The 57264-nt window shown below is 69.7% G+C and carries 49 protein-coding genes (2 of these 49 running past the window's edge); 25 read left to right on the top strand and 24 right to left on the bottom strand.

The window, feature by feature from the left end:
* Both ABZ664_RS21140 and ABZ664_RS21135 read left to right on the top strand, forming a co-directional pair.
* A protein-coding gene (locus ABZ664_RS21140) for a helix-turn-helix transcriptional regulator (protein WP_362512204.1) crosses the window boundary here: on the top strand, positions 1–265 show its end. 902 nt of this gene lie to the left of the window's left edge; only the last 265 of its 1167 coding nucleotides appear in the window; its start codon lies beyond the left edge, outside the window; its stop codon occupies positions 263–265.
* Between the two features lie 9 nt (positions 266–274).
* Positions 275–1000, top strand: coding sequence for a 5-formyltetrahydrofolate cyclo-ligase (locus ABZ664_RS21135; protein WP_362512200.1), 726 nt, complete (start codon positions 275–277; stop codon positions 998–1000).
* A 200-nt stretch (positions 1001–1200) separates the two neighbouring features.
* Here ABZ664_RS21135 and ABZ664_RS21130 read toward each other — a convergent pair whose 3' ends face one another.
* From ABZ664_RS21130 to ABZ664_RS21120, 3 genes are all read right to left on the bottom strand, one after another.
* A complete protein-coding gene (locus ABZ664_RS21130; RefSeq protein WP_362512197.1) occupies positions 1201–2259 on the bottom strand; it encodes a phosphotransferase in 1059 nt (352 codons plus the stop codon).
* A 412-nt stretch (positions 2260–2671) separates the two neighbouring features.
* A complete protein-coding gene (locus ABZ664_RS21125; protein ID WP_362512195.1) occupies positions 2672–2908 on the bottom strand; it encodes a hypothetical protein in 237 nt (78 codons plus the stop codon).
* Positions 2905–3318, bottom strand: a complete 414-nt coding sequence (locus tag ABZ664_RS21120; RefSeq protein WP_362512192.1) for an ATP-binding protein — start codon at positions 3316–3318, stop codon at positions 2905–2907. The genes ABZ664_RS21125 and ABZ664_RS21120 overlap by 4 nt, the downstream gene beginning before the upstream one ends.
* A 264-nt stretch (positions 3319–3582) precedes the next feature.
* On the opposite strand from ABZ664_RS21120, the gene ABZ664_RS21115 reads away from it, so the two are divergent.
* From ABZ664_RS21115 to ABZ664_RS21100, 4 genes are all read left to right on the top strand, one after another.
* Positions 3583–4431: a helix-turn-helix transcriptional regulator gene (locus tag ABZ664_RS21115; RefSeq protein WP_362512189.1), complete on the top strand. Its 849-nt coding sequence runs from the start codon at positions 3583–3585 to the stop codon at positions 4429–4431.
* 7 nt (positions 4432–4438) lie between these two features.
* On the top strand, positions 4439–4636 hold the full coding sequence (locus ABZ664_RS21110) for a DUF397 domain-containing protein (protein WP_362512186.1): 198 nt from the start codon (positions 4439–4441) through the stop codon (positions 4634–4636).
* 37 nt (positions 4637–4673) lie between these two features.
* Entirely contained in the window at positions 4674–4877 is a 204-nt protein-coding gene (locus ABZ664_RS21105) for a DUF397 domain-containing protein (RefSeq protein WP_362512183.1), read from the top strand.
* Positions 4878–5094: 217 nt separating this feature from the next.
* A complete protein-coding gene (locus tag ABZ664_RS21100; RefSeq protein WP_362512179.1) occupies positions 5095–5646 on the top strand; it encodes a flavoprotein in 552 nt (183 codons plus the stop codon).
* A 140-nt stretch (positions 5647–5786) separates the two neighbouring features.
* On the opposite strand, the gene ABZ664_RS21095 is transcribed toward ABZ664_RS21100, so the two are convergent.
* The 4 genes from ABZ664_RS21095 to sigJ form a co-directional block, all read right to left on the bottom strand.
* Positions 5787–5978 (bottom strand): hypothetical protein, encoded by a 192-nt coding sequence (locus ABZ664_RS21095; protein WP_362512176.1) that lies wholly within the window; start codon positions 5976–5978, stop codon positions 5787–5789.
* A gap of 160 nt (positions 5979–6138) precedes the next feature.
* A complete protein-coding gene (locus tag ABZ664_RS21090; protein ID WP_362512173.1) occupies positions 6139–8898 on the bottom strand; it encodes a M14 family zinc carboxypeptidase in 2760 nt (919 codons plus the stop codon).
* Between the two features lie 231 nt (positions 8899–9129).
* Entirely contained in the window at positions 9130–9483 is a 354-nt protein-coding gene (locus tag ABZ664_RS21085; protein ID WP_362512170.1) for a hypothetical protein, read from the bottom strand.
* A 55-nt stretch (positions 9484–9538) separates the two neighbouring features.
* Complete coding sequence (gene sigJ / locus ABZ664_RS21080; protein WP_362512167.1) at positions 9539–10480, bottom strand: RNA polymerase sigma factor SigJ; 942 nt, start codon at positions 10478–10480, stop codon at positions 9539–9541.
* Positions 10481–10771: 291 nt separating this feature from the next.
* Between sigJ and ABZ664_RS21075 the strand changes: the two genes are divergently transcribed.
* From ABZ664_RS21075 to ABZ664_RS21040, 8 genes are all read left to right on the top strand, one after another.
* Positions 10772–11281 (top strand): carboxymuconolactone decarboxylase family protein, encoded by a 510-nt coding sequence (locus tag ABZ664_RS21075; RefSeq protein WP_362512164.1) that lies wholly within the window; start codon positions 10772–10774, stop codon positions 11279–11281.
* A 112-nt stretch (positions 11282–11393) separates the two neighbouring features.
* Entirely contained in the window at positions 11394–13019 is a 1626-nt protein-coding gene (locus tag ABZ664_RS21070) for a carboxyl transferase domain-containing protein (RefSeq protein WP_362512161.1), read from the top strand.
* A 61-nt stretch (positions 13020–13080) separates the two neighbouring features.
* On the top strand, positions 13081–15246 hold the full coding sequence (locus ABZ664_RS21065) for a biotin carboxylase N-terminal domain-containing protein (protein WP_362512338.1): 2166 nt from the start codon (positions 13081–13083) through the stop codon (positions 15244–15246).
* A 70-nt stretch (positions 15247–15316) separates the two neighbouring features.
* Positions 15317–16129, top strand: coding sequence for an enoyl-CoA hydratase-related protein (locus ABZ664_RS21060; RefSeq protein WP_362512158.1), 813 nt, complete (start codon positions 15317–15319; stop codon positions 16127–16129).
* Between the two features lie 162 nt (positions 16130–16291).
* Positions 16292–18127 carry an acyclic terpene utilization AtuA family protein gene (locus ABZ664_RS21055; protein ID WP_362512155.1) on the top strand — a complete coding sequence of 612 codons (1836 nt, stop codon included), beginning with the start codon at positions 16292–16294 and terminating at the stop codon, positions 18125–18127.
* A gap of 315 nt (positions 18128–18442) precedes the next feature.
* Positions 18443–18667, top strand: a complete 225-nt coding sequence (locus tag ABZ664_RS21050; protein ID WP_362512152.1) for a hypothetical protein — start codon at positions 18443–18445, stop codon at positions 18665–18667.
* Positions 18668–18803: 136 nt separating this feature from the next.
* Complete coding sequence (locus ABZ664_RS21045; protein ID WP_362512149.1) at positions 18804–19655, top strand: helix-turn-helix transcriptional regulator; 852 nt, start codon at positions 18804–18806, stop codon at positions 19653–19655.
* A 67-nt stretch (positions 19656–19722) separates the two neighbouring features.
* Entirely contained in the window at positions 19723–19992 is a 270-nt protein-coding gene (locus ABZ664_RS21040) for a hypothetical protein (protein ID WP_362512146.1), read from the top strand.
* Positions 19993–20049: 57 nt separating this feature from the next.
* On the opposite strand, the gene ABZ664_RS21035 is transcribed toward ABZ664_RS21040, so the two are convergent.
* The 5 genes from ABZ664_RS21035 to ABZ664_RS21015 form a co-directional block, all read right to left on the bottom strand.
* On the bottom strand, positions 20050–20700 hold the full coding sequence (locus ABZ664_RS21035) for a TetR/AcrR family transcriptional regulator (RefSeq protein ID WP_362512143.1): 651 nt from the start codon (positions 20698–20700) through the stop codon (positions 20050–20052).
* Positions 20701–20840: 140 nt separating this feature from the next.
* Positions 20841–22289, bottom strand: a complete 1449-nt coding sequence (locus ABZ664_RS21030) for a HAMP domain-containing sensor histidine kinase (RefSeq protein ID WP_362512140.1) — start codon at positions 22287–22289, stop codon at positions 20841–20843.
* Positions 22286–22993, bottom strand: coding sequence for a response regulator transcription factor (locus tag ABZ664_RS21025; RefSeq protein ID WP_362512137.1), 708 nt, complete (start codon positions 22991–22993; stop codon positions 22286–22288). Before ABZ664_RS21025 ends, ABZ664_RS21030 begins: the two co-directional genes overlap by 4 nt.
* 43 nt (positions 22994–23036) lie before the next feature.
* Positions 23037–24554, bottom strand: coding sequence for an NAD(P)/FAD-dependent oxidoreductase (locus ABZ664_RS21020; RefSeq protein ID WP_362512134.1), 1518 nt, complete (start codon positions 24552–24554; stop codon positions 23037–23039).
* Positions 24555–24614: 60 nt separating this feature from the next.
* Positions 24615–25517, bottom strand: a complete 903-nt coding sequence (locus tag ABZ664_RS21015) for a LysR family transcriptional regulator (RefSeq protein WP_362512131.1) — start codon at positions 25515–25517, stop codon at positions 24615–24617.
* 223 nt (positions 25518–25740) lie between these two features.
* On the opposite strand from ABZ664_RS21015, the gene ABZ664_RS21010 reads away from it, so the two are divergent.
* The 5 genes from ABZ664_RS21010 (at position 25741) to ABZ664_RS20990 (ending at position 32080) form a co-directional block, all read left to right on the top strand.
* A complete protein-coding gene (locus ABZ664_RS21010; protein ID WP_362512128.1) occupies positions 25741–26793 on the top strand; it encodes a putative sulfate exporter family transporter in 1053 nt (350 codons plus the stop codon).
* A gap of 123 nt (positions 26794–26916) precedes the next feature.
* Positions 26917–27855, top strand: a complete 939-nt coding sequence (locus ABZ664_RS21005; protein ID WP_362512125.1) for a pseudouridine-5'-phosphate glycosidase — start codon at positions 26917–26919, stop codon at positions 27853–27855.
* Between the two features lie 7 nt (positions 27856–27862).
* The gene (locus ABZ664_RS21000; RefSeq protein WP_362512122.1) at positions 27863–28813 is read left to right on the top strand and encodes a sugar kinase; all 951 of its coding nucleotides are present in this window, start codon (positions 27863–27865) and stop codon (positions 28811–28813) included.
* A 64-nt stretch (positions 28814–28877) separates the two neighbouring features.
* Positions 28878–30551, top strand: a complete 1674-nt coding sequence (locus tag ABZ664_RS20995) for a hypothetical protein (RefSeq protein WP_362512119.1) — start codon at positions 28878–28880, stop codon at positions 30549–30551.
* A gap of 107 nt (positions 30552–30658) precedes the next feature.
* On the top strand, positions 30659–32080 hold the full coding sequence (locus tag ABZ664_RS20990) for an MFS transporter (protein WP_362512116.1): 1422 nt from the start codon (positions 30659–30661) through the stop codon (positions 32078–32080).
* Positions 32081–32129: 49 nt separating this feature from the next.
* Here the strand turns inward: ABZ664_RS20990 and ABZ664_RS20985 are convergent, their stop codons facing one another.
* From ABZ664_RS20985 to ABZ664_RS20975, 3 genes are all read right to left on the bottom strand, one after another.
* Positions 32130–34151 carry a tetratricopeptide repeat protein gene (locus ABZ664_RS20985; protein ID WP_362512113.1) on the bottom strand — a complete coding sequence of 674 codons (2022 nt, stop codon included), beginning with the start codon at positions 34149–34151 and terminating at the stop codon, positions 32130–32132.
* Positions 34148–35038 carry an SIR2 family protein gene (locus ABZ664_RS20980; protein ID WP_350944250.1) on the bottom strand — a complete coding sequence of 297 codons (891 nt, stop codon included), beginning with the start codon at positions 35036–35038 and terminating at the stop codon, positions 34148–34150. The genes ABZ664_RS20985 and ABZ664_RS20980 overlap by 4 nt, the downstream gene beginning before the upstream one ends.
* A gap of 195 nt (positions 35039–35233) precedes the next feature.
* Positions 35234–35398 carry a hypothetical protein gene (locus tag ABZ664_RS20975; RefSeq protein ID WP_350944028.1) on the bottom strand — a complete coding sequence of 55 codons (165 nt, stop codon included), beginning with the start codon at positions 35396–35398 and terminating at the stop codon, positions 35234–35236.
* Positions 35399–35590: 192 nt separating this feature from the next.
* On the opposite strand from ABZ664_RS20975, the gene fxsT (ABZ664_RS20970) reads away from it, so the two are divergent.
* Positions 35591–38122 (top strand): FxSxx-COOH system tetratricopeptide repeat protein, encoded by a 2532-nt coding sequence (gene fxsT / locus ABZ664_RS20970; RefSeq protein ID WP_362512108.1) that lies wholly within the window; start codon positions 35591–35593, stop codon positions 38120–38122.
* A gap of 11 nt (positions 38123–38133) precedes the next feature.
* Here the strand turns inward: fxsT (ABZ664_RS20970) and ABZ664_RS20965 are convergent, their stop codons facing one another.
* Together ABZ664_RS20965 and ABZ664_RS20960 are read right to left on the bottom strand one after the other, a co-directional pair.
* Positions 38134–39438 carry an HEXXH motif domain-containing protein gene (locus tag ABZ664_RS20965; protein WP_362512105.1) on the bottom strand — a complete coding sequence of 435 codons (1305 nt, stop codon included), beginning with the start codon at positions 39436–39438 and terminating at the stop codon, positions 38134–38136.
* A complete protein-coding gene (locus tag ABZ664_RS20960; protein WP_362512333.1) occupies positions 39435–40610 on the bottom strand; it encodes an FxsB family cyclophane-forming radical SAM/SPASM peptide maturase in 1176 nt (391 codons plus the stop codon). Before ABZ664_RS20960 ends, ABZ664_RS20965 begins: the two co-directional genes overlap by 4 nt.
* Positions 40611–41392: 782 nt before the next feature.
* Between ABZ664_RS20960 and ABZ664_RS20955 the strand changes: the two genes are divergently transcribed.
* Positions 41393–42700 carry an HEXXH motif domain-containing protein gene (locus ABZ664_RS20955; RefSeq protein WP_362512102.1) on the top strand — a complete coding sequence of 436 codons (1308 nt, stop codon included), beginning with the start codon at positions 41393–41395 and terminating at the stop codon, positions 42698–42700.
* 73 nt (positions 42701–42773) lie between these two features.
* On the opposite strand, the gene fxsT (ABZ664_RS20950) is transcribed toward ABZ664_RS20955, so the two are convergent.
* Positions 42774–45311 carry an FxSxx-COOH system tetratricopeptide repeat protein gene (gene fxsT, locus ABZ664_RS20950; RefSeq protein ID WP_362512099.1) on the bottom strand — a complete coding sequence of 846 codons (2538 nt, stop codon included), beginning with the start codon at positions 45309–45311 and terminating at the stop codon, positions 42774–42776.
* A gap of 255 nt (positions 45312–45566) precedes the next feature.
* Between fxsT (ABZ664_RS20950) and fxsA the strand changes: the two genes are divergently transcribed.
* The 3 genes from fxsA to ABZ664_RS20935 all read left to right on the top strand — a co-directional run bounded on the left by fxsA (position 45567) and on the right by ABZ664_RS20935 (position 48735).
* On the top strand, positions 45567–45743 hold the full coding sequence (gene fxsA, locus ABZ664_RS20945; RefSeq protein ID WP_362512096.1) for an FxSxx-COOH cyclophane-containing RiPP peptide: 177 nt from the start codon (positions 45567–45569) through the stop codon (positions 45741–45743).
* Between the two features lie 77 nt (positions 45744–45820).
* Entirely contained in the window at positions 45821–46753 is a 933-nt protein-coding gene (locus tag ABZ664_RS20940; RefSeq protein WP_362512093.1) for an SIR2 family protein, read from the top strand.
* A complete protein-coding gene (locus tag ABZ664_RS20935; RefSeq protein WP_362512090.1) occupies positions 46750–48735 on the top strand; it encodes a tetratricopeptide repeat protein in 1986 nt (661 codons plus the stop codon). The genes ABZ664_RS20940 and ABZ664_RS20935 overlap by 4 nt, the downstream gene beginning before the upstream one ends.
* On the opposite strand, the gene ABZ664_RS20930 is transcribed toward ABZ664_RS20935, so the two are convergent.
* Both ABZ664_RS20930 and ABZ664_RS20925 read right to left on the bottom strand, forming a co-directional pair.
* Complete coding sequence (locus ABZ664_RS20930; protein ID WP_362512087.1) at positions 48671–49534, bottom strand: hypothetical protein; 864 nt, start codon at positions 49532–49534, stop codon at positions 48671–48673. The two genes, ABZ664_RS20935 and ABZ664_RS20930, sit on opposite strands and share 65 nt — an antisense overlap.
* A gap of 222 nt (positions 49535–49756) precedes the next feature.
* A complete protein-coding gene (locus tag ABZ664_RS20925; protein WP_362512084.1) occupies positions 49757–50179 on the bottom strand; it encodes a DoxX family protein in 423 nt (140 codons plus the stop codon).
* A 77-nt stretch (positions 50180–50256) separates the two neighbouring features.
* Between ABZ664_RS20925 and ABZ664_RS20920 the strand changes: the two genes are divergently transcribed.
* A complete protein-coding gene (locus ABZ664_RS20920; RefSeq protein ID WP_362512081.1) occupies positions 50257–50751 on the top strand; it encodes a MarR family transcriptional regulator in 495 nt (164 codons plus the stop codon).
* Between the two features lie 132 nt (positions 50752–50883).
* On the opposite strand, the gene ABZ664_RS20915 is transcribed toward ABZ664_RS20920, so the two are convergent.
* From ABZ664_RS20915 to ABZ664_RS20900, 4 genes are all read right to left on the bottom strand, one after another.
* On the bottom strand, positions 50884–52209 hold the full coding sequence (locus ABZ664_RS20915) for a glycoside hydrolase family 6 protein (protein ID WP_362512078.1): 1326 nt from the start codon (positions 52207–52209) through the stop codon (positions 50884–50886).
* A gap of 137 nt (positions 52210–52346) precedes the next feature.
* The gene (locus ABZ664_RS20910; RefSeq protein WP_362512075.1) at positions 52347–53597 is read right to left on the bottom strand and encodes an MFS transporter; all 1251 of its coding nucleotides are present in this window, start codon (positions 53595–53597) and stop codon (positions 52347–52349) included.
* An 8-nt stretch (positions 53598–53605) separates the two neighbouring features.
* Positions 53606–54979 carry a serine hydrolase domain-containing protein gene (locus ABZ664_RS20905; protein ID WP_362512067.1) on the bottom strand — a complete coding sequence of 458 codons (1374 nt, stop codon included), beginning with the start codon at positions 54977–54979 and terminating at the stop codon, positions 53606–53608.
* Positions 54980–54981: 2 nt separating this feature from the next.
* On the bottom strand, positions 54982–57264 hold the end of the coding sequence (locus tag ABZ664_RS20900; RefSeq protein WP_362512064.1) for an amino acid adenylation domain-containing protein. The gene runs 10368 nt beyond the window's last position; only the last 2283 of its 12651 coding nucleotides appear in the window; its start codon lies beyond the right edge, outside the window; it ends in the stop codon at positions 54982–54984.

The following is a 57264-nucleotide window of genomic DNA, read 5'->3' as shown; positions in this document are numbered from 1 at the left end:
TGAAGATACGGCGCAAGCCCTACACGATCGGTCGAAGTCCCAAGCGATCGTGCTCGGCAATCTGGCCCTCTCCTGTATCCGTCAGAAGAAGATCGACGAGGCCGCAGCCTGGCTGCACATCGCTATAGAAGTGGTAGAGAGGACCTGGGGTGGCGGTGGGCTCGGCATCGTTTTCGGAGCGGGCCGGGAACTGCGTCCCTGGCGACGGATGCCGGTCGTCCAGGACGTGTACGACCGTCTGCTCACCCTTATGGCGGCGGCGTAGGGAGCGAAGTTGACCAATTCGGGCACCGACCAGGCCAAACAAGCGATCCGCGAACGAGTATGGGCGTTGCTGGAGCAGGAGCGGGCCGCACCGCCCGGTGTCCACGGCCGTATCCCCACCTTCTTCGGAGCCGAGGCCGCCGCCGACCGCCTAGCCGAGTTGCCCGTGTGGCAAGCTGCCCGGGTCATCAAGTCCGTGCCGGACAAGGCACAGCTCCCGGTCCGGGTGCGGGCACTCACTGAGGGCCGGTTGGTCTATATGGCCGTGCCAAAGCTGGCCGAGGAGCTGCCGTTCTACCTGCTCGATCCAGCGACACTGACCGTGCCCCTGGCCGAAGCCGCGTCAAGCGAGGTGGCCGCGACCGTGTCGCGCAAGATCGGCGTGGACGACATGCGGCCGGTCGATCTGATCGTGTGCGGCAGCGTCGCGGTCAATCGGCATGGCGTCCGACTGGGTAAGGGCGCTGGCTACTCCGACATCGAGGTGGCCCTGCTACAGGAGGCGGGGTTGATCGGGCCGGAGACGACCATCGTGACGACGGTGCACTCTCTGCAGGTGGTTGACGACAAACTGCCGGAAACCAAGCATGACTTCAGCGTCGATCTGATCGTGACTCCGGACGAGGTCATCGAGTGCGGACCACAGCGCCGACCGCAAGGACTCTATTGGGATAGCTTGAGCCAAGAAAAGATCAAGGCTATTCCCATCCTGTCTGCGATGAAAAACGCTCTGTAGATAACCGGTGACATGAGCGAGGTCCGTACCCGGCACGACATCCCCGCCTACATGCGCATGATCGCAGACGGTCACTTGGTCGCCGATGAGCTGGCCACCTCGCGCCAGCCGTTGGAGGAGGTCAATATCGCCTTCGAGCATGCTGCCGCCCGGCGAGGCATCCGAGCGATGATCGAATTCCGAGCGGGGGGCCGGGTGGGTCAGGCTCCTACGGCGAAGGCGTCCTCGACATCCTGACGGTGGTCGGTCCACCAGCTCAGCAGCCGTTCGCTGGGGGCCATCAGAGCATCCGGACCGTGGTCGTCGCGGTCGTAGTGGAACTCGAAGATCCAGTAGTCGGACATGCGCTTCCACCACAACCGGTTCACCGCATCGGCTAGGTCAGCACGGGTCAATGGCCGCACTGTGCGGTAGCCACCCACGAAGGCGGCCACACGGTCCAGGTCGAGACGACCGTGCTCGCCGCCGAACTGCACCTGCGCGGTCCTGGCCACCTCCTCGGCCAGAGGTTTGACCGCGACCCGATCCCAGTCCAGGACAGCCGTCACCTTCCCCTCACGACGCAGGATGTTGCGGTACTGCAGGTCGCCGTGTGTCCAGCCGAACGGGCCCGGCGCCTCGCCCTCGGCGGGCGGGGATGCCCGGTGTTTGTCGATAAGAACTTTGCGCTCTTCGAGCAGCCGGCGGGCCAGGTCATCGAAGGCGCTCGGCTCGCCGACCGCGCTGATCGAGCTCAGGAGCCGGTCGGCCTTGTCGAGCGCCCTGTCCGGGCTGGTCACTTTCACGCGGGGCCGGATGTCGACCACCGGCAGAAGCACGGGCGTCTGATCGCTCAGAGCCTGATGGAGGCCGGCCGCCAGCGCCCCGAGATCGGCAACCTCGTTGAGGGGCAGATCGACTCCTTCGACGTGGGTGCCCTGCGCCCATGGAGAGAGCAGATAGTGACGTGAGTCGACCTCCAGTACGGCGGCTCCGTCTCGGGTCCTCACCGGGGCGCAGACGGGAAGCTTTGCCGCTGCCAGCGCGCCCAGCACCAGCGCATTGCGACGCGCGATCTCGGCGGGGACGTCACACAACAGCTTGAGCGCGTACACGCCCGTGACGGTGTCCAGGCGCCAGTTACGGTTCATCAGCCCCTGTGCGAGGAACATCGCGTCCTGGATCTCTCCCAGTCCGAACTCCTGCCGTACCCTCCTCAGGTCATCGGTGTCCGGCCCATCACGGAAGGCATCCGGTACCGCTGAAGTTCCATCAGTCATCACGGCGACGACGGTAGTCAGATCAGCCCGAGCATGCACGCCAAACGTCCGGCGAATGCGACCACCTCGCCTGAGCCGCCCAACCGCGATGCTCCGAGAGGAAAACTTGAACCTCGCCCGACCCCACCAACTGACCTGGTGAAAGAGCTCACTCTCCGGCTCGGACGACAACTGTTTCCCGGTTCACGCTCGGCAAGGGGGACCGCGAGCGTGAACCGGCTCCGGGTTCAAGGGATCGGTGAGAACGATCCCGCTGAACCCGGAGGTCGCGGGTTCAGGGCCGGTGGGGACGGGGCAGGTCGAAGCAGACGGCGGTGCCGAGTTGGCCGGTACCGCGCGGGCGGGTCCACCGGGTGCCGGTGGCAGTGAATGAGTTCGGTGGTGACGGCCGTACGGCGCGGTGACGGCGTACTCAGCTCGGGTGTGGTTCGTGGTCGCCCGGCGGGCAGGACGGGTTGCACAGGACGTCGACCCAGATGTCGGCGACCGGCGCGGTGATCTGCTTGACGGTCTCGGCCGGGATCACGTCGTCGGTGACGTCGGCCCAGATCAGGCGTACCGCAGCGGCCAGCGTGACGATGTGGGTGCCGCACCCCGCGCACAGGCGCACCTCGTCGGACAGGTCCAGGATGGGCAGCGGACCCCTCACCGAGCCCTCCACTCCGCGCAGACGAACCAGACGGTCTTGCCGTCCACCGACTTTCCCTCCGACGCCGGTACGACGCCCCACCGGTCGGCGTAGGCCGTAACGATCGCCAGCCCCCGACCGTGCTCCTCCTCCGGACCGGCCGGGACCGGGTTCGGCCACACAGCGCTGCGGTCGGTGACCTCCCCACGCACGACCCGCCCGTACCGGTACAGGGCGAGGGTGATCGGCGCCTTGCCGTGCAGGATCGCGTTGCTCACCAGCTCGGACACCACCATGGTCACGTTCTCCTCCACGGAGGACATGTCCCAGGCGGCGAGGGCCTCCCGTACGAGGCCGCGCGCCTTACCGACCGCTTCGGGATCGGCGGGCAGATCCCAGTACGCCTCAAGGGCGTTTCGAGGTGTCTTCATGAGTGCTCCAGCGAGGGCGAGGCCGACAGAGGGAGTGCCGCACTTGGCGTGCGCGAGCCCAGAGACGCGAGACCGAAATCCGACCCAGCCAACGGCTGGTGTCACACAGAATCACGTTTCCCTTACAAAGCGTGCTCGTCTGACGCGCCCTATGATGTGGCCTGCACGGCCCAAACTGCAACTCTCATTCTGAAACTCGACCGATATGTCTCCCCTTACACCGAGTGCTCTACGATCGACATCCCTACGCCCTGGAGGTAACCGATGACATACAGTGGCCAGAGTCCGACGGTGCGCCGACGGCGTCTGGCTGCCGAACTCAGGGGTTTGCGCGAGGCTGCCGGCCTGACCATGGAGGAGGTCGCTCAGGCGCTGGACATGTCACGGGCCACGATTTCGCGCCTCGAAACCGGCAAAACAGCCCGACCACGACCTCGCGACATCCGGGACATCCTTGCTCTGTACCGGACAGAGGACGCTCACCGGGAAGCGGTCATGGACCTCGCCCGGGGTGCCCGCGAGCGAGGATGGTGGGAGCAGTACAAAGGCGTCTTCACCGGCAGCTACGTGGGTCTCGAAGCGGAGGCCTCCTCAATCGACACCTTCGAACCCCTCGTGATCCCGGGCTTGCTGCAAACCTCCGCGTACACAGCCGAACTGACTCGGGCTTCTCTGGCCTGCGACCCCACAGAGATCGACAAGCATGTAGAAGCAAGGATGCGTCGGCAGGAAATTCTGCGGCGGCCGAATTCACCCCGCTATCGGGCGATCATTGACGAGGCAGCTCTTCTGCGACCAGTGGGCAATGCAGAGGTCATGCGCGGCCAACTTCGCAAGTTGATCAACACCCATCCGCTTGAGCATGTGACGGTCCAGATCATACCGATGTCAGCCGGTCCGCATATCGGACTGTGGGGTCAATTCGTCATTCTCAGCTTCCCTGATTCCACCGACCGAGATGTTGTCTACGTTGAAACCCCGACAGACGGTCTCTATCTCGAAGAGCCAGAACATCTCGAACGTTATAATCTGATGATGCAGCGCCTCGTCGCCGACGCACTTGGAGCTGACGCTTCGATCGCTTACCTATCCGAATTGATCGAACGGTTGTGAGGCACCGATGGATCTGTCCGGCGCCGAATGGCGCAAGAGCACCCTCAGCCAGGGCGGCGGCAACAACTGCGTGGAAGTCGCCCGCAACCTTCCTGGCATCGTCGCGGTACGTGACTCGAAGGCCCCCGATGAGCCAAGCCTGATCTTCACGCCCTCGGAGTGGTCCGCCTTCGTCAAAAGCATAAGGAACGGCCAGTTCGACTGACCAAAACCCGCCGCACAGCTACAGCCGAGAGGAAACCATGGATCTCCCCCAGTCTCACCTCCTTACCTGGCGCAAGAGTTCCTATTCAGGCTCAGGTGACAATTGTGTCGAGGCCGCGGCGCTGCCCGGCGGGGGCCAGGCCGTACGGGACTCCAAAAACCCCGGCGGCCCCGTTCTGAAGTTCACCCCGAGCGAGTGGTCCGCGTTCATCAGCGGGGTCAGGAACGGCGAGTTCGGCTGACGGACACCCCGCTACGGGCATGACCGCGACCAGTCGCCCGGCCAGGGCCCTCACCTCGTTGAGGAGCCCGGCCGGCGACTGGTCAAAGCCGAGACGTGCTGGTGAATGGTGATGCGGGCATGCCGAAGTTCCGCCCGGAGGTCCAGCGCGGCGATGCGAGAGGTGAGTGCGCCGAAAGGCGCTACGTGTATTCGCCAGAAGAGGAGTACGGCGGAACATGACGAGCGGCAAGCCGGTTCTGTATGTGATCGCATGTGGAGGACGACCGGCCGCGGAGCTTCCCCGTCTCGTGGGGCACGCCCAGGCGCAGGATTGGACCGTCTGCGTGGTCACCACACCGTCGGCGACGAAGTTCGTCGACCCGACGCGGCTCGCACAGCTCACCGGGTATCCGGTGCGAAGCGACTACAAGCGCCCCGAGGAGCCAGACGTCCTTCCCCCGGCTGACGCGATGGCCGTGGTTCCCGCCACCTTCAACACGATGAACAAATGGGCCCAGGGCATCAGCGACACCCTCGCCCTGGGACTGCTCAACGAGGCGCTCGGGCTTGGACTGCCGCTCGTGGCCGTTCCCTGGCCCAACGTCGCGCTCGCCCGTCACCCTGCCTTCGCCAACAGCCTGGCCCTGCTGCGCGAGTGGGGCGTGCGGGTCATCTTCGACGTGGAACGGCTCCCCGCCCCCAACTCGGGCGAGCCCGGAGCCGCCACCTTCCCCTGGGACGAGCTTCGCGAAGAACTTCAGGAAGTACGATCCGCTTGCAAGCCTTGATAGCCGTTGCCCACGAGACCGAGGCGCCGTCTCCCTGCCGGAGCCAGGCCGCCGCGCGGCCTGTCGTCTCACAGGGCGCGAGCGGCGTCACCCGGCCCGAGTGGCCATGGTTTCCCTCACGTGGCGTACGCGCCGGTCGTTCATCCCTTGTTGTTGTTCTTCTTGCCGGTCGTGAAGGCCACTCCCAAACCGGCGCCGACGGCGATACCGATGCCCATGCCCATGGCCAGGTTGCCGAGCGCGACTCCCAGGGCGGCGCCGATGGCGACGCCGACGGCGATGCCCATGGAGAGTCCGGTGGCGGCCTTCGACGCTTCGTCTTTCTCATCCATGTGCCTGCCGCTTCCCCCGCTCCGGTGGAACATGCGCCCCGTCGGGCCGATATCTTGGCGCGTCGGCCTTTCTCGCTCACGAGCGGGCATGCGCGCGACGGCGGGCCCGGCCGGACGAATCCAGCCGGGCCCGCCGTGCTCTATGAGACGGATACCGGGATCAGGCGACGACGGAGCGGAGCGGAACGCCCGCGCCGTCCAGATCACGGATCAGGTCGCGGACGTACGGGTGCTCGTCGGCCGTCAGGCCGTCGGGGTTGGGGATCGTGATGTACGTCGAGCCCGCGGCGGACGCCGTCTGTGCCGTGTCGGTGTACTTCTCGATGACCGCCTGTGCCCGCGCGAGGTCGGCGTCGGCCACCTCGATGGTGATCGGCCGCCACTCCCCGCCCAGGTTGGGCAGTTCCTCCGCCTGCTCCGCGGCGCTGCGCGAGGGCTCCGCACGCAGGGTCCGCTGCTGGGCGGCGGGCGTTCCCCCCTGGTACAGCAGGGCGTTCGCGACGAGGTGGATACCGTTCTCGTTGTACGCCCTGAACAGCGGGTTGTAGGCGAAGAGGACGGCGCGTCCGGCACCGGTCGGCTCGTCGACGATGGCGGCCGTGCCCTTGAGCGCGTCGGCCCCCACCGTGTAGCCGTTGGACCAGAACCTGCCGTCGGACGGGTAGGTGAGGACGTTCCTGCCGGTGGTGCTCGGGTTCAGGATGGGGTCACCGTTGTTGAACTGGAAATCCTCCAGGGGACGGCCGAGTGCCACCGGGTTGTCGCTCGCCACGTCCACCCGGAAGTGCGATCCGATGACCTGGTAGCCGGTCGGCTTGGGCTTCTCGGTCGTGGAGGTCAGCCCCGCGGCACGGGCGACCCGGGTGCCCTCGTTGCGCAGTCCGATGTAGGTGCCGCCCGCGGCCACCCACTGCTTGAGGTTGGCCTGGCCCGTGGCGGTCAGGCCGCCCGTGGAGTTGCTCCCGTCGGGAACGAGCACGACGGTCCGCTCGGTGAAGGCCGGGGTGTTGTCGTTGATGTCGGCCGTGGTCACCGGCTTGAGGTCCAGGCCCCAGCGGTTGCCGAGCACGTAGCGGGCCTCGCCGTACGACCCGGAGGTCGTGCTGATGCCGGTTCCGGCGAACAGGCCGACGTCCGGGGTGCGCAGCGGGCTGCCGGAGGCCGCCGCCGAACCACCCGTGACGGTGACGCCGAGCGACCGGGCCAGCTTGTCCAGCGTGTTCGGGGTGAGCGCGCCCGCGGGCAGGCTGACCACACCGCTCTGCATGTCACGCGAGAGCGGCACACCCGAGGCGAGCAGTTTGAAGGTGAGCTCGGAGGCCGCGGCCGAGTCCAGCGGGTAGGAGTAGGAGCCCTTCGGCGGAGCCGAGGAGGCGATCCCGCCGTCGATGTCCTTGACCAGGTCGGCCTTGGGTGACAGCTCATCCCCGGTGTAGATCGTGTCGACCCCCATCAGCAGCGGGTTGCTCCACGAGGAGACGTCGTAGAAGTACGGGAACGGCGCGTAGGGGTTCTCGCCGATGAGTGCCTGGATCCAGTGCTTCTGCGGCTGGTTCATCGGGATCCAGTAGGCGCCCTTGGGAACCGTGAGGTTGGCGGCACTCCGGCCGCCGAGGATCTGGGCGCTGGGTACCTTGACCGGGTTCTTCAGCCGGTAGACCTCGACGTCCATGTCGCGCAGCCGCTCGACCAGCCGGCGCACGTCGCCGATCTGCCGGTCGGGCAGCAGGAAGTACGAACGGATCTTGATGTCGGGCACCGGGAACTGGACCGTGTTGGTCGGCTGGACGACCTCGTTCGGCTGAAGGGTGCCGGCGGCACCTTCCTCGATCGCGGTCCGCCATATCGAGTAGTAGCCGTCGAGGACCTCGCGCTTGTTGTCGGCGGCCCAGCCGATCGTCGCCCACTGGGTGTTGAACTGCTGCTGCACCCGGTCCTGCACGGCCGAGGCGCTGCCCTTCTCGTACGTCATGCCGGCGGCGCCGAAGCCCGCGGCCGGCACGGTGTCGCCGTAGCCCATGTAGAACAGGTCGTACGTCGCGTAGTTGAAGTAGCACTCGGTGGTGACGCCGGGGCCACAGGCGCCGTTGTAGCCGAAGCCCTCGCCGTTCGCCGCTCCGATCCGGTTGATCCAGTTCACCGGCTGATCGGCGATCTCGTGGTGGATCGGGTCGGCGTTGGGCGGAAAGAAGTACTGCCGGCCGCCCATCTCGTGCGCGTCGACGAAGACCTGCGGCGGATATTTCCGCAGCATTTCGATCTTGCCGTCGGTCTCCGGCTGGGTGCGGGCGAACCAGTCCCGGTTCAGGTCGAAGCCGTACTCGTTCTGGCGGCGGTTCGCGTCGCGGCCGTCCGGGTTCTGGGTCGGCACGATGACCGTGACGAGGTTGTCGTTGCGCTTGGCGACATCGCAGGACAGGCCGCTCGCGAGTTCGTACAGGGTCCTGAGCGCGGCGTCCGCGCCGCTCTTCTCACCACCGTGCACGTTGCCCGTGATCCAGACGATGGCGGGAGAGTCCTTGGCGATCCGCGCCGCCTTGTCGGCCTTCAGCGAGCGCGGGTCACGCAGCGATCCGACCTGGTCGGCGATCTTCTTCAGCTGGCCGGGAACCATGTGGTGCTGGTCAGACACGATGGCATAGGGCAGTTCCTGGCCGGAGACGCTGTGCGCCATCGTTCCCGTGACCACGCGCTTCGAGGCGCTTCCCACGGCCTTCAGGTAATTGTTGATCTCTTCTGTCGTGAGGATCCTGGGCTGTCCCTGGCCCAGCGGGAAGCCGAAGAACTGCTCGGGGCTCGGCACGTTGGCCGCGTGGGCGGTGGGGTCGGTGCTGCACTTGTCGCCGATCGGACCGGCTTGCGCCGACGAGGTCGGTGTCAGGGCGAGCACGGCCGATACCAGGACCGCGACGCCTAGCACCTTCCCATAGGGGGATCTTCTGCACGCCGTCGTGCGAAACCGCATTTCAACTCCAGACAGGGGGCGGGGGGTGACTCTGGGGAGAGCCCCGGCCAGGAAAGGATGAATTCACGGCGAACAGTATTAGAAAGCAGCAAACCGGACAAGGGGGAAGGAAACTTCACAACACCGTGCGAATTGTCGTGATTTGTCATTTCTCCAGGTGGGGGCATTGGAGACCGGCCCAATCAGCTATACCGCAGTGCGTTGGCCGGTCAGGACCCGGCTGAGGTGAAGGACGCTCATCCCGAACAACAGCACGCCCAACGGGAGGTGCAGGGTCGTCATCCCCGCGATGCCCAGCGCCACCTGCGCCAGTGTGAGCCCCAGGAAGACGGCCGCGTACAGGATGGGCTTGGGCGAACCGCCACCCGGACGCCACAACAGGATCGCGGTGGCCAGGTGCACCACCGCCACGATGAACACCCCGTACGCCGAAGCGCTGTGCAGGGCCCGTCCGCCGGGCGAGGACAGCAACAGGCCCGCGGTGATCGGCGCGGTGAAGACGACCAGGGTTTGCAGAGCGATCACGACACGCAAGAACACGGATGACTCCTTGACGGCTGCGGGGCGGAGGAAGACGGCGACGACGGCGTGCCTTCTATGCCGTCGTCCAGGGCCGGAGCTTCTCGGGGTTGCGTACGGCCCAGATCCGGGTGACCCGATCACCCGCGACCTCGAACGCCATCACCGCCTCGGTGACGCCGTCCCGCTGAGCGACCAGACCGGGCTGACCGTTGACCGTTCGCTCCAGGATCGTCATCCCGGGCGCCATGTCGGCGATCGCCATGGCGTAGCGCGCGATCTGCTCGCCGCCCTCGATCGGGCGGAGCAGGGCGCTGACGACGCCGCCCCCGTCGGAAACCATCGTCACCTTGGGATCGAGAAGTCCGATGAGTGCGTCGATGTCCTTGGCCTCCCAGGCCCGCTTGAAGTCCCTGACGACGTCGGCGCGCCGGGCCACCGGAGTCGCGGGGACCTGTGCGCGGATGCGGCGGCGGGCCGAGGAGGCCAGCTGGCGGCAGGCCGCCGGGGTACGGCCGACGATCTCGGCCACCTCGGCGAAGGAGTAACGGAAGACGTCGTGCAGGACGAACGCGACGCGCTCGGCCGGGGTCATCGATTCGAGCACGACGAGGAAGGCCATGTTGACCGACTCGTCGAGAGTGACCCGATCGGCGGGGTCGGCCAGATCAGCCGTGGGGCCGCCCGGCCGCCCGCCGAACCACTCCGTACGGTCCGGCAGCGGTTCGGGGATCCATTCGCCCACGTAGCGCTCCCGCCGGGCACGCGCCGAACCGAGCAGGTCCAGGCAGACGCGGCCGGCGACCGTCGTCAGCCAGGCGCCGGGCGACTCGATGGCCTCCCGCTGCTGCCGCGACATGGCGTACCAGCGGGCGTAGGTCTCCTGCACGACGTCCTCGGCGTCGGCCAGGGAGCCGAGGAGCCGGTAGGCGAGATTGATCAGCTGACGCCGCTCGCTCATGACCGCGCTCAGGCTCGGGTCGGTCCGGTCGTCTCCTGGCTCGGACGGGACGGTCATGGTGTCGTCGGCTCCCTCGGTGTGGTTGCTGGTGTGGCTGCGCTCACCGGATCGACGAGACAGCGCGCCGAACTGTGAGGCCGGTCGCGTCGCCTCACATTCTCGGCGGTTGTGTCGTCGGAGTTCCCGGACACCGTCCAGCACGCGGGAGGACTCCGCACCCCAACCCGGGACGCGGGTCACCGTCGGAAGTCTCACCTCGGAAGACGGGCCGTCCTCCACGGGGTCGAGGACGGCCCGCCGTCGGGGCGTGAGCTTCGGAAACACCGCTGACATCGAGAGGAAGACATCGTGACGTCCACCCCCAGAAGTGCCGAGCAGGACGACCTCAGGTCGCGTCTGCCCGATCCCTCCCAGTTCTTTCCCGAGGTGATGTCGATCGCCGGAGCCATGATCAAGGCCGTCCAGAACGGTGCGATTCCGCAGATCACCATCGGCCTGGTGCAGCTCCGCGCCGGACAGATCGTCGGCAGCACCTACCACGCGGTCCGGCAAACCGACAATCTCCGCAAAGCCGGTGAAACGGAGGAGCGCATCACCGCCGTGGCGTCGTGGCGGGACGCCCTCTACTTCACCGACGCCGAACGGGTCGCACTGGAACTCGTGGAGGCCGTCCTCACCCCGAACCCGTTCGGGGAGCGCGTCCCCGACGAGCTGTACGCCAGGGCATCGGCCCACTACGACGACAAGGCGCTCTGGACGCTCATCCTCGCGATCGGCCAGATCTGCTTCTTCATCCCCGTCGCCCTCATCGCCAAGCCGATCCCCGGTATGCCTCCGGGCAAGAACTACCGGGCGTAACGCCCTTCGGGCGTGAACACCGTCCCTGGCGGGGGCACCGGTTGTGGGCTACCTTACTTGGCGTGATCAGGGGCGCGGATATGACGTCCGTGTCAAGCGAGGGAGCGGAGTCATGAGCCGCCTGGACACCACGGGTGACGACTACCGGGCGCGGCGCGAGGCGATGCTCGCCAAGCTGGCGGAGCTCGACGCCGAGCACGCCAAGGCCGTGGCGGGCGGCGGCGGGAAGTACGTCGACCGGCACCGCGCGCGGGGCAAGCTCCTGGCCAGGGAGCGGATCGAGCTGCTCGTCGACCCCGACTCGGCGTTCCTGGAGCTCTCGCCGCTCGCGGCCTGGGGCAGCGACTTCCCCGTGGGGGCGAGTGTGGTCACCGGGATCGGGGTGGTCGAGGGCGTCGAGTGCGTGATCGTCGCCAACGACCCGACCGTGCGGGGCGGCTCGTCCAACCCGTGGACGCTGCGCAAGACGCTCAGGGCGGCCGACATCGCCTTCGAGAACCGGCTGCCGCTGATCAACCTGGTGGAGTCCGGCGGTGCCGACCTGCCGACCCAGAAGGAGATCTTCATCCCCGGCGGCCGGATCTTCCGCGACCTGACCCGCCTGTCGGCGGCCGGGATTCCCACGATCGCCCTGGTCTTCGGCAACTCCACGGCCGGTGGTGCGTACGTGCCGGGGATGAGCGACCACGTGGTCATGGTCAGGGAAGGCGCGAAGGTCTTCCTCGGCGGTCCTCCGCTGGTCAAGATGGCCACCGGGGAGGAGTCAGACGACGAGTCGCTGGGCGGCGCCGAGATGCACGCCCGCGTCAGCGGCCTGGCCGACCACCTCGCCGCCGACGAGCACGACGCGCTGCGGATCGGACGGCGAATCGTCAAAAGCCTGAACCGGCGCCGCCCCGGCCACTCCCCCGGCGCCGTGCGTGACCCGCTGTACGACGAGGACGAACTGCTGGGCATCGTGCCGGAGGACCTGAAGATCCCGTTCGACCCGCGCGAGGTGATCGCGCGGGTGGTGGACGGCAGCGAGTTCGACGAGTTCAAGCCCCTGTACGGCGCGAGCCTGGTGACCGGGTGGGCCCGCCTGCACGGCCATCCGATCGGGATCCTGGCCAACGCCCGCGGCGTGCTGTTCAGTGAGGAGGCGCAGAAGGCGGCGCAGTTCGTCCAGCTCGCCAACCAGGTCCGCGTCCCGCTGGTCTTCCTGCAGAACACCACGGGCTACATGGTCGGCAAGGACTACGAGCAGGGCGGCATCATCAAGCACGGCGCGATGATGATCAACGCGGTGTCCAACTCGTCCGTCCCGCACATCACGATCGTGATGGGCGCCTCCTACGGCGCGGGCAACTACGGCATGTGCGGCAGGGCCTACGATCCCCGCTTCCTGTTCACCTGGCCCAGCGCCAAGTCGGCCGTGATGGGTCCCGCCCAGCTCGCCGGGGTGCTGTCCATCGTCGGCCGGGCCGCCGCCCAGGCGCGAGGTCAGGTCTACGACGAGGAGGGCGACGCGGCGATGCGACAGCTGGTCGAGGCGCAGATCGAGGCCGAGTCGCTGCCGTTCTTCCTGTCGGGCCGCCTCTACGACGACGGCGTGATCGACCCACGCGACACCCGGACGGTCCTCGGCCTGTGCCTGTCCGTCATCGGCAACGCCACCGGCGACGCCGCCCTCCACGGCGCGGCGGCCGGCCCCACCACCGCCCCGCGGCCCTCGGGCTTCGGCGTCTTCCGGATGTGATCGTGACCATGCCCATGCCCATGACCACGCCCATGTTCCGGATGTGACCGTGACCACGCCCATGACCGCCGCCGCGTCGATCCGCCGCCTGCTCGTCGCCAACCGCGGTGAGATCGCCCGTCGCGTCTTCCGCACCTGCCGCGACCTCGGCATCGAGACCGTCGCGGTCTTCTCCGACGCCGACGCGGACGCGCCGCACGTGGCCGAGGCCGACCATGCCGTACGGCTGAAAGGTGTCAGGCCCGTCGACACCTACCTGTCGACGGAGAAGATCATCGAGGCGGCCCGCCTGGCGGGGGCCGACGCGGTCCATCCCGGCTACGGCTTCCTGTCGGAGAACGCCGCCTTCGCGCGGGCCGTGACCGAGGCCGGGCTGACCTGGGTCGGTCCTCCGGCCGAGGCCGTCGCCGCGATGGGCTCCAAGATCGAGGCCAAGGCGCTGATGGCACAGGCGGGGGTTCCGGTGCTGCCGGGCTTCGTCGCGGGTCCCGACCACTCCACGGACGACCTGGACGCCGTGTTCGCCCGGATGGGTGGATCGACCTCCGAAGGGGCCTTTCCCCTGCTGGTGAAGGCGTCGGCCGGTGGCGGCGGGCGCGGGATGCGCGTCGTGCGACGCGCCGGCGACCTGCCGGAGGCGGTCGAGTCGGCGCGCGGGGAGGCCGCGTCGGCGTTCGGGGACGGCACGGTGTTCGTCGAACCCCTCCTGGAGGGCGCCCGACACATCGAGGTGCAGATCCTGGCCGACGGGCACGGGACGGTGTGGGCGCTGGGCGAGCGGGAGTGCTCGATCCAGCGGCGGCATCAGAAGGTGGTCGAGGAGACTCCGTCCCCGGCGGTCTTTCCCGCGATGCGGGCGCGGCTCCTCGACGCGGCGGTTACCGCCGCGCGGGCCATCGGGTACGTCGGCGCCGGGACCGTCGAGTTTCTCGTCAGGGAGGAGACGGTCGCCTTCCTGGAGATGAACACCCGCCTGCAGGTCGAGCACCCGGTGACCGAGTGCGTGTACGGCGTCGACCTCGTCGAGTGGCAGTTGCGGATCGCCGAGGGGGCCCAGCTCCCCGCGTCACCGCCCGAGCCGTCCGGGCACGCCGTCGAGGTGCGCCTGTACGCCGAGGACCCGGCCCGCGACTGGCTTCCGCAGAGCGGCGTCCTGCACCGCTTCGAGGTCTTCGGGGTGGACTCCCGCTTCGCGCCCCTGCCGGGCGGGCGCCACGGCCTGCGGCTGGACTCCGGGGTCGAGGACGGCTCGGAGATCGGCGTCCACTATGACCCGATGCTCGCCAAGGTCGTCTCCTACGGCGCGAGCCGCGCCGACGCCGTGCGCAGGCTCGCCGCCGCGCTGGCGGGCGCGAGGATCCACGGTCCGGTCACCAACCGGGACCTGCTGGTCGAGGTCCTGCGCCACCCGGCGTTCCTCGCCGGGGAGACCCACACCGGATTCCTGGAGGAGCACGGGCTCACCGGGTCCGAACGAGACACCCACCCCGCTCTCCCCGAATCCGGGCAAGACGCCCACATCACCTCGAAGCACGAGGGCGCCGGGCTCGAACGAGACACCCGCACCGGACTCACCGCCCCCGAACGGGATGACCACGACAGCGACCCCGTACCGGACCACGGCCCCCCGGCGGGACGGCCGGGGCTCGTGCGCCTGTCCGCCCTCGCCGCCGCGCTCGCGGGGGCGGCGGCGAATCGGGCGGCGGCGACCGTGCAGGCGGGACTGCCGAGCGGGTGGCGCAATGTGGTGTCGCAGCCGCAGCGCACCGCCTTCGCGGAGGCGGAGATCTCGTATCGGATCACCAGGGACGGCCTGCGAGCCGAGGGGTTTCCCGATACGGTCCTGATCGGCGCGACGCCCTCGCTCGTGGTGCTGGAGACCTCGGGCGTGCGGCACCGGTTCGCCGTCGCCCGCTACGACGACGTGACGCACGTGGACTCCCCCCTCGGTTCCGTACGGCTCACCCCGCTGACCCGCCTGCCGGAACCGGTGGAACGCGTGCTGCCCGGCTCCCTGGTGGCGCCCATGCCGGGTACGGTGCTGCGGGTCGATGTCGAGGTCGGCGAGGCCGTCGGGGCGGGGCGGGTGGTCGTGGTGCTCGAGGCGATGAAGATGGAGCATCGGATCGCCGCGCCCGCGCCGGGTACGGTGGCGGCGGTGAACGTGGCGCCCGGCCGCCAGGTCGAGGCGGGGGCCGTGCTGGCCGTCATCGAGGAGCGGACGTGACCTTCCAGGTCCCCGACGGGCTCCGTGGAGCCCCGGGGAACGGAAGAGGGTCTTGGATGAAAGGACCGAAATGAGGACCGACGGCGGCTGGCCGGTGGAACGCCTGGTGCACAAAGAGGTGTCCGGCGGGGTGGCGACGATCACCCTCGACTCCCCCCGCAACCGCAACGCGTTGTCGGTGCGGCTGCTCGGCGACCTGGAGGACCGGCTCAACTGGGCGCTCGCCGAGGAGAGTGTCCGGGTGATCGTGCTCACCGGGACCGGGCCCGTGTTCTGCGCGGGCGCCGACCTGAAGGAGCAGCGGGTCGCGCCGGGCGACGCGCACGAGGCGCCGGTGACCGCGTCGTTCCCGGAGATCATGAGCCTGATCTGGGAGAGCCCGAAGCCGGTCGTCTGCAGACTGAACGGTACGGCTCGGGCCGGAGGGCTCGGCCTGGTGGCGGCCTGCGACTTCGCGATCGCCCCCGACTCGGCGTCGTTCGCGTTCAGCGAGGTGCGGCTCGGCGTGGTGCCCGCGATGATCTCGGTGACCGTGCTGCGGCGGCTCGACCCGCGCGCCGCCGCCGAGTACCTGCTCACCGGCGAGACGTTCGACGCCGCCCGCGCCGCGCGGATCGGGCTGCTCACCCGCGCCGTGCCCGAGGAGGAGCTGGACGCGACGGTCGCCCACTACACCGGCATGCTGCTGCGCGGCGGCCCCGAGGCGCTCGCCCTCACCAAGCAGCTGGTGCGGACCGTGCCCGAGCTGAGCGTCGAGGAGGGCATGCGCCAGATGGCCGAGTTGTCCGCGAGGCGTTTCACCTCCGCCGAGGGTCAGGAGGGGATCGCCGCCTTCATGGAGAAACGGCCCGCGTCGTGGATTCCCGCGCCGGAGGCGAACTGATGCCGCCCTCCCTACGGCGGACGGGGAGGGAGAGCTGATGCCGCCCTCCCCATGGCGGACGGGGAGGGAGAGGCGCGCGATGACACACGCCGGAGCCTCACCGCACCGGCCGAACTTCGCGGCGCGCGAGGTGCCCGAGACGTCCGGACCCGAGGAGAGCTGATGTTGCGCGTCGCCAACTGCTCCGGCTTCTACGGTGACCGGCTTTCCGCCGCCAGGGAGATGGTGGAGGGCGGTCCGATCGACGTGCTCACCGGCGACTGGCTCGCCGAGCTGACCATGCTGATCCTCGCGGGGAACCGGTCGAAGGGCCGTCCCGGCTACGCGCCGACCTTCCTGCGGCAGCTGGAGGAGGTGCTCGGGACGTGTCTGGAACGGGGCGTCAAAATCGTCTCCAACGCGGGCGGTCTGGACCCGGCCGGGTGCGCCGAGGCCGTGCGCGAGCTGGCCGGACGTCTCGGGCTGCCGGTGCGGGTCGCCCACGTCACCGGTGACGACCTGACCGGCCGCGACCTGGGCGGCGCACCCAACGCCGACACCGGTGAGCCGCTGCCCGCCCCCGCCCTGACCGCCAACGCCTACCTGGGGGGCCGCCCGATCGCCGCCGCCCTGTCGGCCGGGGCGGACGTGGTGGTGACCGGCCGCGTCACGGACGCCGCCCTGGTCACCGGGCCGGGGATCTGGCGGTACGGGTGGGGGCCGGACGACTTCGACGCGCTCGCCGGTTCGGTGGTCGCCGGGCACGTCATCGAGTGCGGCTGCCAGGCGACCGGCGGCAACTACGCGTTCTTCGGCGAGGTGCCCGACCTGGCGCACTGCGGGTTCCCGCTGGTGGAGCTGGAGGCCGACGGCTCCAGCGTGGTCACCAAGCACCCGGGGACCGGCGGGCTGGTCTCGGTGGGCACGGTCACCGCGCAGCTGCTGTACGAGATCGCCTCACCCCGCTACCTCGGTCCCGACGTGGTCGCGCGCTTCGACACGATCCGGCTGGAGCAGGAGGGCCCCGACCGGGTCCGCGTCTTCGGGGTGCGCGGCGAGGCGCCTTCCGACACGCTCAAGGTCGCCGTCAACTACCTGGCGGGCTACCGCAACACCATGACCCTCGTACTGACCGGCCTGGACATCGAGGCCAAGGCCCGGCTGGCCGAGGAGGCCATCTGGTCGCGGGTGCCGAGGGAGTCGTTCGACGAGGTCCACGTGGAGCTCACCCCGCTCGCCGGGACCGCCCTGCTGCGCGTCACCGTGATGGACGCCGACCGGCGGAAGGCTGGACGCGCCTTCTCCTCGGCGGTGGTCGAGACCGGCCTGGCGAGCTATCCGGGCTTCTACGGCCTCACCCCTCCCGGTGACGCCTCGCCGTACGGGGTCTACTGGCCCACGCTCGTCCCGGCGGAGACGGTGCGGGCCCGCGTCTGGCTCGACGGCCGCGAGCTTCCCGCCGTACCCGGTACGGACGACGCGTCCGGCACACACGCCGCGTCAGGCGCGGGCGAGGCGTCCGGGACGTACGTACCCGGCACGGACGAGAAGCCCGACGTGCCCGGATCCTCGGAGGTCACGGCCTCGCCGGCCGCGAGCGGCGGTGGAGGTGAGGCGGCGGGCTCGGTGGACGATGCCGACCTCGGACGGCACGGCGAGCGCGGCGACACCGAATCCGGCGACGGTGAGACCGCCCGGGTCGCGCTGGGAACGATCGTGGGCGCCCGCTCGGGCGACAAGGGCGGCAACGCCAACCTGGGGGTCTGGGTCGCCACGCCGGAGCGGTTCGAGTGGCTGGAGGCCCACCTCACGGTCGACCGCCTGGCGGAGCTCCTGCCGTTCACCGCCGGCCTGCGGGTCGAGCGCTTCGAGCTGCCCAACCTGCTCGCCCTCAACTTCGTCGTGCACGGCCTGCTCGGCCGGGGTGTGGCCGCGAGTCCCCGTCTCGACGCCCAGGCCAAGGCCCTCGGGGAAGAGCTCCGCGCCGGGCTCGCCGACATCCCCCGGCGCCTTCTCTGATCCGCTCGCCCCGCCACGACGACCTTCTCATCACGCCGGCCGGGAGTACGCGGTGACGGCCTGCCGCAGGCTCGGCTCGTCCCGAGGGCGCCCGCGCGGGCAGGGGTCCGGCAGCAGGGGTCGTGCTCCACGCCACCCCGTTGAACCGGTTCGCCCGCGTCCGCAGATTCATGTCACATACGGGGAGATGTTCAGCTGCCGTGCGGTGAAATAGGCGGAATACGCGCTGTCTGGCATTGAAACCTTCATGCAACCTTCCGAAATCTAGGATTGCACGCAATTGCTCCACGAGTGTGATTCAGGAAGGACTCAAACATGCGCCTCCGGTTTCTTGGCTCCACCTCTGAGGCGGGGGCCTGTCCCTCCCTCTACGAGACCGATCGCGGGACCATCGTGGTGCAGGGTCTCCGGGTGACCGACGCCGAGGCGACGGCCGACCTGCGCCACGTCCTGGACGGCGAAACCGCCGTCGAGGTACCACGTGAGCTTCTCGTGGACATCGCCCGCCGAGTACTTTCTGTAAATATTGGTCACGATTAGGAGTGCTCTATGGTTTGATCCACATGCTCGGGGCTAGCGTCGTGCAGCACCATGGGGGAGGCGGCGTGAGCACGCGGGAACAACGGACGGACCACAGCCTCGGCACACGGCCCGCAGGAACGGCCGAGGAGATCGGGTGAGTGGGTTCCAGCAGGCCAGGACCGAGCTCGGCATGCGACTGCGGCACCTGCGAGAGACCGCCCACCTGTCGGGCAAGGACCTGGCCGAGCGGCTGAGGTGGCAGGCGTCCAAGGTCTCCAGGATCGAGAACGCCCGCCAGACCGTCACCGAGGACGACGTCACCCGGTGGGCGCGGGCGGTGGACGCCTCCCCCGAGGTCGTCGAGGTGCTGTTGGAGCAGGCCGCGGGCCTGCTGGACCGTCAGGACTCCTGGCGGCAACGGCACCGCGGCGCGCTGGTCACGCTCCAGGAGGACATCCGCGACGTGGAGGCGCGGACGACCCTGCTACGGGCCTTCGAGCCCGGCGTGATCATCGGGCTGCTGCAGACCACCGAGTACGCCCGGAGCGTCTTCACTCGGATCAAGCACCTCTACCGGGAGCCCGACGAGATCGACGCGGCCATCCGGGTGCGCATGCAGCGTCAGGACGTCCTCTACGACCAGAGCAAGCACTTCAGGTTCGTCGTCCCGGAGGCGGCGCTGCGCTACCGGCTGGCCCCGCTGAACGTGATGCGCGGCCAGCTGGACCGATTACTCGCGGTGACCGCACTGCCGAACGTGGAGTTCGGCGTGATCCCCTTCGAGACCCCCCTGCCCTCGGCGCCGCTCAACGGTTTCTGGGTGTACGACGAGGACCATGTGACGGTGCCGACCAGGACGAAGGATCTGCTTCTGCGTGACCCGGAGGACGTCGCCTTCTACGCGCGGACTTTCGAGGAACTCCGCGAGGTCGCGGCCTTCGGCCAGGGCGCCAGATCGGTAATCGTCCGAGTACTCAGCGATTTATCAGGACAATTAGAGGACTAAACACTGCAATTGCTTGATTAGCATCCCAAGATCGTGCAATTCTCTGTCCAGACGGAGGTGACTCACGATGCTGGACACGCTGTCTTGTCTTGAGAGATTCATTGCCGCCATACGGCTGCACGCCGACCTTTCCGTGCAGCGGATCTCGTTCGGCGACCCCGCGTACGTCTACGTCCGCAACCGTTTCAGCAACACCCTGGCGGAGACCGTGACCTGCGCCCAGGACGGCGGCTTCATCACCTCGTGGGGATATCGGCTCGGCACCAGCGACGACATCGACGACGCCGCGGCCCGGCTCGCCTTCCTCCTCGCCGCCATGCCCACTCCCCGGGTCTGAGCGCCCCGGCACCGGGCCGGTTCCCTGTCACGACGGCATCGCCCCTCGCCGCGAAAGTCAGCTCTCGGCCGGCACGTCGGGGAAGTCGGCGAGGTCGAGGCCGACCTCGCGGGCGGCGGCGACCCGGGCGTGGTGCAGCATCCGGCTCCGCGACATGTTGCCGGCGTGCAGGGTGTATCGGACCACGAGGCCGTCGAGCATGCCGTCGATCCGCTCGGCCGAGCCCAGGGGGTCGTCGCAGGTGAACTCACCCGAGGTGACGCCGTCGGAGATCACCTGGCCGAGGATCTCGATCCAGGCGCCCTCAAGCTCCAGCAAGATCGCGCGGACGTGCTCCTCGCGCACCCCGACGGCCCAGGCGTCGACCCAGAGGATCCAGCTCTGGTCGGAGCGGGAGGCGGGGATGTAGAAGCGCAGGACGCGATCCAGGCGATGGAGTGCGGTGCCGGGACCCGCGACGATCTCCTTCAGCCGCTGGACCTCGGAGTCGCTGGTGCTGCGGAGCATCTCGGTGATGAGATCGTCCTTGGTGGCGAAGTGGTAGTGGATCAGCCCACCGCTCACGTTCGTCGCCTTGGCGATGTCGGCGACGCGGGTGCTGGCCAGCCCGCGCTCCAGCACGACCCGCCTGGCGGCTTCAAGGAGCTCCGCTCGACGCTGGTCGGCCTGGTCGGCGCGGCTGCTGCGCGCCCCTCCTCCGCTATGCACGGCGCAAGACTACAGCAGCTCGGACCGCCGCTCACTACTCCTGATCAGCAGATCAGTCAATACCTCCACGCCTGTCTCATCGGCTGTATTCGGTCACCGTACGGGCGAAGAAGACGGTGACCGAATACGGCGACGACCGCTCACACTCCCGGAGGTGCGGGAGAGCGGGTGGGAGAGCCGGGCAGTCGGACGCGGGCGAGGATGCCGCCTCCGGCGGCGTTCTCCAGGTTCACCTCTCCCCCGGCGTCGCGCACGGCCTTGGCCACGATGGCCAGCCCGAGTCCCGAACCGGGCATGCTGCGGGCCGAGGAGGACCGCCAGAACCGGTCGAACACGTACGGCAGCTCCTCCTCCGCGATGCCGGGGCCGTGATCCCGCACGGTCAGCTCGCCGTCGCCGAGCCGCACCTCCACGGGTTCGGCCCGGTCGCCGGAGAACTTCACCGCGTTGTCCAGCAGGTTCACCACGGCCCGTTCCAGGGCCGCCTGGTCGCCCTGCAGGTACCAGGGGCTCAGTTCCACCTCGATCGAGGTGTCGGGGGCGCGCAGCCGCGCCCTGCGTACGGCCGCCTCGACGGCGTCGTGGAAGGCGACCTCGACGTGCGGTTCGTGTTCGTCCTCGACGCGTGAGAGCTGGAGCAGATCCCCGACGAGCGTGGACATCTCCTCGAACTGGGCCTTGAGGTTGGTCAGCAGCCTGCGCTTGGGAGCGGCGTCGAGAGGGCGCCCGGCGTTCTCGCTGCGCAGCAGCAGGTCGATGTTGGTGCGCAGGCTGGTGAGCGGGGTGCGCAGCTCGTGGCCCGCGTCGGCGATCAGCCGCCGCTGGCGCTCGCGGGACCCGGCCAGCGCGGTGGTCATCGCGTTGAAGGAGACCCCGAGCCTGGCGATCTCGTCGTTGCCCTCGACCGGGATCCTGGTGTCGAGGTCCTCGGTCCTGGCGACGTACTCGACGGCCTCGGTGAGCCGGCCGACGGGGCGCAGCGCCGTACGGGAGACGAGCAACCCGGCGGAGGCTGCGCCGAGCACACCGAGCGCGGTGACTCCGGCGAGAATCCAGGCGAGCGTGGCGAGGGTGGTGCGGACCTCCTCCAAAGATCGGGACTCCATGACCGCGACACCGGGGCGGACGTTCCTCGTCAGCACCCGGACCTCCTCGCCGTCGTCGGTGACGCCGTTCCTGAACACCTGCCGGCCCGGGGGGCCGTGTGTCAGGGCCAGGTCCGCCGGGGTGACCTTGACGGGGGTGGAGCCGGCCACGCACCTCTCCCCGTCGGCGTAGACCAGCTGGATGGGCGTGAGCCGGGGCAGCGGCCTGCGACCGGGGCCCTCTCTCGGGTGGTCGGGGCCATCGGGGACCTCTCTCGGGTGGTCCGGGCCTCCGGGAACCCCCACCCCTCGTGGCCCTTCGTGGCAGTACGGACCGATCCACTCGATGCCCTGCGGCCGTCCCTCCAGCGAGCGCTCCACCTGCCGCAGCAGCTCGGCCTTCACCACGAACCAGCACAGCACCGCGCACACCGCGATCGCGAGCGCCACGGCCGCCGCCACCAGCAGGGTGAGCCGGGAGCGCAGGGAGCGGCGCCCGTTCACGCGGAGGTCCGCAGCACGTATCCGACGCCCCGAACGGTGTGGATCAGCCGGGGGCGCCCGCCGATCTCGGTCTTGCGGCGCAGGTACATGACGTAGACGTCGAGGGAGTTGGAGGACGGCTCGAAGTCGAAGCCCCACACCTCGCCGAGGATCTGCTCCCGGGTGAGCACCTGGCGGGGGTGGATCATGAACAGTTCCAGCAGCAGGTACTCGGTGCGGGTCAGCTCCAGCGGCTCGCCCGCGCGGGTGACCTCGCGACCCGCGGTGTCCATCCGCAGGTCGCCGAAGGCGAGCACCGCGTCGTCCTGTGCCGCGGGGGCGCTCAGGGCGCCGCGCCGCAGCAGCGCCCGGACGCGGGCCAGCAGCTCGTCCAGCTCGAACGGCTTGACCAGGTAGTCGTCGGCCCCCGCGTCCAGGCCGGACACCCGGTCGCCCACGGCGTCGCGGGCGGTGAGCATGAGCACCGGCAGGTGGTTGCCCGCCGCCCTGAGCCTGCGGCAGGCGGTCAGCCCGTCCATCCGGGGCATCATGACGTCGAGCAGGACCAGTTCGTACGGCTCCTGGTCGATCGCCTCCAGCGCCGCCTGGCCGTCCGGGGCGACGCCGACCCGGTAGCCCTCGAACTCCAGGCTGCTCTGCAGTGCCTCCCTGAGCGCGGGCTCGTCGTCCACGACCAGCACCCGCGCCGCCTCACCCTCAGCCATGACCTCCACGGTAGACGCACACCATGAGAGCGAGATGAACGCCTCAGGTGAGCAGTGCCATCGCGGCGTTGTGGCCGGGGATGCCGCTGACGCCGCCGCCGCGCCTGGCGCCCGCGCCGCAGAGCAGGACGCGCTCGAAGGCGGTCTCCACGCCCCAGCGCCCCGGCTCCCCGTACGGCCAGGACAGGTCGCGGTGGAAGATGTGACCGCCGGGCAGGCCCGCCTCGTTCTCCAGGTCGACCGGGGTCTTGGCCTCCAGGCAGGGGCTGCCGTCGGGGGCGCGCAGCAGGCAGTCCTCGACGGGTTCGGCGAGCACCTCGTTCATCGAGGCGAGCGTGGCGCGCAGCGCCGCCTCGCGCGCCCCCGCCGGGTCCTCCCGGAACAACCTGGCCGGCATGTGCAGGCCGAACAACGTCATCGTGTGGGCTCCGGTCCGGCGCAGCTCCGGGCCGAGGATGGAGGAGTCGGTCAGCGAGTGACAGTAGACCTCGGCCGGGGGCAGCGAGGGGATCCGCCCCGCCGACGCCTCCTGGTACGCGCGGGCGAGCCGGTCGCGGCCCTCGTTGATGTGGAACGTGCCGCTGAACGCCGCCGCGGGGTCCACACCGGTGTCCCTCAGGCGCGGCAGCCGCGAGAGCACCATGTTGACCTTGAGCTGTGCCCCCTCGGGGGTGGAGGGCTCGGCGTCTCCGAGCAGCCGGGCGAGCACGGCGGGCGGCACGTTGGCCAGGATCCGCTCGCCCGTCACCGTGTGCTCCCCGAGGGCGTCGCGGAAGGAGACCTCACCGGAGGGGTCGACCGCGAGGACCTCGGCGCCGGTCAGGATCTCCGCCCCCGCGGCGCGGGCGGCGTCGGCGAGCGCGCCGGAGACCGCGCCCATGCCGCCGACGGGGACGTTCCAGTCACCGGTACCGTCGCCGATCACGTGGTAGAGGAGGCAGCGGTTGGCGAGCAGGTCCGGGCCCGCGGGGTCGGCGAAGGTGCCGATGAGGGCGTCGGTGAGGACCACGCCGCGTACGGTGTCGTCGGCGAACCGCTCGTCCACCACCTCGCCGATCGGGCGTTCGAACAGGTCGCGCCAGGCCTCCTCACCGACGAGGTTCCGCGTCGCCGCGCGGTCGGCGAGGGGTTCCAGCAGCGTCGGCGCGATCCGTTGGGCCACCTCGGCGGTCATCCCGTAGAAGCGACGCCACGCCTCCAGCTCACCGGTGCCTCCGGTGACCCGGGCGAAGGAGGCGGCCGTCCGCGCGGCGTCGCCGTTGTCGACGAGCAGCCCGGTGTCGCCCACCGGCGTGTACGAGGCGTACCTGCGGCGGCGCAACGCGATCTTGAGCCCCAGGTCGGTGACGATCTTCGAGGGCAGCAGGCTGACCAGGTAGGAGTAGCGCGAGAGCCTCGCGTCGACCCCGGGGAACGCCTTCGCCGAGACGGCGAGGCCGCCGACGTGACCGAGGCGTTCCAGGACGAGGACGCGTCGTCCGGCGCGGGCGAGGTAGGTGGCGGCGACCAGGCCGTTGTGGCCGCCTCCGACGATCACGGCTTCGTAGCGAGAGCGGAGCACGAGACTTCCCAATCGGTGAGTAGGTGAGGTGGGTGAACAGGTGAGGGAACAGGTCCGGAGTCATCGCCGCTCGCGGGCGGCGGAGAGGGTGATGTCGAGGAGGGTGGCGGCGGGGCCGGTGAGGACGCGCCCGTGGCGCCACACCGCCCGCAGGCGGCGCGTGAGGTCGATGTCCTTCGTGGGCACCTCGACCAGGCGGCCGGTGGCCAGCTCGGCCTCCACCGCGTAGCCGCTGAGCACGGCCGGGGCGGCGCCCTCGCGGGCGGCGCCCTTGACCGCGGCGTTGGAACCGAGCTCCAGTCTCGGGGGGGCGGCCGTGTGGCCGGTGAGCGCGAGGTCCAGCGTCTCGCGGGTGCCCGACCCCCGCTCGCGGACGACGAGCGGGGTGGCGGCCAGCTCTGCGGCGAGCAGCGGGGTGCGGCGACGCGCCCACGGATGCCCCGGCGCGACCACCACCACGAGCCTGTCGGTGGCCACCACCCGCGACACCAGCCCTGCCGGGACCGAGGGCCCCTCCACGAACCCGAGTTCGATCTCCCCTCCGATCAGCCTCGCCACCTCGGCCGAGTTCTGCACGTCCAGGCCGACCTGGACCTGGGGCTCGCGATCCTGGAGCTCGCCCAGCCATCGAGGCAGCAGGTATTCGGCCACCGTCATGCTGGCGGCGATGTGCAGGTGCGCGGCCCGGCCGTGCCGTACCGCCTCCGCCCCCCGCATGAGCTCCTCCGCCGCGGCCAGCACCTGCGCGGCCCAGGCCGAGACCATCACGCCCTGCGGGGTGAGGGTGGATCCGCGCGGGGTGCGCTCCAGCAGGGGCAGCCCGAGACGGCGTTCCAGCAGGGAGATGCGCTTGCTCACCGACGGCTGCGCGATGCCCGCGGCCCGGGCGGCCTGGCCGAGACTGCCCAGGCGTTCCACGTCGACGAGCAGGCGCAGGGATTCGAGGTCGGGCAGCTCACTCATAGCGCCAGGCTATGACCTGCCACAGAGGTGACGGCTACCGGCCTCCCGGCGTCACACCGACACTCGGGGCATGCCCGTCTCCCACTCCCCCCCTCCTCCCGGCTCCGCCACGCGGTCCCCGACGATGTCCGTACGCCCGGCAGCGAGCTCGGCTGCGGCACCGACGTCGGCACCGGGCGCGTGGTCCGGAACTCTCGGGAGGCTCGCGCCGGGGCTCGGGGCCGTGACCGTCGCGGTGGTCCTGGCGACGGCCGCGACCAGGGTCGTTCCGGGGGTGAGCGCCGGCGTGATCGCGGTGTTCCTCGGGGTCGCGCTCACCAACCTCGGCGGCCTGCACCGGTCGCTCGTCCCCGGGCTCGGGTTCACCTCCCGCCGGGTGCTCCGCCTGGCGATCGTGCTGCTCGGCCTGCAGATCGCGTTGCCGGAACTACTGGCGCTCGGCTGGCAGGCGCTCGCGGTGGTCGCCGCGGCGACGGGCGTCACGTTCATCGCGACACGGCGGATCGGAGGTCGCCTCGGGGTGGGTCCGCGCAGGTCCCTGCTGATCGCGACCGGCGTGTCCGTCTGCGGGGCGGCGGCGGTGGCCGCGATGCACGAGGTCGCCGACAGTGACGACGACGACGTGGCGGCCGCGGTCGGCGTGGTCGTCCTGTACGGCAGTGCCTCGATCGTCATGCTTCCCCTGCTCGCGGGGGCGTTGGGACTGACGCCGCAGCAGCTGGGACTGTGGGCGGGGGCCTCGGTGCACGAGGTCGCGCAGGTGGCGGCCATCGGCGCGGCGGCCGGAGCGGGTGTCCTGGTGAGCGCGATCGCCGTCAAACTGGCCCGGGTCGTCCTGCTCGCCCCGATCGTCGGGCTGACCTCCGTCTCCCTGCGCCGTGCCGCGACGGACCGCTCCAGGAGCGAAAGCGCCCGGAACGCCGGGAGCACCCGGAGTGCTGGGAGCGTTCGGGACGTCAAGGACACCGGGGACACCGGGGACACCGGGGACACCGGGGACACCGGGGACACAGTGCGGCGCCCGCCGGTGGTGCCGCTGTTCGTCGCCGGGTTCGTCGCGGCCGTGGCGGCGCGGAGCATGGGCGCGGTGCCGCCCGAGATCGTCCAGGTGATTCCCGGCCTCACGGCGGTGCTGCTCGCCGCCGCGCTCTTCGCCCTGGGGACCGGTGTGGATCTGAGAAAGCTCGCGCGGGGCGGGCGATCGCTGCTCTTGGGCGGGATCGCCACGGCCATCATCGGCGGGATCTCACTGTTCGGGGTGCTGGTCATTGGCTGATCTTTAAGTGGACGTCTCCTCGCAACCGTCGTAACGTGCTCTTTTTGGGGAAGACGGTGTCGTTTACACCGTTCCAAAAGCAAGCAATGATTACGACCTCGGACAAGGAGACAGAACCAGCTCATGCGTACCACCCGACAGTCCCTCTCCAATGTGCTCCGCCCCTCGGACGAGGTGGCCGAAGCGCTGGAGCGGGGTGCCCCGATCGTGGCGCTGGAGTCCACGATCATCTCTCACGGCCTGCCACAGCCCCGCAACCTCGAGGTCGCGGTGGAGCTGGAGCGGATCGTCCGGGAGACCGGGGCGGTGCCCGCGACGATCGCGGTGCTGGACGGCGTGGCCCGCATCGGCCTCGACAAGAGCGAGCTGGAGCGCGTCGCCGGTGAGCCCGGGCTTCGCAAGCTGGGCTTTCGCGACCTGCCCACCGCCGCCGCGCTCGGGGCGAGCGGGGCGACGACGGTCTCCGCCACCTCGTTCCTCGCCGCCAGGGCGGGCATCCGGATCTTCGCCACCGGCGGCCTCGGCGGCGTGCACCGCGGATGGACCGAGAGCCAGGACGAGTCGGCCGACCTCGACATGCTGAGCCGGACCCGCATCACCGTGGTCTGCGCGGGCGTGAAGTCGATCCTGGACGTTCCGGCCACCCTGCAGCGGCTGGAGACGCGCGGCGTCACGATCGCGGGGTTCCGCACCGACGAGTTCCCCGGCTTCTACCTGCACTCCTCCGGCGAGCCGATCGACTGGCGCATCGAGACCCCTGACGAGGCGGCGGGCATCATGCGGGCCCAGGACGCGCTCGGCGGCCCGGAGACCGCGCTCATCGTCGCCAACCCGGTGCCGCTGTCCGAGCAGCTCGACCCCGAGCTGCACGACCGGATCCTCGCCGGCGCCCTCGCCGAGGCGGAGCAGCGGCGGATCACCGGTCAGGCCATCACCCCGTTCCTCCTGGGCTACCTGGTGCGCGGCACCGACGGCGCCTCGCTGGAGGCGAACCTGGCCGCGGTACGGGGCAACGCCCGTGTCGCCGGGCAGATCGCGGCCTCCTGGAGCCGGGGAGACTGAGGGCACCGTGGCCGGAACGGGGCTGCTGATCATCGGCGACGTGGTGACCGACGTCGTCGCGCTTCACGGCGGGTCCGCCAGGAGCGGTCTGGCCGTCGGGACGGACACCGCCGCCGACATCGTGCTGCGCCCCGGCGGCTCCGGCGCCAACACGGCCTCCTGGGCCGCCTGGCTGGGCGCCGACGCGCGGATCCTGACCCGGGCCGGCTTCGACACCGCCGACTGGCACGCCGCCGAGCTGCGGAGGTTCGGGGTGCGGCCACACCTGCGGGTCGACCCCGACCGGCCCACCGCGGTGGTGATCGCCATGGTGGACGTGACCGGGGAGCGTTCCATGCTCACCAATCGGGGCGCGGGCGGGCACATCGGCACGGGCGACTGGGACGAGACCCTGCTCGACGGTGTGGGTCATCTCCACCTGTCCGGATACACACTGTTCGCCGAGCCTGGGCTCCAGCTTTCCCGGCTGGCGATGGCCGAGGCGTCCCTGCGCGGGGTCTCGATCAGCGTGGACCCGGCCTCGACCGGTTTCCTGCGCTCGTTCGGCGTCGAGCGGTTCGTCCGGGAGACCCTCCCCGCCCAGCTGGTCATCCCCAATCTGGACGAGGCGCTGCTGCTCACCGGCGAGGCGACCGCCGAGGGGGCGGCCGAGAGCCTGAGCCTGCGCTACGGTGCCGCGGCGGTGAAGCTGGGATCCCGCGGCGCGCTGATGGCCAGGGAAGGAAAGTTGGCCGCCCGGGTTCCCGCGCTCACCACCGAGGTGATTGACTCCATTGGAGCGGGGGACGCGTTCGCCGCCGGGCTGCTGACGGCCCTGCTGAGCGGGGCCACCGACGAGGTCGCGCTGGACGCGGGACGCCGTGCCGGGGCGGAGGCCGTGACGGTTCTGGGTGGCCGTCCACGTGTCCTTCCGTCTGATTTGGGTACCAGGGAGCTTTACCCTCTTAATGCCAATTGATAGCTTGCGGCGTAAGCTGCACCATTAGCCACACGCGTCACTTTGGGGAGGTTACGGTCCGCCGATGGATGCCGAGTCATCGATCTGCCTGAGTGATCTGGTCCCGGCCCTGCGCTGGAGCCGTCCCCAGCAGGTCGCCGAAGCCCTCGCCGACCCCCGGCTGCCCGCCGGCTGGTGGTCGTCGGTCACCCTGCCAAAGGCCCTCGGCGCCGCAGGGCTCGACTGGGTTTGCGACAGGCTGGCCCGGCTCTCGCTGTCACGCTGGGACCATCTGCCGTTGAGCGACGTGCTGCCCGCGCTGCACGTGCACACGGTCGATCCCACCCTGCCCGACTGGCCGGAGCCCGCGCGCTCGGCCATCGCCGGCCTGGGCGGCTGGAGCCGCCTGCGCCGCCTGACCGCGGGAGACCTGAGCGCGCCCGCGACGCCCTCCCCCGAGATCGTGGTCACCGCCGTCTTCCGCGAGGTGCTCAGCCACATCCCCGGCCTCGTCGAGCAGGCCGCGCCGGCCGCCGTCCACGCCCAGGTCCCGCTCCAGGAGCGCGACCAGGACCCGGCGCAGACACCCGCGCCGCAGATCCCCGCCCAGCCGTCGGCGCCGCAGGCGCCGATTTCCGAGCCCGCGGCCACAGAACCGGCGGCCCCCGAACCTGCAGCCCCCGCGCCCCCGGTCAACCTCAACGACTACCCGCTGGTGCGCCTGGTCGACAACATGTTCCGCGACTGGAGCCCGCTGGAGCGCGCGGTCGCCGTGGAACGGCTCTTCGCGGTCGACCCGATCAGCCTGCGCGCGCTCGCGCACAAGCTGAACGCCGACCGCGACGCGCTCTCGACGGCCCAGCGTGCCGCCGAGGAACGCATTCTGCTCTGGCTGCGCTCCCCGGAGTCCGCCCCGCTCACCGGGCACATGTTCGGGCTGACCGAGTGGCTCGGCGCCGCCGCCACCAAGGACCAGCTCATCGGTGCCGACCCCGCGCATCCGATCGAGGTCCCGACCCTGCGGACCCCGCTGTGGAGGGTGCTCGTCACGCTCATGCCGGACCGGCGGCTCCAGGACGACTGGCTCGTCGTGGGCGACCTGGGCGGCCTGCGCGAGCGGACCCGCCAGCTCCTGTCGAACAAGCCGATCGACAGCGACTCGCTCAGGCTCATGGAGCACCAGCTCGGCATCCGTGCCCACTCGGCCCAGCCCTGGCTGGACGCCCTCGCCGCCGCGAGCACCGCGCAGGAGGCGGCCCCGCAGGAGGGTGCCTCCGAGGAGGTCAGGCAGCTGCCGCGCCGCACCCCGGGGGCCAACGGCCATCATCACCGCGGCGGACAGCCGATCCCGCAGGTGAACACCGGCGCCATCGACCCTCGCGCGGCCCTGGCCACGCTGTCGGCCCTGGCGGGCGGAAACTCCAGGCCGCACCTGATCACCAGCCAGCGGGCCCCGCTTCACTCGCCCGCGAGCCCGTCGTCCGACCCGGGCCGCTGGCAGCGCATCGAGGTGACCAGCGACCACCTGCGGGGCGGCCCGGTGGCCGTGCCCGAGGGATACGCCACCCGGCTGGGCATGCGTCCCGGCACGTTGCTGTCGGTCACCGGCCCCGGCGACAACGCGGTGGTCCTGGTCTGGCGGGACCACCCTGTCTTCGACTCGCTGCAGCCCGTCCTGATGCGTCTGAACGCCCGTCCCGGCGACCAGGTCTACGTCACCGTCGACGGCTACCGCCTGGACGCCCAGCTGCCCGCCTGACGGCATTCCGCCTGTTCCCTTCCCCGTGCTACGGAGAAGGGACGGGCGTGAGGCACGGGAATCCGGCGGGGAGAGCGGGCTTGATTTCGTTTATGTGAATCGGCGCTATGCTTGGGCCTCCCGAGGCTGGAATTAACAATGGGACCCGTATTCCAGGGGTCCCATTGGTCGTTTTCATGTCAACAAAGTCCCATTTCTCCGCTTCTGCTGGCGATTTTGACGGCCCACCTCACAAATCAGTTGTCAGCTGTTGTCCAACGGCTGACAACGAGAACAGGAATACGCAAGCTGTGGGGGACGGACCGGCGAGGGCGCCTCAGGCACGCAACGCCAGGAACCTCAGGTTGGCATGGGTCGGCTCGGCGCTTTCCATGACCGCGTTCCGGACCCTCGGCGTTTCCTATCCGCTCATCGCCCTGGCGCTCACCGGTTCTCCCATGGCCGCTGGATGGGTGGGGTTCGCCTCGACCGTTCCCGGCCTGCTGCTGTACATTCCGGCCGGTGCTCTGATCGACCATTTCGATCCGCGCCGGGTCATGCTGTGGACGGAGGCGATCCGGGGGATCGCCGCGGCCAGCGTCTTCTTCGCCCTGCTCTGCGGCTCGGCCTCACTGCCCCAGCTGCTGGTGGCCGCCCTCGTCGAGGGAGCCCTGTGGGTCCTGCACTCGCTGGCGGAGAACGCGCTGATCCCGATGCTGGCCGGCCGTGACGGACTTCGCCGCGCGCTCGCGCGAAGCGAGATGAGCTTCCACACCGCCGTCCTGACGGGAAGGCCTCTCGGCGGTTTCCTGCTGGGAGTCGGGCAGGCGATACCGTCCGCCGTCAACACCGTGCTCTTCTTTCTCTCGTTCGGCCTTCTGATGCGAATGGACGCGAAGGGCGTCCGACGAGACGCGCGCCCGCTGGTCAAAGTCGGCGACGGGCTGCGTGAGGTCGCCCAGCAACCCTTTCTTCGTACCGCGATGGCGCTCACCGCCTTCACGAATCTGATGGTCAACGCGCTCACCATGGTCTTTCTCGCGAGCTCTGCGGAACTGTCGCCGCTGATCGTCGGGGTGGTGCTGGCGGGGGGCGGGCTGGGGGGAGTCGTGGGATCCCTTGTCGTCCTGCGAGTGACACCGCCGTCCTACATGCTGTTCGCGCAGGTGTGGGTGTGGGCATTGGCGCTGTTTATCGCCGCTTTCGGTGGACACCCCGCTTCCTTCGCCGTGGCGACGCTGGTGACCGGGTGCAGCGGGGCCCTCAGCAATATCAGCATCAGGACCTTCGAGGCTCACGCGTTCGACTCGGACAAGATCGCGAGGGTGGCGAGCGTGTCCCGGCTCACCAGCCGCGTGGCGATCTCGGTGGCGGCGCCGCTCGGCGCCCTTCTCGTCACCTGCTTCGGCGGCGACGGGGCGACCGTGATCCTTTTCGTCACCATGGTCGCGGTCGCGATAGTCGTGACGGCCGTTCCCGCTCTACGCGGCAGCCTGATTCCCGGAGCGGAAAGGCTGATGCCCGGAGAGGAAAGACCCGCCCACTCCTGACCCGCCCACTCTGCCCCCCCATTCCTGCCCCCACTCCTGAACCGCCCGCTCAGCTGAGCCCGACCAGGCGCTCCGCCTCCGCCGCCAGGTGGGCGGGGAGCCCGGGCGACCTCGCCGCGCCGGCCAGCCGGGCCAGTGCGGCCGCCTCCCCCGTCTCATCGGCCAGTGCCTTGATACGGGCGGCGTACAACAGCACCGGGCCGTGATCTCCCGCCTCGGCCCGCACAGCCCCGATCTCCCGTTCCGCCTCGGGGAAACGGCCCAGCGTGGCCAGCGCGAGAGCGTGGGCGGCCCTGGTGGAGGGCCACTGCAGCGGCCGGACCCTGTCGAGGTCGCGTAGCGCGGCCTTGGCCTGGCCGAGGCCGGCGAGGATCTCACCGCGGGCGCGCAACGCCTCGGCGAGATTTCCCTCCCTGCCCAGCACGTCGTTGAGGACGTCGCGCGCCGCGTCGGGATGGCCGTCGTACCAGAGCGCCCAGGCGAGCTCGGTCTGGATGTGCATGTCATCGGGCACGCGGCGTATCGCCGAGTACAGCTCCCGCACCGCGGCCGAAGGGCGTCCCTGGGCCAGCCGCAGCCTGCCGATCCCGGCGAGAAGGCCGCCGACCGCCGAGGTCGCCCCCAGCGACTCGAAGAGGACCGCGGCGGTGCGGTAGTGGGAGACGGCCTTCTCGAAGTCCTCGCGTCGGTGCGCGACGTTACCGAGGAAGGACTCGATCTCCGCCCGCGACCTGGTGTTGTCGCCGCAGCGCTCCAGAGCCTCCTCCGCCTGCTTCGCGGCCAGCGCGAACTCCCCGTCGCGGAACGAGAGTTCGGCGGCGCGCAGGTAGTCGTCGGGGAACGACCCGCTCTCGGCCCGTACGACGAGATGGTCGTTCTGGAGGATGGGCTGGATGAGACGCTCGTGCGAGAGCTCACACCACCGCGTGCCGGCCTTGATGTCCTCACGCAGGATGTGGCGGTCGACCAGCGCCCTGACCACCGCGTTCGGCATGCCGGCGGTGACGGTCTCCCCCTGGTAGACGACCTCGCGGGTGCCGAGCTCGGTGATGAAACAGCGGCGCAGCCAGCTCCTGAGCTCCGCGACGTCGTCCCCGAAGTGGTCATGGGCCACCTCGGAGATCATCCGCTCGGAGAAGTCGGTGAGCGAGCGGTCGGCGTTGGCGAACCTGCGGACGTGGTCGGAGGAGATGACCCGCACCTCCTCGGGCAGGGAGCGCCACATGGCCGAGCACACGACCTGCAGCTGGACGGGCTCGACCACCTTGGCGTCGGCGACGACCTCCTCGCCGAGCGCCCTGCCGACCCTGATCATGCGTAGGTCGTCCACCAGACCCCGTGCCGCGCCGGGGGCGAAGGAGCGGCCCGTCCCCTCGAGAGGCCCCTCGGTCGCCCGGACCGCGGCGGCCGTGTCGAGGGCGGTCAGCGAGAAGCGGCTTCTGGCCATGCCCGCCAGTTTCGGCTCGTGGGGAAGGATCGCGGCGAGGTGGTCCTCCCGGATCGAGACGAGAAGGCGCAGGTTCGGGTCGTCGTCCAGCGCCTCGACGAGCTGGCCGATGAACCACTCCCGGTACGGCTGGCGGTGGGCGAAGCCGCCGAAGAGCTCCTCGGCCTGGTCGATCGCGGCCAGGGTGAGCACCGGATCTCCGTACGGATCCTGGCGGGGCGGGCGCCGGCCCAGGAACTCGCGGATCGTCAGCCCCGCCAGCCGGGTGGGCGTCTCCGACGGGGACCACGACGACAGCAGCGCGAACACGTGCGGGTTGTGCCGTGAGAGCGCGGCGGAGGGGAAGGGCGAGCCGTGCGAGACCCGTCCTATCGGCAGGACGTCGGTCCTGCCCGCGTCCAGCAGCGGGAGCACCCCGGCCTGGATCAGCGAGGTCTTGCCCACGCCGGACGGCCCGTACAGCACGGTCAGGCGCCCGGCCTGCCACAGGTCGGAGACCTCGCGAGCCTCCCTGTCGCGGCCGAAGAACTTGGAGCCGTCCTCGCGGCGGAAGGCCCGCAGGCCGACGTACGGTTGACCGGTCGCGTCGGACCGGTCGCGATCGGGGGTCACCTCGGAGGTCACGGCACCGGTCCCATCCGCCGGCGCAGCTCACGGCAGAACTCCTCCGCCGTCCCCCAGAAGATGGAGATCCGCCAGTCTTCGTAGTATCTGGCCAGCTGGCGCTGGACCTCCAGCACGTCCGCCTTCGTGCTGGCGAGCGAGGGGGCGAGCTGGACGCTCACGTGCCTGCGGCGGTTGATCCCGGGAACGGCTTTCAACAGCCCGTGGAAAAGCACGCGAAACGTCCAGTCCTGCAGGCTGTAGCCGATGAACAGCAGGGGTCTCCTGGTCAGCGCCGCGAGAATGGAGGTGGGCAGCATTCGCTGGCCGCCCGCGACGCCGTCCACCGCGAGGTTGGTGAGAAACTCCAGATAGTCGTCCTCGGCCAGCACGATCGACGCCGGATCCTGCAGGTTGCCGTGCAGATGGTAGATGAGCGGAGCCTCAGGCCTGGGGTTCCAGCCCGCCTCACTGCTGAACAGATCCTCCGCGTAGGCGAGCCCTTTGTTCCATGGGCAAATTGCCACATTCGGCCTTTTTCCTACTGCTTCGAGCGAGCGCAGGATGAAGTCGTCGTAGTTCGTCGTCAGGTATACCGGAAGAGGGAAACTCGCCAGCAGGGCGTGCGGCTCCAGCGGGTCGAGGAAGTCGGGAGCTCCCCCGGCATCGAGTTCGTCGCAGATCCGCCTCTTCACATATACCGAATCCCCGTATCTCATCACCGCGAACTGCGTCACCCTGGGGAGATCGTGGTCGTCGGCGAAGGGATAGTCCCATCGGCGCGCCATGTCGCGGCTCAGCGCCGTCCCCGTCGGCAGGGTGCCCACGCACGCCCCCGATCCCAGGAAGGGCGTGCAGTCTCCGCTGTTCAGCTGGTCGAGCAGGCGCTCCCACTCGGCCTCCCCCATGTCGTGCACGCAGGGCACCACCTCACAGGCAGAAGGCCCGTTTGGACCACGGACCCGATGCCGAATGACTCTATTGCCCCGGTCAACCCCCAGCGAGCAGGACCTTGATGCCCGGCTCACCGACCGACGGGAAACGGGCGGATGCTTCACGGTTATCTTTCTGTCGCACTCTGCCCGGAATCGCAAGGCGGTCGCTCATATCGAGCTGTCGAAACCCGCGCTCGGCTCCAGATCCGCACCGTGCTCGAAAAACTCCTCCAGCACTCTCCTGAGGGAGGCGCTCCCGACCTTCTCAAGATCCCTGAACGACAGATCGGTGATGTCGATGGAGACCGTCGACGCCGCACCGTCATAATGCATTTGCGCTCCCTACTAAACGACCCTGCCGCCGACCTGTTTTCGGCCACCCCAAACGGGCGTGACACCCATCTGCCGTGCCCGCAGAATTCAAGATGCGCCGTTCATTTATTTGATTCTGTTCTGCCCGGCTTCTCGAATCAAGCTCTAAGATGGCGGCAGAATCCTTCGGATCGAACAGGGCGGAGGCCAGAGGTGGTGGAGCTTTCACACGCCGCGAACACGGTGCCGGAGCGTCAGCCCGAGATCTGGGAGAAAGTCCCGCCCCGCAACAGAAACTTCACGGGGCGGGACGACCTGCTTCTCAAGCTCCGCCAGGGCATCAGCACCGTCACCGCCGTGGTCCCCCAGCCCCAGGCTCTTCAGGGATGGGGCGGCGTCGGCAAGACCCACCTGGCCATCGAGTACGCCCACCGTTACCGCTCGCACTACGACCTTGTCTGGTGGATCCCCGCCGACCAGCGCGTGCTGGTGCCGTCCGCCCTCGCCGCGATGGCCCCGCACCTGGGCCTGCCCGCGGTCTCGGCCACCGGCGTCGAGGAGGCCGCGGAGGCCGTGCGCAGGACGCTGCAGAGCGGCGACCCCTACCGCCGCTGGCTGCTGATCTTCGACAACGCCGAGGAGCCGGGGCAGGTCGCGGAGTTCATCCCGCGCGGGCCGGGCCATGTCCTGATCACCTCCCGCAATCCCAAGTGGGAGGACCACTTCGAGACCCTCCAGGTCGACGTCTTCACCCGCGAGGAGAGCGTGGCGTTCCTGAAGAAGCGCCTGCGCAGGGAGGTTCCCGACGACGACGCCTCGCGACTGGCCGAGCAGCTCGGCGACCTCCCCCTCGCCCTGGAGCAGGCCGGAGCGCTGCAGTACGAGACCGGCATGTCGGTCGACGAATACCTGGAGCAGCTCGAAGAGCAGGCGAGCCGCCTGCTGGGCGCGAACCGGGCGCCGGGATACCCACTGTCGATGACCGCGGCCTGGAAGGTGTCGGTGTCGCTCCTGCAGGACCGCCTCCCCGAGGCGATCACGGTTCTGCGCTGCTGTGCCTTCTTCGGGCCCGAGCCCATCCCGCGCGACGTGTTCCGCAGGAGCAACAAGGCCGTCGTCCCCCGCCTGAGCGCGATCCTGTCCGACCCCATCCTGCTCGCCACGGCGCTGAGCGAGCTCAGACGCTTCGCCCTGGCCAGGATCGAGCCGGCGACCCGCACCATCCAGGTCCACCGCCTGGTCCAGGCGCTCCTGCGCGACGACCTGCCGGAGAAGGACCAGCAGGAGGTCAGGCACGAGGTCCACGTGCTGCTCGCCGGCAGCGCCCCGAACGATCCCGACGACACCGACAAGTGGCGCGGTTTCGAGGAGCTGGTCGCCCACGTCGCCCCCTCGGGCCTGGAGGAGTGCACGGATCCGCGGGCCAGGTCGTTCGCCCTGTCCATGGCCCGTTACCTGTACCGGTCGGGCAACTACCAGTCGGCCCATTCGTTCATCACGAGCTTCATCGAGAGATGGAGCCAGGTCAGCGGGCCGGACCACCTGGACGTGCTCGTCGCGTACAGACACCTCGGCAACATCCTGCGAGGTCTCGGGCAGTACGCCAGGGCGTACGACATCGACCACGCGACCCTCGACAAGATGACCGAGATCCTCGGTCCCGAGCATCCGGAGACCCTCGCGACGGTCAACGGCTACGCGGCCTCGCTGCGTGCCCGCGGCGATTTCCTCGCCGCTCGCACACTGGACCAGGAGTCGCGGGTCACCCACATGAACGGCCTGGGCCCCTCCGACCCCTCCACCCTGCGCGTGGTGTACAACCTGGCCCTCGACTACGCGCTGACCAGTGACTACGCGGAGGCGCGCAGGCTGCACCAGGAGACCTACCTGGAGCAGAGCTACATGGCGGAGGGGATCAGCAAGGGCACCCTGCTGCTGTCGTGGAACAGCCTGGCCAGGACCGTGCGACTCTGCGGCGACTACACGGAGGCCTGCGACCTGGGCGAGGAGGCCTACGCCTACGGCGTCCAGGAGCTGACCCTCGATCACCACTACACCCTGCTGGCCGCCAAGGACCTCTCCATCGCGAAACGGCGGGCGGGAGAGATCACCGAGGCCCTGGAGCTCGCGCACGACACGCACACCCGCTTCCAGCGGCTGTTCGGAGACGCTCACCCCGACACCATGGCGGCCGCGATCAACCTCTCCAACGCCCTGCGGGCAGCGGGCAGCCTCGACGAGGCGTACGCGATCGCGGAGAAGACGATCAGCCGCTATCCGAAGGTGTACGGAGCCGACCACCCCTACACCAACGCCTGCGAGGGCAACCTGGCGATCCTGCACCGCCTGCGCGGGGACCTCGCGAAGGCCCGCGCCCTGAACGAGAAAGCCAGGGATGCCCTGATCGCGAAGGTCGGTCGCAACCACCACTACCCGCTGAGCTGCGCCATCAGCCTCCAGAGCGACCTGGCCGCGATGGGAGAGAGCGACAGTGCCCGCGAGCTCGGCGAGGACACCCTCGGCCTGCTGCGCAAGCTCCTCGGCGAGAACCACTTCCTGAGCCTCGCCTGCGCCGGCAACCTCGCCCTCGACCTGCGGGCGACGGGCGCCGAGAAGGAGGCCGATCTCCTGTACGCCGACACGATGCGGCGATACGAACGCCCTTTGGAGATCGGTCACCCAGACGCCCTGCTCGCGAGCGAGGGCCGTCGCATCGAGTGCGACTTCGACCCCCCGCCGATCTGACCACCCCCGGCTCAGGAGTTGCGGCGCCTCCAGCTCTCAAGGTGCTGTTCGGCCTCGCGACGGGCCTGCGCCGCCACCGCGAGGTCCACCGGCTCGTCCAGCCAGGCTTCCAGCGTGCCCCTCATCGCCTTCACGAATTCCGCCCCGCGCTCGTTCAGGCCCCCGCTCGCCATGAGCGTGCCGGTGACGCCGTACGCCGCCTCTCTCCAGCGCGCGAACTCGACCTGCCCACGGAAGGCGCGGGCTCCCCGCTCCGAAGCGTGCTGGCGCCTCCAGAATCCCGCCACCCCGAGGTAGGCGTACGCTCCCTGCAACAACCCGTTGACGGGGCGGGGGTCGTTCCTCCACGGCGCGTAGTGCCGCCGCCCGTTCTCGGGCAGGGTCAGCTCGACCGTGTCGGTCAGCGCCGTCAGCTTCGCGTGCTGGATCTCGTGGGCGAACGTCGCGGCCATTCCCAGGCCGTGCTGCGGCTCCGACAGGGCGACGGTCCCGAACGTCTCGCGCGAGGTGGCGCTGTTCTGGCCGAAGGCCGGTGCGTGTATGGGGGTGAGCGCCGTGATGCCGGAGGTCAACTCCGCGGCGACGGTCCAGTGGCGGGCGGTCAGGACGCGCCACGCGTCGCGCAGGCACGACGCCCAGTGCTTCAGCCGAGGCTCGCTCAGCCGCGACTCGGTGACATGTCCCGTGGGCCACCGGTAGGGGTCCACGTCGTCGACGACGAGGCTGAGCCCGGAATCCACCGGCAGCCGACGCAGAATCTGCCAGCCGGCCCCGTCGCGAAGGGGGTCGACACGGACCGTCGAGCGGCCGATGTCGAGCTCGGCCCCGTTCGCGTCCGGCCGCACGGTGACGGCGAGCACTCCCCGCGCACCTGCGGGAACGGTGAGGCGGCCGAGCCCCGGCAGGACGACGGCGTCCTCCTCGACGGCGAGGCGGACCTCGCAGGCGATCCGCGCTCTGACCGCGATCGCGACGACCAGGGCTGCCAGCCGACCGGGATCGTCCTTCGCCCCCGTACCGGCCCTGAGCGAGCGGTACGTCCGCAGCGCCCACGCGCCCACGGCCGGGTGGCACAGCTCCGGGTCGACCCGCTCTCTCCCCTGGCTCTCCATCTCGGCCAGGAGATCGTAGGCGCGAGCCGAGAGATCGGCGTGCGGATGGCCCGCCGCCTTCGCCTCAAGGACGAGCCCGCGGATGAAGAACCTGGTCCTGAGGCACTGCCGCACGCGCAGCTCGGCCATGGCCTCGGTCCCGCCCCCGCCCTTCGCGAGCCTGGAGAACGTCTCGTCGGACACCGGACGCAAGGTGAACCTCATGCGTTTCCCTTCAGCCGGGCGACGTCGCGTACGAGCCGCGCGCGAATGTGATCTATGAGCCGGTAGAGATCGGGACAGTAGACCGAGGGGCCGAGGAATCCGTGGGTCTCGCTGTAGCGGTGCGGGTAGAGTCCGCCGCCGCAGACGGAACGAAGGTCGCAGGCCCGGCACACGGGTGCCAGCGCGAGCTCGCCGATCTGACGGGCCGCTATGGACGGGTGCCCGAGCACCGTGTCGAAGGAGTCGCGAAGGACGTGCAGCAGGGTGGCGGGAGCGCCGTGATAGCTGGACTTGAGGATGTCCGACTGCTCGATGCTGCCGTCCGTCTCGATGACGACCATCCTCGCCGGGGAGAGGCCGATGGCCTCGGTACGGGACGCACGCCCGGTGAGCAGGCGGACGATCTCGTTGAAGAACCGGATCTCGGTCTCCTCCACCGCCGCCCCGTACCAGCGGTCGAAGATCGGCAGCAGCCAGTCGGCGTACGGGGTGGCGGCCGAGCCCGGGTCGCGAAAGGGCGGAGGTGTGAGCCAGTTTCCGTGCGGCAGGAGGAAGTCGACCGCCGGCGGGTCGAACTCCAGGAGCGCGTCGTAGGTGGCCAGCGGATCGTTGCGGACGTCGATCGTGCACAGAAGACCGCTGAAGAGATGGTGGAAGGGACCGGCCGTCAGTCTCCGCAACGAGGCGGCGACCATGGCGTGGCTTCCCTTTCCGCCCGTGAAGAGCCTGTGCCGGTCGTGGGCCGCCTCGTAGCCGTCCAGGCTCACCCCCACCCGGATCTCCAGGTCACCGAAGAGCCGCAGGTAGGCCTCGTCCAGGCGCAGCCCGTTGGTCTGCACGCCGACGTGGACCCGGGTCCCGACGTCGGCGGCCGCTCCCCTGATGGTGCGCACGGCGTGGGAGATGAGTTCCGGTCCGGCCAGAAGCGGCTCTCCCCCGTGCAGGATGACCTCCACCTCCGCCAGCTCGTGGGCGAGGGCGTGCTCCGCGATGCGCTGTGCCGTTCGCTGGACGATCGCCTCGGACATGCGCCGCGGCTGGGCCCTCCAGGACTGGTCCGCCATCTCGTAGATGTAACAGTGACGGCAGGCGAGGTCACATCTGCTGTGGATCTTCAGAATGAACTGTCGGAAGGCGAAGGGCCTCCATCCGGAAGCCAGTAGTTCGGCCACATCGAGTGTGGCCGGAAACACGTTTTCGGCCGACAGGATTTTGGGTTCCGGCTTCTCTAACAAATGCGGCACGCCTCTCTTGCGCCATTCCCATCTCGCACCACTTTGTGCCGTTAGTCAAGATTAAAGCCAGTAAAGCTTTCTTCAGTAGCACCTAACGGTCGTACAGCGAGATGACTTCTTCGACCGCGACGTCCCCCGCCCTCCATCTACCCTGTAGCTGACTTTCGGTACCTTGTATAACGCCACGCCGAGGTGGAGGCCGATCAACCGTGCGCGATTGGCCCTCGGACCCGGACGTCGGCGGGCTTGTCACCACCGGCCGGAGAGCCATCCCTTTTCGGCAGTTCATTTTGAAGATCCACAGCAGGTGCGATCTCGCATGTAGATATTGCTATATGTACGAAATGGCGGACTCCGGCTGGCGCAACCGTCCGAAGCGCATGCCGCGAGACCTTCACCGCCACGGCCGCGAGGATCGCCGAACGCGTTCATACGCACGACCTCGGCAACGTCGAGATCGTGCCGCACGGCGGCGAGCCGATCCGCGAGATCGTCACGCGGGTCCGGCCGGCGAGCCGGCCCTGTCGGAGAAATGCCGGGCGTGCCCGGTTGGCAGGGTGTGCGGAGGCGGTCTTTACGCCCATCGCTATCGGGCAGGCCACGGTTTCGCCAATCCATCGGTCTACTGCGTCGACCTGTTCCGTCTCATCGGGCATATCAAGAACAGGGTCGGAGCCGATCTGGCCCTCCGAACGAAGCGCGGAGATTGAAGGGGCGCGATGAATCTACCCGAGCACCGGATTCCGGCGAAGGTGTTCTCCGAGCTGGCCCACGGCGGTGGTGGCGCCCCCGCGGTCGGCCGTCTCTCCGCCGCCCAGTACAGCAAGCACACGCTTCTCGTACGAGCGGTGGTGGAGACGGCTCGCACGACCGGCCACACGGAGTCGTCGGCCACCCGCCGTGCCTACGATCTGCTCGCCACCGTCCAGCGCCGTCATCCCGGCGCCGTCGACGCCGTGCTACGGCACTCTTCGGTGGGCGCCTGGGCGCGCCGGACGATCAGAATGCTCCGTGCGGGCGACACCCGCGCGACACCGGGACAGCTCTCGGCGCTGGCCGCCGCGGCGGCAATCCGCTCCCGCACGGCCTGCGACATCGACGTGCCCGCGGCGGACGGAGTGGTGACACTGCCGTCACTGGGGCAGGCGATCCTGTCGCCGACCGTCTCCTGGGCCACGGTCGAGTGCGCCGCCGAAGGCGCGGAGGTCACCGCGGACCGGATGATCGTCCGGATCCCCGACGACCCCCGCCGGGACGCGCCGGGGTGGCGGGGCCTGCGCACGCTGTCCGCCGAGGCGGACGGCATACCGCTGCGCCTGGTCATCGACGACCTCGACCCCTACAGGATGCCGGAGACGGCCAACATCGGCGAGCGGCTCAGCGAGGCCGAGACCGAGCGATGGCAGTCGACGCTGCACACCGCCTGGGATCTGCTGGTACGGCACCACCGGACCGTGGCGGAGGAGGTGTCCACCGCGATCACGGTCCTCACACCGCTGATCGCGCCCGCCGGGGGCCAGTCGAGCTCGACCTCCAGGGAGACCTTCGGCTGCGTGGCCCTGTCGACACCACCGGACGCGCTCTCTCTCGCGGTCACGTTGACGCACGAGACACAACACGCGAAGCTCTCGGCCCTGCTCGACCTCGTACCTCTCACCCTCCCCGACGACGGCTCCCGCCACTACGCCCCCTGGCGTGAGGACCCCCGCCCCGTGCCGGGACTCCTTCAGGGGGCGTACGCCTTCCTCGGCGTGGCGGGCCACTGGATGCGCCAGCGCACCCTGGAGTCGGGGGAGGCGGCCCTGCGCGCGCACGCGGAGTTCTTCCAGTGGCGTGAGGCCGCGCGCCTTGTCACCGGCACCCTGCTCACCGGTGGGCGGCTGACCCCTACCGGTGAGAGTTTCGCGGCCGGGATGGCGCGGCGCCTCGACGACTGGTCGCGGGAGAGCGTGCCCGCCCGCGCTCGGGCCATGGGCCTGCGGCGCGCGGACGAGCACCGCGCGCGCTGGCTCGAACGCAACGGCTAGCGCCCGGAGCGGGCCGGCCAGGATGTGACGTCCGGCACGCGGGAGTCACGGCCCGCGCGCCGGAACGTGGCGGTCACAGCACGGGCGGGTCGAAGTCGAAGTCGAGCCGCTCGCTCCGCAGAGCCACCTTCGTGTCGGGATGGTCGTTGCCGAGCACCCGCTCGTAGCGCTCGTAGGTGTCGGCTTCGAGCGCCGCGGCCTCCTCCACGGCACCCTCCGCCCGCAGGTCTATGACCAGGTTGTTCGCGCAGGCCAGGGTGAGGGGGTGGTCCGCCCCGAGAAGCTCGCGCAGCTGGACGAGGGTCTCCTGGCCCAGCTCCCTGGCAACGGGGACATCCCCCCTCGCGGCGAAGTCGCTGGCGAGGTTGATCGCGCAGGTGAGCGAGTAGTGGTGTTCGCGACCAAGCGTGCGATCGAAGCCGTCCAGGGATCTGCGGTCGAACCGGCTCGCGTCCTCGATCTCCCCGTTGACCCGCAGGAGCAGCGCCAGGTTCATGTCGCAGCCGAACGTGAAGGGGTGCTCGTCGCCGTATCTCCTGGGGTAGCGAGCCGCGGTGTCGCGCAGCAGCTCCAGTGCCTCGGTGATCTGCCCCCTGGTGCGCTGGGCGTTGGCCAGGCACAGGGCCGCGGCGAGCGTGTCGTGGTGGTCACGGCCGAAGATGCGCTCCTGCCGCTCGTACGTCCGCTGCGCGATCTCGAACGCCTCGTCGGCGAGTCCCGCCCTGCGCTTGGCGATGGACAGGTCCTTGGCCACCCGCAGGGTCCACGGATGGTCGGGCCCCAGCTCCTGCATTCCCAGCTCGTAGGCGTCCTCACCGAGGTCGCACGCCTCGGAGTAGTCGCCCCTGAGCCTGACGATGCGGGCCAGGCCGTTCCGTGACGCCAGCACGAACAGCGAACTCGACTTCGAGGCCGAGGAGGGCTGTTTGGTGTAGAGCACCTTCTGCAGCTCGAACGCCTGCCGGTAGTCGCCGAGCAACATGTAGTCGACGGAGAGGTTGTTCATCGCGCGCAGCGTCCGGCGGTGGTCAGGGCCGAACACCTCCTGGTGCCGGCGCAACGAGTCCCTGTCGTGCTCCAGCGCGGCCGCGAAGTCGCCCAGCATCCTCATGTCGGCGCCGTGGCTGTTGACGAGCAGGAGAGTCTCCTCGTGGTCGGGCCCGAGGGTCGTCCGCATGCGTGCCAGGGTGTCGCGATTGAGCTCGAAGGAGGCCCGGTAGTCGCCGAACTCCCGCAGGACGATGCCGAGATGCCGCTGCGCGGAGAGCACGGCCTGATCATCGCTGCCGCTGTCGGCCCGCCACGTCCGGATGAGGCTTCCCACGAGATCGACCGCCGACTGGTAGCCGCCCGACGAGTAGAGGTAGCGGACGATGTCGAGAGCGAACCCGCGGATGCGGGGATCGCGGCTCTCCTCCACCAGGGAGGGCCTCACGTGACTGAGCAACTCCCCGTACCTCGGCCAGGAGGCGTTGTCGTCGGGCAGGCCCGGTGTCGCCGTCGCCAGCAGGAGGTGGACCTCCCGGCGAAAGGACAGGTGCTCCTCCTCGCTCAGCTCGTCACGCAGGAGCGCCTGGACCAGCCGGTGCACCTGGATCGTCCGGTTCTCCGAGTCGATCCGCACGAGAGCGTAGCGGCCCAGCTCCCTGATGACCTTGCTCAACAGGATCGGGTCGGCGAGGAGCGAGCCAAGACGCGACTCCGACGCGAAATCCTCGGGAAGCACTCCGAAGACGTCGCGGGGAATCGGATCCGGGCCGAAGAAGGCGCAGCAGCGCAGGAGCTCCACGGCCTCGGGCAGCTTCGCCTTGAGCTGGGACACCGACAGTGACCACGCCGCGGTCATGGACAGCGGGTAGTCGGCCGCCTTGTTGGCGTCGAGCAGTTGGACGGTCTGCTCTTCGAGCAGGCTGAGGTACTGCCCGACGGACATCCCCGTCTCCGTCTGCAGGGCCCCCGCCTGCTCCAGTGCGAGCGGGAGGTCACCGAGTTGTTCGGCCAGCCGGTTTCTGTCGTCGAGGCTGGTCGACCTCGGAACCCGTTTGCTGAGGAACTCGATGCTCTCCGCCCGGGTGAAGACGTCGACGGGCAGGGTGTCGACCACACCCTGCCAGGCGTGGTTGCGCGAGGTGATCAGGACGTGTCCCGGGCCCCGCGGGATGATCTCGTTGATGTCCTCGGGCTGTTCGGCGTTGTCGAAGACGAGCAGCCACCGGGAGTACGGTTCGCCGAGGCGCAGGGCGTCCAGCACGGCTCTGGACGCCTCCTCCACCCCCATCGTGGCGGATGACGATATGCCCAGATGCGGGGCGAGCGCGGCCAGCGACGAGCGCACCAGAATCGGCTGATCGGCGGGGATCCACCAGACCAGGTCGTACTCGTGGCGGAAGCGATGGGCATACTCGATCGCGACATGGGTCTTGCCGACCCCCCCGAAACCGTGGAGGGCGTGCGGCACCACCGCGGTGACCTCGGAGGTGACCCCGGCGTGCAGCTTTTCGAGGAGATCTTCACGACCGGTGAAATTCCTGTTCTGCTGCGGGATCTTGCCCCAGATTCGGGGCTGACGTCCCGGCACCCCGGGAATTCCCGAAGACTCTGAAATGGACACCCGACCGCCTCCACTCGCCCGATTCTCGTTCAGCCTAGACTCCCGGCCAGGCCGGGTGCATGGACGGAGAAGTCAGACTCTCATGGCGGCATACCAAACGAAGGATAAGACATGAAGGACTTTCTATCTTTGTGATGCCAAGATAACCGGCTACCCTGGGTTAGAAGTGCTCGGCAAACGTGGAAAGATTACGGTGTAAGTGATGCGCGCGCTGCGAGTGGCTCGCGTGAACAGGCCACGGACAGGGGAGTCCGCATGGGCGAGGAAGTCGCAGGCGAGATCGATTCCATCAAGAGCAATCTCATCGACGTCACCGGACTGAGTTTGACCGACCTTGATCATATAGATAATCCCAGCCTTAAGCGCGCATTAAGGCGGATACTTGAGGACGACAGCGCAGGACCGGCTGCCGGATTCACATCGTCCATATGAAAGATCTTGACTTTCGCGCAGGCATGACGGGAAATAGAGTCCTATAAGGGACCGTTTCCCAATGATCAGGGTGGCCCATGGACGATGTCGACTGGGAACGTTTGATCAACCAGCTCGGCAGGGGCGACTGCGCCCCTTTTCTCGGGGCGGGGGCCTGTGCGGGCACCCTGCCCACCGGCACCACTCTCAGCAACCAGTACGCCCTCCGCTACGGCTATCCGTTCTCCGACTCGGGCGACCTGGCCCGGGTGATGCAGTACGGCGAGGCCGTGGTGCGCGATCCGGTCGACCTCAAGGAGGCGGTCTGCGGCCACCTGCGCTCGCACGGCCGACCTCCCGTGAGCGATCCCGGCGAGCCTCACCGGCTGCTCGCCGGCTTCCCGCTCACGACGTTCCTCACGACGAACTACGACGACTTCCTGGCCGAGGCGTTGCGGGCGGAGGGCAAGGATCCCCACGTCGCCGTCTCCCCCTGGTGGGACGCCGACCCCGGCGCGACCCCCCTCCTGCCGGAGCCGACGGTGGAGCGGCCCGTCGTCTACCACCTCCACGGGAGCTGGGCGGAGCCCGCGTCGCTGGTGCTGACCGAAGCCGACTACCTGACGTACCTCGTCAACATGGTGGACGCCGTCGCCAGCGACGGGCGGCATCCGCTGCCGACCCCGATCCTGCGGGCGATGACCGCCCGGCCGCTGCTCTTCGTGGGCTACAGCCTGCAGGACTGGACGTTCCGGGTGCTTTTTCACGGCCTGGTGCGCAACACACCTCGCAGCAACAAGCGGCGGCACGTGAGCGTGCAGCTCATGCCCGAGGTGAGCCGCCCTGCGGGCGGCACCGGGAGCACCGGGAGCACCGGGAGCGCTGGGAGCGCTGGGAGCGCCGAGAGTGCGGAGAGCAAGGCCAGACGCTATATCACCCACTATCTCGACCGCTGGAACATCTCGATCTTCTTGGGGACCGCCTCGGAGTTCTGCGCGGAGCTCCGGCGGAGAATGGGACGGACGTCATGACGACCGCGACGCGCGCCGGCGACGGAACCATCCGGCCCTATGTGGGGCCGCGTCCCTACGACCGGAGCGAGCATGCCCTGTTCTTCGGACGAGAACGCGAGGCCCGCGACATCGCCACCATCTGGCAGGCCACGGGCCTCACCGTGCTGTTCGGGGCCTCCGGGGTCGGCAAGACGTCCCTTCTGCACGCGGGTGTCCTGCCCCGCGTGGAGCCCGAGCGCGCCGACGTACTGCCCATCGCCCGCGTCTCACCCCACGGCATCACCTCACTGCGTCCGAAGATGCCCGGCAACCCCTACGTGCTGGCGCTTCTGTCGGCCTGGGTCCCCGACCGGCCGCTGCCCGCGCTGGCGGGGCTCACGATCTCGGACTTCCTGGCCGAACGCCCGGAACGCACCGACAGGTACGGCGACCCGGTGCCCGTCCTGGTCGCCGTCGACCAGGCAGAGGAGCTGTTCGGCGGCCCGCTCGACCGCGAGGAGGACCGCAACGAGCTCCTGCGCCAGCTGGCGCGGGCGGTGGAGGATCACGACGGCCTCCATCTGCTGCTGTCGCTGCGCGAGGAGTATCTGGCCTCCGTCCTGCCGCACGAGCGCCCGCTGGGCCGAGGTTCGCGGGCGCGGTTCCAGCTGCCGCCGCTCACGCGCGCCGCGGCGCTCGACGCCACCACGAGGCCGCTTGAGCGCACCGGCAGGTTCTTCGCCCCCGGGGCCGCGGAACGGCTCGTGGACGACCTGCGCACCGTCCCGATCTCCAACGACGAGGGGCAGACGACCACGCTGACGCTGAACACGATCGAACCGGTCCAGTTGCAGGTCGTCTGCTCCGCGCTGTGGGAGTCCCTGCCCTCCGGGCTCAGGGAGATCAGCGTGGACCACGTGAACCTGCACGTGAACGTCGATCGATTCCTCACCGGATTCTGCGATCGGATGCTCGCGCGCGTCTCGGCCGGATCCGGTGTCACGTCGAGCGAGATCCGCTCCTGGCTGCGCAGGACCTTCGTCACCGAGCACGGGACGCGCAACACCGTCTACGAGGGACTCCACGAGACGGCCGGCATGCCGAACGCCGTCGCCAAGGCCCTGGAGGACTCCCACATCCTGCGAGGTGAGCACCGGCTGGGTATCCGCTGGTACGAGTTGCAGCACGACCGTCTGATCGGGTCGGTGCGCCAGTCACGGCCCCCGGCGGCCTATCTCGGCGACGCGAGGCTCGCGCTGGCCAGAGAGAGCTGGGAGACGGCCCGCGGGCTCGCGGAGGAGGCGGTCCGCGCCTCGGGGAGCGGCGAGACGTGGGTGCGTGCCGAAGCCCTGCTGATCCTGGGAGAGGTGGCATCGGCGGAAGGTGAGGTGGAGAGCGCACGCGGCCGGTTCGAGGAGGCGGCCGACCTGTTCGCGACGCTGCAGCGGTTCAACGGGGTGGCCTCCGCGCTGACCGGGGAAGGACGGCTCCTGCTGGCGCTGGGACACTACGACAGCGCCGTCGAGCGGCTGCGCGCCGCCCTCTCCTGGGTTCCCAACGACCTGCCGGCGCATCTGGCGCTCGGGCAGGCCCTGTGGCATCTGGGACAGCCGCGCGCCGCCCTCGCCCTGCTCAACGGGGCCTTGGCGCTCGCGGACAAGCCTCCCGCCGAGGCACTCGCGCTGCGCGGCGAGATCCTGGCCGACCTCGGAAAGCCCGCGGAGGCCCTGCGCGACCTGGATCGGGTACGCAGGCACCAGCGGCCCGGCACGATCGCCGCCAGGGCGCTCGCCCTCGCCCTGGAGCAGCGGTTCGACGCCGCCCAGCAGGAGATCCTCGACGCCCTCGCCGGCGACTCCGACAGCGGCCCCCTCCTGGTGCGGGCCGCACGCGTCCACGCCCTGCTGGGGCGGTCCGCCCTGTCGGAGGAGTTCGCCTCGCGGGCGCTCGGCGCGGTCACTCCCGGGCTTCCCGCGCATCTGCGGGCGCAGGCCGAGGAGCTTCTACGGAGGACGGCGTGACATCGTCCGCTCTCGCCGCCTCCCACATGTGGTCGAACTGGCTCACCCAGTAGGTGTACCAGCGTTCGTCGCGGCCACGGGTCAACTCCAGGTGCATGCGTGAGGAGGTGGACGCGTTGTGGAAGCCGTGAATCTCCACGATGACACGGCCCCTGGGGGTTTCCGGGTCGACAAGGACGAGGCTGAATCCCGGGCTGTAGGAAAGAAGGCGGTATTCGAACCGGCCCGCCGTTTTCCAGCCGCTCATCAACCGTAGGCGTTCCATCGTGCTCTCCAGCGCGGCGGGAAGCCGCTGGACGGGAAACTCGACCGAATCGTCCAGCTGTTTCGCGGCCTGCCGGACCGCCGCCTTCTCCGTGGGGTCGAGAACGACGATCCTGGCGGTTCCCCGCTCCCTCGCGAGGACCGTGTTGCGTATCAGCTCGCAGGTCTGCGCCGACAGCAGGTTGACCGCGGAGGGCGCGAACACGCGCACGTCACGGGCCTGGGCGAGCAGCGAGGAGAGCGGCACCCTGTCGTACACGGAACGGTCGTGCAGAAGGTCGGTGCGCGATTCCGCGGGCTCATCGGTCAGGGTGAGCCGGTAGAGGAGCAGCCCGACCCCGGAGAACAGGGCCGCCCATCTGAGGTCGTCTTCCAGCTTGTCGGCGAATATCGAGAGAAAGGCGAAACCGAAGAGGACGACGGTGAGGGCATACGCGTCGATATGCTGCCGGGCCTTGAAATCCCTGCCGATTCTCTGGATCAGACGCACACCGACCCCCAACTCTTGGGCGCTGTCGAGAACAGCTATGCCCATTGTCCGGGATCGGGACCTCGTAATGTTCGATGTCGTTGGTTCCGGTCGGCCGGGCCTTCCCGCTGGGGAAAGACCCGGCATCCGTAATTCCGGCGACCGGCCGAACCACCCGGAGCGGTGACCGCTCCAGGAGCCGGCTCCGTACGACGGCCGGTCGGATGTGACGGCGGTGTCGGACAGGGTCCGACGGTGTCCTACAGGGTCCTACAGGGTCCTACAGGGTCAGACGGTGGCCGGCTGGCGGCGGCGCTGCCAGAGGGCGTCGACGGCGAGGGCTCCGCCGCCGCTGAGGGCGATGACCATGGTGCCCGCGGTGAGGGCGAGCACGTACTCGTAGCCGCCCTCGCTCACCGAGAAGCCGTTGGAGAGGTGAACGAAGACGAGGGCACCGAGCATGACGAGCGTGAGCAGGAAGCCGAACACGGGCAGGGCCGCGCCCAGGATGAGCGCGATGCCACCCACGACCTCGATGATGGCGACCGCCGGTGCGGAGACGACCGCGAGGGGGATCCCCATGGCGTCGAAGGCCGCGGTGGTCTGGGCCAGTCCCGAGGTCAGGAATTTCTGCGAGCCGTGAAACACGAAGATTACGCCGAGAGCGATCCTCGCCACTAACAGGACATACGGTCTTAGCTGGTCAAGCATTCTGACTCCTCCTGTCATTCGAATTTGTACAAACCATAGCGGTTAGTTCAAATTTGAACAAGCAGTAGAATGTTCCGGTGAGCGACGTGAAATGGCTCAACGAGAGCGAGATGGCCGCATGGATGGCTTATGTGGCCGCGACACACCTCCTGGAGCGACGCGTCGAGGACCAGCTGAAAGTCGATGCCGATCTGACCCACGCCCAGTACGAGATCCTGGCGAAACTCTCCCAGGACCCCGGCGGGCGGATGCGGATGACCGAGCTGGCCAACCGGTTGATCGTTTCGAAGAGCGGCCTCACCTATCAGATCGGCCAGCTGGAGCGGAGAGGGCTCGTCACCAGGGAGGCCTGTCCCTCCGACGAGCGGGGCGTGCTCGCCGTGCTCACCGAGGAGGGCAAGCGTTGCCTGAAGCGGACCGCGCCGGGGCACGTGGCCGTCGTGCGCGCCTTCCTGATCGACCAGCTCACTCCCGAGGAGGTCGAGAGCATGCGACAGATCATGACGAAGGCCGCCGCGGCCATGCGGGCGGCCCCTGCGGGCCCGCTCCGGCCGGGCAAAATCCCAGGGTAAGGCGCGGAACGGACCCATGAGACCGGTTCTCCCTTTCGGCTACGCGGTCGGAGGGAAGACGGAAGAATCCGGTACGGCTCGCGCGGGGGGCATACCGCGCGAGCCGTACCGGATCAGGGCCGCATCACCGGGTCAGGCGGCGGTGCAGCTGACCGAGGAGGGAGCACCGTTACTTCCTGACCAGTTGCCGGTGAACCCGAAGTTCGCCGTGGCCCCCGCGGAGAGGTTGCCGTTGTGGGACACGTTCCGCACCGAGACGCTCGCGCCGCTCTGGGTGTGCTGCCCGTTCCAGAGCTGGGTGATGCTCTGGTTGTTGGGGAAGGACCAGTTCACCGTCCAGCCCGTGAGGGCCGCGCCGCCCGAGTTCCGCACGATCACCTCGGCCTGGAAGCCGCCCTGCCAGGAACTGACCAGCTGGTAGGTGGCCGTGCAGGCCTTGCCGCCGCCCGGAGTGGGAGTCGGCGTCGGCGTCACCGTGGGGGTCGGTGTGGGATCCGGGCCGGGCGGAGCGGCCATGGCCAGGTCGTAGGCGCGCTGCGCGACGAACTGCCCGGCCGCGGCGATACAGCCGTCGGCCTCGCCCGGCAGCTTGATCCACAGGAAGGCGTCGATCATCGAGTCGCCGGTGGCGTTGGTGCTCGGCGTGCCGATCGCCCGTCCCGGCGGGTCACACCACTCGCTGCCCTGCGGGCCGTTGCCGTTGCGGCTGGTGTCGATCACCGCGCGGAGCCTGGAGATCCCGGTGGCGGAGATGATGTTCTTGGCGTAGGGGACCTCGGTGGAGCTCCACCGGTAGTTGGAGACGTTCAGCGAGATACCGTCCGCGCTGTTCGCGATGTCCGCGGCCCTCAGGCGGTTGGCGGCCTCCGACGCCGACAGCCATCCCGAGTGCCCGATGTCGAAGTAGACCTTCGCCGAGGACGAGCCCGCCTTCAGCTTCTTGCCCGCGTACGCCATGGAGGCGTTCGTCTCCTGCTGCTGGGAGGAGTTCATGCAGCTGGTCATGATCGGGAGGACGTCGGGCTCCAGGATGATCGTCGCCGGGCGTCCCTGCAGACCCGCGGCCACCTCGTCGACCCACTGACGGTAGGCCGTGTGGTTGGGCGCGCCACCTGTACTGGCGCCGCTGCAGTCTCGGTTGGGGATGTTGTAGACGACGAGGATGGGGATCTTGCCCGCCGACGCCGCCGCTCCGACGAACGACGACACCTGACCGCGCACGGTGGAGGTGTTGGTGGTGGTGAACCACCGGGCCTGCGGCACGGAGGCGATCCGGGTCCGGATCACCTGCGCCTTGGAGTCGTTGGGATTGGCCGCGACCCACTTGGCGGCACCGGTGTCCGGGTCGACGTAGAACGGGGAATCGGCGGCGGACGCGCCGGAGGCGCCGGCGATCGCCGCACCTGACGCGATCACCAAAGCCGCGCAGAGCGTGGCCAGGATTGATCTTCTTGGCATGGATCGGCTCCTTCGAGGGAGGCATGGGAGCGCTCCCACCATAGGTGGCGCGCCCGTCCCGCTGTAGTCCCCGTCACCGACGCCTCACTTCCCGAGGCGCTGACCTGTGCGAACACCTGTCGTACCGGATGAAAATTTCAGCGCTTCCCCGCCGGGAACCGGCGCAGCGTCGGGCTGAGCACCGTACCCGCCGCGACGAGAGCCAGGCCGATCGCGCAGACCAGTACGGCGGTCGAGCCACCGGCCGTCATGAGGAGGCCTCCGACCATCGGTCCCAGGGCTGCGGCCCCCCCGGAGAAGAGCCCCGCGATGCCGGAGAGACGGCCGCGCAGGTGGTCGGGGGTGACCGTGAGCTGGTAGGTGAGAACCGTGGTGTTCGCGACCGGGGCGAGGAACGCGGCACCGCCGAGGAGCACCCCGAGAAGGATGCCGTTCGGCACGACCGCCATCAGTGCGGTCATCACGGCGGCGACGAGCGGAAACCCGATGATGGTCACGGGCGCCGGGAGTGCCGCGTGCAGGCGGGCCGCGGACAGGGCTCCCAGCAGGCCGCCCGCGCCGATGCACGCCATCGTCAGGCCCACCTCTCCCGCGCTCACCCCCTCACCCGTCATCGCCAGGACGATGATGACGAGCGCGCCGAAGACGAGGTTGGACAGGCCCATCCACACCAGCGTCATCCTGATGACCCGGTGTCCCAGCACCCAGCGGAACCCCTCGGCGACACCGCTCCCGGCCCCCCATCCGCTCGGCGGACCCGCCGCGACCGCCTGTCGCGGCAGGCGCAGGAACAGCAGTGTGAAGAAGGAGGCTCCGAGCATGATCGCATCGACGCCGAAGGGCACCGTGTGGTGCAGGGCGAACAGGAAGCCCGCCAGGGCGGGACCGAGCAGGGTGGCGATGAAGGGCCGCGCGGTGTTGCGGGCGATCGCCAGCGACAGCTGTGACTCGGGCACCACCTGGGGGAGCGCGGCCTGCTCGGCCGGCTGGAAAACCGAGCTGAAGAAGCCCTCCACGGCGGCGACCAGCAGGATGTGCGGGAAACTGTACGTGCCCAGCAGCAGCGTCACGGCCACGCTGCCCATCGCGAGGGCACGGACGCCGTGGCACAGCAGCATGACCTTCTTGCGATCCCACCGGTCGGCGACCACCCCGGCAGGCACGTTCGCCACCATGTGCGCCGTCGCGAGCACCGACGACGCCAGGCCCATGTCCAGCGGCGAGCCCGACATGGCCAGGATGAGCAGCGGGAAGGAGACGAAGGTGATCTCGCTGCCCAGCTCGGAGAACAGCTGACTGGTCCACAGGATGTTGTAGTTCCGGTTGCGGGACAGGCGGACCGGCCCGCCACCGCCCACGTTCCCCGCCGGTACCCGTACGGTCCCCATCTGCGGTGTCAGCCCCCCTCGCCGGGGGCGGCGAGGGCGGCGAGAGCGCTGCCGTCGTCACGCGCCCGCCTGGCCAGCCGACCGGCGACCTGGACGAGATCGACCCCTCCCGTCTCCGGGTCGCGCAGGAACCGGCCGGTGTAGGTGGTGCGCCCGCCCGTGGGTTCTCGCATCGTGAAGCGCAGTCCCTCGAAGCAGGTCAGCTCGAACCGCTCCGCCGCGTTCGTCGTCAGACCGAGCCCGCCCGCGCCGTCCGCGACGACCGTGAACTCCATCTCCCCGTTGACGTACCGGCCCGCGCACTCCGGCGACCCCGGCGTCCGCGGCCCCGGCTCCGGAGGCCGAGACAGGCCACGGCCTCCCACGGCCCGTCCTGCCGGACGCAGCTCTTCCAGCAGGTCCTCCCAGAGCGCCACTCCGGTGGCCGCGTTCGTCGTCAGCGCGACCACGGTCCCAGCGGCCTCTTCGAACCGCAGGTGGCAGGAGGTTCCCTCACCCGTGCCGTCGTGTCCGAACCAGTCGGTCCCGGCGTCGCGGTATATCGCCCAGCCGAGCCCCCAGGAGTCGGCCATGCCGAACGGCCCCGCTTTCACGTCCGTGAGCTGGTCGCGGCGCATCTCGCGGGCGCAGTCACGGTCGATCGCCGCTTGGAGCGAGAGGGCGCCGAGATGCGAACGTGCGAACGTGACCAGGTCGGCGGCGCCGAGGGCGAGCCCCGCGCTCGGCGCCGCCACCTTCGGCAGGGTCTGCCCGGTGACCGGCAGTGGCCGGTCGCGCCCCTGCCGCACGGTGTGCCCGGTCGCCTGCGGCCGGAACCCCGAGGGCGGGCCGACGACGAACGCCGGCGCGATGTCCAACGGCTTCAGAAGGATCGCCTCCGTCGCCTCCCACCAGCTCATCCCGGTGACCACCTCGACGAGGTGTCCCGCCAGGATGTAGCCGATGTTGGAGTAGGAGAAGACGGTCCCCGGCGGATGCACGGCAGCGGACTCGCGGCAGTGCCGGGCCACCCAGCGGCGCCGGACCTCGGAGTGCTCCCCGCCCTCGTCGATGTTGGAGGCCAGCCCGCCGGTGTGGCTGAGCAGTCCCCGCGGCGTCATCCTCCCGCCGGGTCCCACCTCGGGGACGTATTCGGCCAGCGGCGCGTCGAGGTCGATGTCCCCGCCGCCCGCCAGCGCCATCACCAGCGTCGCGGTGAAGGGCTTGGTCAGCGAGCCGAGCGGGAAGGCCGACCTGCGGGTGACCGGTTCGCCGGACCCGTACGTCTCCTCGCCGATCTCGGCGGTGACGGTCTCGCCCGCGTGGTGCACGGCGAGTTGCGCCCCCGGTACGCGATGCTCGCGGGCCAGTCCCGCCAGCAGCGCGGGAAGGTCGATGTCCATGTTCACTCCCCTTCCATCTGGCCGGCGACCCGGTCGAGATGTACGGCGACGGCGCGCAGCGCGGCCACGAGGTCCTCCGCCAGTCCCGTGACCGTGGCATCGTCGTACGCGCCGGCCGCGTGGCTCCAGTCGAACCTCAGCCTGCCGTCCGCCACCGAGGCGGCGACCTCCAGCGGTCGGGCACCCGGCCCGTCGGCGGGCGACGCCGAAAGAAACGAGCGATACAGGACGCTCTCGCCGGGATCGGGCTGCTCGTGAAAGGCGAAGGCCACCCCTCGCCGGTTCCCCCCGGAAGGTTCGGGGGCCGGTGATCCCGCCGGGGTGAGATGGCGCAGCGCTCCGTAGCCCAGGCCGTCGCCGGGAACGGCGCGGAGCCGTGCGCGGACGGCCCTGACGATCGCCGGCCAGTCGGGCCTGCCCTCGCCGGCGACACCGGGGACGTCCCTGCGGCCGGAGCCGCCGGGAGAGTCCGGGACCGCGGAGGCTGCGGGAACGCCGCGCGCGCCGAGCACGACGGGGAAGGTGGTGGCGAACCGGCCTGCGGTGCGGGACAGGTCGGCCTCGTCGAAGATCTCCCCTCTGCCGTGGCCCTCCAGCTCGATCAGCACACTGTCACCGCCCGTCCAGCGGCACAGCACCCACGTCAGCGCGCCGAGCAGCACCTCCCCGATCCCCGCGCGGAACGCCGAGGGCGCCGTGCGCAGGAGCAACCGGGTCTCATGCTCCTCCAGGGAGACGGACACGCGCCCGGAGGCCGCGGGCGGCGACGTGGGGACGGGCAGCGGCACGGCCTCGGGCAACGTCGTCCAGTACGCCATCTCCTCGGTGAATCCTCCCTCGGAGGTGTATCCGGCCAGCAGGCCGGCCCAGCGATGGAAGGGGAAGGGCTCCGGCCCCAGGTCCACCGGCGTTCCGGCCGCCCACTGCCGGTAGGCCCGCTCCAGGTCGTCGAGCAGGATCCGCCAGGATCGCGCGTCGACCGCCAGCGGGTGGACCGTGAGGCACAGCCACGGCCGCCTTCCCGGCCCGAGATCGAGCAGCGAGGCCCGTAGCGGCGACCCGCCCGGATCGAGGCCGCGAGCGGTCTCACCGGCCGCGAACCGGTCCACGACCTCTCGCGCGTCCACACCCCGTCCCCCGTCCGCCGCCATCCGCCCACCGGACCTCGTGACCGCGCGCGCACCGGGCCTCTCCGCCTCCCGTGTTCCGGGTCCCGCGACGTCGGAGAGGTCGAACCGGCGTAGCGGGTCGCCGCCGGCCTCCGGTGGCGCGGCGTGCTGCCACCAGGAACCGTCCGCGTACCCGAAGCGCGAGCGCAGCGCGTCGTGCCGTGCCACCAGCGCGGCCAGGGCCGCGCGCAATCCCTCCTCCGCGGTGTCCTCGGCCAGTTCGACGAGCAGGGGCCGGGCGAGGCGGTGCGGGGACGGCCCGTGCGTCTGGACGAACTCGCGCTGGCCGGGGGTGAGGGGAGCCGGGCCCGACACCCGCGCGCCGGCTGCCTTCCCCGGTCCCGTCGCGGTCGCGAGCCGCGCCACGGTCTGGTTCAGGAACAGGTCCCTCGGTGAGACGCGCAGCCCGGCTCGTCTGGCCCTGTGGATGACCTGCATGGTCAGCAGCGAGTCACCGCCGAGGTCGAAGAAGTTGTCCTCCACTCCGATCCGGTCCACCTCGACACCGAGGACCTCGGCCCAGATCCCGGCCAGCGACAGCTCGGTCGCGTCGCGCGGGGCGACGCGACCGGCGCTTGAGGCCACCTCCTCGGGAGCGGGCAGCGCGCGCCGGTCGGCCTTCCCGCTCGACGTCAGCGGAAGCTCCTCCAGCGGGACGAAGAAGGCGGGCACCATGTAACCCGGCAGGGACCGACCGGTGTGTTCGCGCAGTTCAGCGGCGGTCGGCGGCGTCTCCCCCGCGGGCACCAGGTACGCCGCCAGCCGCCGGTCGCCCGGTCTGTCCTCCCTGACCACCACCACCGCGGACGCGACGCCCGGGTGTGCGAGCAGGACGCTCTCGATCTCACCGAGCTCGATCCGGAACCCGCGGATCTTCACCTGGTCGTCGACCCTGCCCACGAACACCAGCACGCCGTCGGCCCGCCACCGGACCACGTCGCCCGTGCGGTACATCCGCGCGCCGGCGGGGCCGAACGGGTCGGCCACGAACCGCTCCGCGGTCAGCGCGGGGCGACCCAGGTAGCCGCGGGCCACACCGTCCCCCGCGATGTACAGCTCCCCGGGCACGCCGGGAGGCACCGGCTGGCAGAAGCGGTCCAGCACGTACACCCTGGT

Origin of the sequence: Streptosporangium sp. NPDC006930 (genome assembly GCF_040635605.1) — a bacterium.
Taxonomy (GTDB): domain Bacteria; phylum Actinomycetota; class Actinomycetes; order Streptosporangiales; family Streptosporangiaceae; genus Streptosporangium.
Note: the sequence above shows the minus strand (reverse complement) of the source record. Positions and strands in the feature narration are given on the sequence as shown.

What these genes read in the sequence shown, in the direction of transcription:
- sigJ (WP_362512167.1), bottom strand. Translation starts at nt 10,480, where the DNA reads ATGACCGTCCCGTCCGAGCCAGGAGACGACCGGACCGACCCGAGCCTG.
- ABZ664_RS21105 (WP_362512183.1), top strand. Translation starts at nt 4,674, where the DNA reads ATGGATCTCCCCCAGTCTCACCTCCTTACCTGGCGCAAGAGTTCCTAT.
- ABZ664_RS21025 (WP_362512137.1), bottom strand. Translation starts at nt 22,993, where the DNA reads ATGGCTGAGGGTGAGGCGGCGCGGGTGCTGGTCGTGGACGACGAGCCC.
- ABZ664_RS20980 (WP_350944250.1), bottom strand. Translation starts at nt 35,038, where the DNA reads ATGGGGGAGGCCGAGTGGGAGCGCCTGCTCGACCAGCTGAACAGCGGA.
- ABZ664_RS20925 (WP_362512084.1), bottom strand. Translation starts at nt 50,179, where the DNA reads ATGCTTGACCAGCTAAGACCGTATGTCCTGTTAGTGGCGAGGATCGCT.
- ABZ664_RS21130 (WP_362512197.1), bottom strand. Translation starts at nt 2,259, where the DNA reads ATGACTGATGGAACTTCAGCGGTACCGGATGCCTTCCGTGATGGGCCG.
- ABZ664_RS21060 (WP_362512158.1), top strand. Translation starts at nt 15,317, where the DNA reads ATGAGGACCGACGGCGGCTGGCCGGTGGAACGCCTGGTGCACAAAGAG.
- ABZ664_RS20935 (WP_362512090.1), top strand. Translation starts at nt 46,750, where the DNA reads ATGACGACCGCGACGCGCGCCGGCGACGGAACCATCCGGCCCTATGTG.
- ABZ664_RS20975 (WP_350944028.1), bottom strand. Translation starts at nt 35,398, where the DNA reads ATGCATTATGACGGTGCGGCGTCGACGGTCTCCATCGACATCACCGAT.
- ABZ664_RS21050 (WP_362512152.1), top strand. Translation starts at nt 18,443, where the DNA reads ATGCGCCTCCGGTTTCTTGGCTCCACCTCTGAGGCGGGGGCCTGTCCC.
- ABZ664_RS21115 (WP_362512189.1), top strand. Translation starts at nt 3,583, where the DNA reads ATGACATACAGTGGCCAGAGTCCGACGGTGCGCCGACGGCGTCTGGCT.
- ABZ664_RS20965 (WP_362512105.1), bottom strand. Translation starts at nt 39,438, where the DNA reads ATGAGGTTCACCTTGCGTCCGGTGTCCGACGAGACGTTCTCCAGGCTC.
- ABZ664_RS20930 (WP_362512087.1), bottom strand. Translation starts at nt 49,534, where the DNA reads ATGGGCATAGCTGTTCTCGACAGCGCCCAAGAGTTGGGGGTCGGTGTG.
- ABZ664_RS20990 (WP_362512116.1), top strand. Translation starts at nt 30,659, where the DNA reads ATGCTTGGGCCTCCCGAGGCTGGAATTAACAATGGGACCCGTATTCCA.
- ABZ664_RS21110 (WP_362512186.1), top strand. Translation starts at nt 4,439, where the DNA reads ATGGATCTGTCCGGCGCCGAATGGCGCAAGAGCACCCTCAGCCAGGGC.
- ABZ664_RS21015 (WP_362512131.1), bottom strand. Translation starts at nt 25,517, where the DNA reads ATGAGTGAGCTGCCCGACCTCGAATCCCTGCGCCTGCTCGTCGACGTG.
- ABZ664_RS20905 (WP_362512067.1), bottom strand. Translation starts at nt 54,979, where the DNA reads ATGGACATCGACCTTCCCGCGCTGCTGGCGGGACTGGCCCGCGAGCAT.
- ABZ664_RS20995 (WP_362512119.1), top strand. Translation starts at nt 28,878, where the DNA reads ATGGATGCCGAGTCATCGATCTGCCTGAGTGATCTGGTCCCGGCCCTG.
- ABZ664_RS20940 (WP_362512093.1), top strand. Translation starts at nt 45,821, where the DNA reads ATGGACGATGTCGACTGGGAACGTTTGATCAACCAGCTCGGCAGGGGC.
- ABZ664_RS21055 (WP_362512155.1), top strand. Translation starts at nt 16,292, where the DNA reads ATGTTGCGCGTCGCCAACTGCTCCGGCTTCTACGGTGACCGGCTTTCC.
- fxsA (WP_362512096.1), top strand. Translation starts at nt 45,567, where the DNA reads ATGGGCGAGGAAGTCGCAGGCGAGATCGATTCCATCAAGAGCAATCTC.
- ABZ664_RS21100 (WP_362512179.1), top strand. Translation starts at nt 5,095, where the DNA reads ATGACGAGCGGCAAGCCGGTTCTGTATGTGATCGCATGTGGAGGACGA.
- ABZ664_RS21065 (WP_362512338.1), top strand. Translation starts at nt 13,081, where the DNA reads ATGACCGCCGCCGCGTCGATCCGCCGCCTGCTCGTCGCCAACCGCGGT.
- ABZ664_RS20915 (WP_362512078.1), bottom strand. Translation starts at nt 52,209, where the DNA reads ATGCCAAGAAGATCAATCCTGGCCACGCTCTGCGCGGCTTTGGTGATC.
- ABZ664_RS20955 (WP_362512102.1), top strand. Translation starts at nt 41,393, where the DNA reads ATGAATCTACCCGAGCACCGGATTCCGGCGAAGGTGTTCTCCGAGCTG.
- ABZ664_RS21040 (WP_362512146.1), top strand. Translation starts at nt 19,723, where the DNA reads ATGCTGGACACGCTGTCTTGTCTTGAGAGATTCATTGCCGCCATACGG.
- ABZ664_RS21120 (WP_362512192.1), bottom strand. Translation starts at nt 3,318, where the DNA reads ATGAAGACACCTCGAAACGCCCTTGAGGCGTACTGGGATCTGCCCGCC.
- ABZ664_RS21095 (WP_362512176.1), bottom strand. Translation starts at nt 5,978, where the DNA reads ATGGATGAGAAAGACGAAGCGTCGAAGGCCGCCACCGGACTCTCCATG.
- ABZ664_RS21070 (WP_362512161.1), top strand. Translation starts at nt 11,394, where the DNA reads ATGAGCCGCCTGGACACCACGGGTGACGACTACCGGGCGCGGCGCGAG.
- ABZ664_RS20910 (WP_362512075.1), bottom strand. Translation starts at nt 53,597, where the DNA reads ATGGGGACCGTACGGGTACCGGCGGGGAACGTGGGCGGTGGCGGGCCG.
- ABZ664_RS21005 (WP_362512125.1), top strand. Translation starts at nt 26,917, where the DNA reads ATGCGTACCACCCGACAGTCCCTCTCCAATGTGCTCCGCCCCTCGGAC.